The sequence below is a fragment of the Actinophytocola oryzae genome (genome assembly GCF_004364325.1).
Classification (GTDB): domain Bacteria; phylum Actinomycetota; class Actinomycetes; order Mycobacteriales; family Pseudonocardiaceae; genus Actinophytocola; species Actinophytocola oryzae.
In genome coordinates, this window is sequence record NZ_SOCP01000006.1 from 283518 (window position 1) to 340677 (window position 57160).

Here is a 57160-nt window from a genome sequence, read left to right on the forward strand (position 1 = left end):
TCCCGCCGCCAGGCCGACGAGCTGGACCTCCACTGGCGGCCCGTCGGCGAGCTGCGGCTGGTCCGCGGCTACACGGTCGTGGCAGGCACCCGCGACGACGCCGAACGGATCCGCGCCCTGCCTCCCGCCGCGATCGCACACACCCTCGGGGAGGACGAGTGACCAGAATCCTGCGCGACATGCGGGACCTGCTCGACGAGGGCGGCCTGCGCGGCTCGTTCCTCGTCCGCGACCTCGACACCGGCGACGAGCTGGGCATCGACCCGGACGCCGAGTTCCCCATCGCCTCGCTGGTCAAGCTGCCGCTCGCCATCGCGACCCTCGAACGTGTCGCCAGAGGAGAACTGGACGCCGCGGCCAGGATCGACGTCACCCCCGGCCGCGGCACCGCGCGAGGCCCGACCGGGCTGAGCAGGTTCCGCCACCCCGCCACGGTCGCCGTCGACGACCTCCTCTACCTGAGCACCGCGATCAGCGACAGCACCGCCGCCGACGCGCTCTTCGCGATGACCCCACCCGCCGCGGTCGCCGCCGAGCTGCGCCGACTCGGCCACGACGGCATCGCGATCCGCCACCTCACCGGCGACCTCGCCCAGACCCCGGCCGAACGCCTCGCCCCGGCCGACGCCCACCTCGCCCACTCCCTCGCCATCAACGCGGCGACGGACGGCGACGGCCACCCGATCGCCCAGCTCGACGTCAGCCGCGCCAACACCGGCTCGGCCAGGGCGTTCACCGACCTCCTGCAGGCACTGTGGCGCCCGTCCAAGATCCACCCGGACGCGGCGGCCCGCGTTCGCGAGCTGATGGCCGACAACCTGCTGCGCCAACGGCTCACGCCCGACTTCGCCGCCGACGCGTCCCGCTGGTCGTCCAAGACGGGCACGCTCCTCAACCTCCGCCACGAGGTGGGTGTCGTCGAGCACGCCGACGGCCAGGCGTTCGCGGTGGCCGCCCTGACCCAGTCACGCGTCCCGGCCGTCACCCAGCCGGGTGCGGAGGCCCAGATGGCGCAGGTGGCACGCACGCTCCGTGACGAGCTGCGTGAACGGGGCAGACCCGGGCCTCGGCACTGAGCGCCGTCGGGCGTCGGTAGCGCTCGGCGTCAGGCCCGGGCCCTGACGCCGAGCACTGTCGGCGTCGGCGCGCCGCCCTCGGCGAACCGCTCCAACGTCAGGCCGGCGTCGAGGAACCCGTGCAGCAGCGACGGCAGCGCCCAGTGCGAGGCGCCGACCTTGTCGCGGATGCCCTGGTCGGTCCAGGAGTCCATGGTCCAGTGCGAGTCGAGGTAACCGGGTCGCACCACCACCGCGTCGGCGTCGCTCCGGTCGGCGAACCCGCCGCAGAAACACGGGTGCACCCCCACGTGCACGAACACCCCGCCGGGCCGGAGCACCCTGCCGACCTCCCGCAACACGGCCGGATAGTCGGGCATGTCGGTGTGCGCCATCACCGCGACGACGGCCGCCACGCTCCCGCCGCGCACCGGCAACCGCCCGGCGTCACCCAGCGCGACGGGCAGCCGTCCCCGCGCGCGTCCCAACATGCCGCGGGAGAGGTCGACCCCGACAGGCCGCCACCCGAGCCCACGTACGACGCCCGCCTTCGCGCCGGTGCCGCACCCGATCTCGAGGCACGACTCGTCACCTGTCCCCAGCAGCTCGCGCAGCACCCGCTCGACCCCGATCGGGTCGTCGAGCTGCGAGGCGAGGAACTCCTCGTCGTACCAGTCCGCGATCTCGTCGTACGCCGCAGTCGCCATGCCCCGATTGCACCCGCGGCACACCCGTGAACGCCACGACTTCCGCCGAGGGCTAAAGCCGGGCGCGGGTGATCGGGCACGACATGCAGCGCGGCCCGCCGCGACCGCTGCCCAGCTCCGAACCACTGATGCGCAGGACCTCGATGCCCGCCTCCTCCAGCCGCTCGTTGGTCTCGACGTTCCGCTCGTAGGCGACCACGACACCGGGTGCCACGGCGAGCGTGTTGTTGCCGTCGTCCCACTGCTCGCGTTCCGCGGTCACGGCGTCGAGGCCGGTGTCGATCACCCGCAGCCGGTCGATGCCCATGGCCGTCGCGGCCGCCTCCAGGAACGGGACCGGGCCCGCCACCCGCACGCCCTTGTCGTCGTCCGGCTGCAGGGGATAGGCGATCAGCGTGTCCCGCACCGCCGGGTACATCACGACGGCGTCCCGGTCGACCATCGTGCAGACCGTGTCGAGGTGCATCGTCGCCCGGTCCTGCACGATCGGCACCGCCAGGACCGTGTGCGCGAGCCCGTCCTTGAACGCCGACCGCGCCAGCGACTCCGCACCGGCAGGCGTCGTCCGTTCCCCGACCCCGATCGCCAGCACGCCGGGCGCGAGCAGCAACACGTCGCCACCCTCGACCGGCGCCGAGTGCGCGCCGTACGCGCGGCCCGCCGAGCGGAAGCGCGGGTGGTACGCGTAGATCAGGTCCAGCAGCGCCGTCTCCCGGTTGCGTGCCGGCATGGCGAGCGACGCGATCGCCACCCTGTCGCCGATCCACACCGAGGAGTCCCTGGTGAACAGCAGGTTCGGCAGCGGGTCGACCACGAAGTCGTGGGGGTGGTGCATCTTGCGCACGAGTGACGCACCCTCGGCGGCGGGCAGCTCCTCGAAGGTCATGCCGGTCATGAGCACGTCCGCGAGGGCGGCCGGGGCGAGCGTGGCGAGGTGCGAGCTCAACGCGTCGGCCAGCTCGTGCCCGACCCGCCGCCGGTCGACGGCGGTGTCGGCGGCGGCCATGTGCGCCCGCTCGTCGGTCAGGGCCGCGACCAGCACGTCCGCGAGCAGCAACACCTCGACCCCGCGTGACTGGAGCGTCGCGGCGAACGCGTCGTGCTCCGCCTGCGCCCGGTCGACCCAGGGGATCGAGTCGAACAGCAGCTGGTCGTTGTTGCGCGGGGTGAGCCGTCGCAGCTCGTCGCCGGGACGGTGCAGCAGCACCGAACGCAACGGCCCGACCTCGCTCTCGACCCGGGGCTGTTCGTGAACTTCCAGATCAGGTGCGGTCACCCGGCGAGCGTAATAACCCGGTAAGTAGGTTGTCGCCTCCGCCTGCCCGAGGATTGACCCATGCGACGACTGCTGCTCCGGGTTGGACTGCCCTTCGGACTCGCCGCGCTGGTTGCCGGGCTCCTCCTGTTCGAGCCCTGGCGCGCGTTCACCAGCAGCCGTCTGGACGAGCCGGTGCCGGTGGCGGCACCCGCGACGACCGAACCGAGCGAGACCACCACCACGCCGCCGGTGCCGGCCGTGCTCGCCGAGGGCGCGTTCGTGAGCCAGGAGCACGACACCTCCGGCACCGCCCGCGTCCTGGAGCTGCCCAACGGGTCACGGGTCCTGCGACTGGAGGCGTTCTCGACCTCCGACGGCCCGGACGTGCACGTCTGGCTCTCCGACGCGACCGCGGGCGGCGACTGGAACGCCTACGACGACGGCCGCTATGTCCCGCTCGGCGAGATCAAGGCCACGGACGGCAACCACAACTACGCGATCCCGGCCGACGCCGAACTCGCCGGCCTGCGCAGCGTGGTGATCTGGTGCGACCGCTTCAACGTCGCGTTCGGCTCCGCGCCGCTCGCTCTCTAGGCCTGCTCGGGCGGGAAGCCGCCCGTGGCGACCGGACCCCAGCGTTCGACGGTGACGCGGATCAGGCACTTGCCCTGCCTGCGCATCGCCTCGCGGTACTCGTCCCAGTCCGGGTGCTCGCCGGAGATCACCCGGAAGTACTCGACCAGCGGCTCGACGGCCTCCGGCAGGTCGAGCACCTCCGCGGTGCCGTCGACCTGGACGTACGCGTCGTTGAACTCGTCGGACAGCACCAGCACCGAGACCCGCGGGTCCCGGCGGGCGTTGCGGGCCTTCGCGCGCTGTGGGTACGTCGAGATCACGATTCGCCCGTCCGTGTCCAACCCGCACGTGACGGGGGAGATCTGCGGGCTGCCGTCGGCACGCCGGGTCACCAGCACGGCGTGGTGACGGTCGCGGACGAAGTCGTTCAGCGCTGCGCGGTCGACCTGGTCGGCCGTTGCGATCTTGGGCACGGACATCACCCTACGTCGGCGGGTACGGTTCGGCCGTGCTCTGGCTGAACCCGCCGCGCCCGGACGTGCCCCCGGTCGAGAACCGCCGCCTGGTGATCGTCGAGGTCGTGATCGTCTTCACGATCACGCTCGGGCTCTCCGGCGCCTACAGCCTCCTGTCGCTGCTCGACTCGCTGCTGAAGGAGAAGGCGCTCGCCGACCAGAAGGTCGCGCTGAACGTCTCCGAGGCGACCAACCAGATCCTCGACTTCCTCGGCCAGCTGCTCAACGCGACACGGCTGCTCGCCTTCGGCGCGCTCGGTCTCTACCTGCTGTGGCGGGCGGGGATGCGGTTGCGCCACATCGGCCTCGACGTCAGGCGCATCGGCGGTGACCTCGGGCGTGCCGCGGGCCTCGCGGCGCTGATCGGCGTGCCGGGCCTGGCGTTCTACCTGGTCGCGAGGGCGGTCGGCGCGAACCTGACCGTCGTGCCGACGACGCTGGACCACTGGTGGTCCTACCTGACGCTGACGATCTCGGCGTTCGCCAACGCGTGGGCCGAGGAGGTCCTGGTCGTCGGCTACCTGATCACCAGGCTGCGCCAGCTCGGCATGGCGGAGAACAAGTCCCTGCTGATCTCCGCGGTGCTGCGTGGGTCCTACCACCTCTACCAGGGCTTCGGGGGGTTCCTCGGCAACGTGGTCATGGGGCTGGTGTTCGGCCGGTTCTGGCAGCGCACCAACCGCCTGTGGCCGCTGGTCCTCGCACACTTCCTGATCGACTTCGTCGCGTTCGTCGGCTACGCGATTCTGCGAGGTCATGTGGCCTGGCTGCCCTGATACGGGTTTGATGAGGTCATGGCAGGCCTCGACGAGTACCGCAGGAAGCGGGATCCCGAGCGGACCCCCGAACCCGTGCCCGCCGAGGGCCCGCTGCCGACGGGCAACAACGACACCTTCGTGATCCAGGAGCACCACGCGACGGCGCTGCACTGGGACGTGCGCCTGGAGCGTGACGGCGTGCTGGTGTCGTGGGCCGTGCCGCGCGGCCTCCCGGACGTGCCCGGTGACATCCGGTTGGCCGTCCACACCGAGGACCACCCGATGGAGTACCTCGATTTCTCGGGCGAGATCCCGAAGGGTGAGTACGGCGGCGGCCGCATGTTCATCTGGGACCGGGGCCGGTACGAGACCGTGAAGTGGTCCGACCGCGAGGTGGCGGTCGTGTTCAACGGGTCGAGGGCGCGGGGCAAGTACACGTTCTTCCGCAGCGGCAGGCGGGAGAAGGACTGGATGGTCCGCCGCTCGGAGCCGCCGGTGAAGCAGGACTTCTCGCCGCTACCGGAGCTGGTCGAGCCGATGCTGGCGAGCCCGGGGACGCTCCCGGAGGACGACGGCGACTGGTCCTACGAGTTCAAGTGGGACGGCGTCCGCGCGCTGGCGCGGATCGAGGGCGGCAGGCTGCGCCTGCACTCCCGCAAGGGCAACGACATCACGGTCACCTACCCCGAGCTGCGATTACTCGGCGAGGACCTCGGTTCGACGCAGGTGTGGCTCGACGGCGAGATCGTGGCGCTCAGCGACGGCCGCCCGAGCTTTCCCGCGCTGCAACAACGGATGCACGTCCACAACGACCGCCAGGCGCGGAGCCTCGCGAACTCGGTCCCGGTGACGTACCTGGTCTTCGACGTGCTGCACCTCGACGGCCGCTCGTGCGTGGACCTCCCGTACACCGAACGCAGGGCGCTGCTGGAGGGCCTCGAGCTGAACGGCCCCCACTGGCGGGTGTCCCCGAGCTTCGAGGGCGACGGCGCCGCGGTGGTCGAGACCGCGGGCGAGCAGCAGCTGGAAGGCGTGATCGCCAAACGCCGCGACTCGCGCTACTACCCCGGCCGCAGGACCGCCGACTGGGTGAAGATCACCGAAGTCCTGACCATCGAAGTCCTGATCGGCGGCTGGCGTCCGGGCGAGGGAAGACGCACGGGCAGCATCGGCTCACTGATGATGGGCGTCCCGACGGACGCGGGCGTGCGTTATGTGGGCCAGGTGGGCACCGGCTTCACCGACGAGGCGCTGGCGGCACTGCACAGGCGCCTGAAACCGTTGGTACAGAAGGAGAACCCGTTCGCGAACGAGGTACCGCGAGAACGCGCGAAGGGCGCGACCTGGGTGAACCCGGAACTGGTCGGCGAGGTCGAGTTCCGCAACTGGACCCCGGACGGACGCCTGAGGGCCCCGTCCTGGCGAGGCCTGCGTTCCGACAAGGACGCCGCCGACCTGGACCGCGAGGCGGCCCCGGCGGCGGAGCCGGTCGTCGTCGAGGAGGAACCGGACGAGCCGCTGCCGACGAACGTCCTGGTGGAGGTGGAAGGCCGACGCATCAGGCTGACCAACCTGGACAAGGTCCTGTACCCGGAGACGGGCTTCACCAAGGCACAGGTGATCGACTACTACAGCCGGGTGGCGCCGTTCTTGTTGCCACACCTGAAAGACCGCCCGGTGACGCTGAGAAGGTTCCCCGACGGCGTGACAGGGCAACCGTTCTACGAGAAGAACGCGTCGAGGAACGCGCCGGAGTGGATCCACACGGTCCGCATAGAGACGCCGGGAAGCACGCGGGGCAACGAGACCCTGGACTTCGTGCTGCTGAACGACCTGCCGAGCCTGGTGTGGGCGGCACACATGGCGGCGCTGGAACTGCACATCCCGCAGTGGAAGGTGGATCGCGGGGGTGAGCGCCTGACCCCGGACCTGCTGGTGTTCGACCTGGACCCGGGCGCCCCGGCGACGGTGGTGGAGTGCTGCGAGGTGGCGCTGAAGCTGCGCGAGGTGCTGGCGTCACACGGTCTGAAGGCGGTGGCCAAAACCAGTGGCAGCAAGGGAATGCAGCTGTACGCGCCGATCAGGACGACGGCGGTGGAACGAACCTCGGCCTACGCGAAGGCGGTGGCGGAGCACCTGGCGCAGGAGAACCCGAAGCTGATCGTGGCACGTATGGCGAAGGACCTGCGCCCAGGCAAGATCTTCATCGACTGGAGCCAGAACAACCAGTACAAGACGACAGTGGCGCCGTACTCCCTGCGTGGCCGCCCGGCCCCGACGGCGTCGGCCCCGGTCACGTGGGACGAGGTGGCCGCGTGCCGCCACCCCAACGACATGACCTTCACGGCAGACGACGTGCTGGCCCGCCTGGACACGCACGCGGACCTGCTGAGACCGTTGCTGGTGAAGAAACGCCCACTCCTACCGGAGCTGTAGCCCTCGCTCCTAGACTCCGTGCTGGAGCGCCAGGAACGGGCAGCCGACCATCCTGCGCAGCTCCTCCGACAGCTCGCGCAGCGTCGCGATCGGCCGGGAGAACGCCAGCCGCACGTCGTGGTCGCCGTCGATGCTCTCCACCCGCAGGCGCAGGCCGTAGCGGTCGAGGCCGAGTGGCCGGACGTGCCCACCCTGCAGCCGGGCGGGCAGGTGCCTGCGCAGTGTGTGCACGACCTCCGTGTGCGACAGCTCGAGGTGGCGCAGCCAGCCGGCCTCCTCGCGGCAGAACGGGTCCGGCGTGGCGGCGGCGAACTCCTCGGGCGTCACCGGGTGGGTCCCGTCGGCGTCGGCGATCACCATCGACACCGGGGTCAGCTGGAGCAGCGACGCGCCGTGCCCGAGGTCGAGAAGGCGCGGGTCGGGGTGCACGGTCGCGATCTCCAGGGCCACCGACCGCGCGACCGGCAGGGGAAGCGCCGAGAGCTGGCCGGTGATCCACAGCAGCCCACGGACCGACTCCCGCAGCGGCACCGGCGCCACGTCGACCACCTCGACCATCGACGTCAGCACGCCGTCACGCAGCGTGGCCGGCAGCTCGTGGTCGTCGGGGAGTAACACCGACACCACGCCGTCGTCGTGCACGTGGTGCAGCAGCGGCGACACGCGGTCGGCAGGCGTGCCCGTCGGCGGCAGGGTCGGCACGGGCGGCAGCAGCGTGGCCGGGCCACGTGCGGCAACGCTCCTGGCGCGTTCGCCAGGGCTGGGCGTCGGGGGTCGTTCGGTCAACGGGGGCACCTCCGGGGATTAGGGTAACCTAACTTTCGCGGGGGCGACACGGGGTGCACCAGTAACGTGATCGCATGCACGTGCAGGCCCTCACTGTCGCAGGCGTCTTCCTCCTGGGTGCGATGTCCCCGGGACCCGACTTCGTGGTCGTCCTCCGCTCCGTGCTGACCGGCGGCCGGGGTGCGGGCATGGCCGCCGCGGCAGGTATCGCGACCGGCCTGCTCGGCTGGGCGGTGGTCACCTCGGTCGGCGTCGCCGGGCTGCTCGCGGCCTCGGCCGTCGCGTTCACGGTCGTCAAGCTGCTCGGTGCCGCCTACCTGGTCTTCCTGGGGGTCCAGGCACTCGTCTCGGCCAGGCGCGGCGATCACCGGGCGCTCGACACCGGCACGGCGACGTCGCGCCGGGGCGCGTTCGCCGCCGGTGCGCTCACGAACCTGCTCAACCCCAAGGTCGCCGTCTTCTTCCTCGCGCTGTGGCCGCAGTTCCTGCCCGCGCACGCCACCCTCCTCGACGTCGCGGTCATGACCGGCGCCGCGGCCGGGGCGGCGCTGGTCTGGTTCCTCGTGGTGGCCAACGTCGCGACCGCGCTGCGCCGGTTCCTCGTCGCCGTGACGGTCCGCAGGGCACTGGACGCCGTCATGGGGACGGTCCTCGTCGCGATCGGGGTGCGGATCGCGCTCAGCGACTAGGCCTGGTGATCCCCAGGCTCAGCTGGAAGTTCGCCCGGTAGGTCGCCGCGGTCGCCGGCGCGGTGATGTTGTGGCTCTGTGCGCCGCCGTCCGACCAGTTCGTGAACCGGAACCGCAGGCCCAGCGTGAGGTTCTGCGGGCTCGGGGCGCTGATCGAGTTGTTCGAGCCCACGATGACCGTCCGCGTGAACGGCGTGGCCTGCTCGACGCCACCGACCACCAGCCGGGCGCGGCTCGGGCTCGACTGGAACGTCAGCGTCACCGTGCGCGGGTTGAGCCGCACGATGCTCGTGGTCGCGTTGCCCGTCGAGTCGGTCGCGGTCAGCGACAGGTCGAGGAACGACGGGTACTCGTGGTCGGGGGCCACGAAGCTGCCCGAGGTGACGCCGGTCCAGCTCTGCACGTTGTGCGCGTGGCAGTTCGTCGACGACGTGCAGTGCTGCAGCGTCAGCTGCCACCGGTACGCCGAGGCAGGCAGCGTCCCGTCCTGCGCGTCGGCCGCCCGCCCCGAGAACGGGATGGTCTGGCCGACGCTCCACTCCGTGGTGACCGCGGGGTCGTCGATGGTCACCACCGGCGAGTTGCTCGGCGGGTTGCCGATGGTCACGGTCACCGTGGTCGTCGCGGACAACCCGGCGGGATCGGTCACTCGCAGCCGCACCGGCACCGACGCCTGGGACACGTACGTGTACGTCGGGTTCACGACCGTGGAGTCGTCGAACGCGCCGTCACCGTCGAGGTCCCACGCGTAGGTGAGCGCCCCGCCTTCGGGGTCCGTCGAGCCCGCGCCGCTGAACCGCACGGTCAGTGGGGCGGGGCCGGACTGCGGCGTGGCCGTGGCGGACGCGGTCGGCGGCTGGTTGCTCGCACCCGTGTAGCTCACCCGCCGCAGCTGGCCCGCGCCGAGTGCGACGTAGAACAGGTCGCCACCCGGCCCCGTCAGCACCTGCACCGGGACGTTCACGCCCGTCACGAACGGCGTGATGTTCGTGGGGTCGGGCTGGCCGTTCGCACCCCTGCGCATGGCCCAGATGCAGCCGCGGGAGCTGTCGGAGAAGAAGAGGGCGCCGTCGTAGGAGGCCGGGTAGTCACTGGTCGTCTCGAACGCGATGCCGCTGACCGACGAGCCGCCGGTCGGGCAGCCGTCGCCGGACGCGACCGACGCGCCGTGGTTGTAGGTGTAGTACGGCGCGGTCTGGCCGGTGCCGTAGAGCGACTCGCACACGTCGAGGTTCGCGCCGTCGTAGCCGGGCTGCCGCGCTGCCCCCTCGTAGCAGGGCCAGCCGAAGTTCTCCGCGACGGCGTCGGTCGCGTCGGGGATCCGGTTGATCTCCTCCCACGTGTCCCAGCCGACGTCACCTGCCCACAGCTCGCCTGTGCCCGGCCGGAACGCGAACCGGAACTCGTTGCGGAAGCCGTACGCGACGATCCGCTTGGCGTTCGTGTTCGGGTTGCCGGCGAAGGGACTGCCCGGCATCGGAGCGCCCGTGTCGGGGTTGATCCGCGCGATCGCGCCGTTCAGCGACACCGGCTCGCCGGTCGGGCGCCGCACCGACTGCGACCGCAGGGCGCCGCCGCGGGCGGTCGGCGGCGACAGGTTCGTCCCGGCCGCGCCGGGCGGGTCGGCACACGGGTTGCCGCGCTGGCCCCAGTCGGCGAAGTTGAAGCTCGCGCCGTCACCGCCGCCGACGTAGAGCGCGCCGTCCGGACCGAACGTCACCGTGCCGACGGAGTGCGACGGGTACTGCTGGCACCAGTCGGTGAGCAGCACCTGCTCGCCGCCGGTGGCCACGCCGTTCGCGTCGACGGTCAGCCGTGACAGCCGGCCGGTCACCACGCAGCCGTTGTCGGTCGCACCGGGCGGAGTGGGACAGGTGTCACCCCATCGGGGCGCGGTGCCACCCGGTACGGCGTCGTACGTGTACAGGACGTACAGGTACGGCCGGGTCGGGTACTGGGGGTCGAGCGTCATGCCGAGCAGGCCGCGGTCCCAGTAGTCCTGGGTCTGGGTGCGGAGGTCGGCGGTGACCGTCGCGGTGGTGTCCGCGATCGAGTCGAACGTCTTCACCAGCCCGCTCTTCTCACTGACGAACACCCGCCCGTCCGGCGCGAACACCGCGTTGGTCGGCGAGGTCAGGCCACTGATCACGGCCGTGTCGGTGAAGCCGGTCGGCACGGTGGCGCTCGCGACGGTGGCCGCAGGCACCGTCAGCGCGCCCGCCGCGAGGGCCACGGCGATGAGCAGGGACGGGCGCGTTCGCACGAGGACTCCCCAGAGCAGGTGATTGACTGTCAGGGGAGTCGGCTTGTCCGGCGTTTCCGTTTCACCCAGTTGTGTGACACCGCACGCGACCCTGTCGCGTGAGTGACATCACAGGGCTACCTGTCGGGGCCTCGGCCGGACCAAGACCACGCGTAGGCGGGGTCCTCGCACCCGCCTGCCGCCTCGCCAAGCTCGAGCGGCCGGAACGTGTCGATCATGACCGCGGTCTCGTCGAAGTAGTCCACCCCGATGGCCGCCTCCGCCGCACCCGGCTGCGGGCCGTGCGTGAAACCGGACGGGTGCAGCGACAGGGAGCCGAGCCCGATGCCCGACCCCTTCCGTGCCTCGTAGTCACCACCGACGTAGAACATCAACTCGTCCGAGTCCACGTTCGCGTGGTTGTACGGCACGGGCAACGCCAGCGGGTGATAGTCGACCTTGCGGGGGCAGAACGAGCAGACCACGAAGTTCGGCCCCTCGAACGTCTGGTGCACGGGCGGCGGCTGGTGCACCCGCCCGGTGATCGGCTCGAAGTCGCGGATGTTGAACGCCCACGGGTAGAGGCACCCGTCCCAGCCGACGACATCGAACGGGTGATTGGCGTAGGTGAACCTCGTCAGCCCCGCCCGGTGCCGGACGAGCACGGGCACGTCCGTCCCCTCGACGAACAGCGGCTCGTCGGGCCCGCGCTGGTCACGCTCGCAGTAGGGGGAGTGCTCCAGGAACTGGCCCTTGGTCGACAGGTACCGCTTCGGCGGTCCGACATGGCCCGTCGCCTCGATGACGTACAGCCTGGTCTCGCCGTGGGGCAGCACGCGGTAGGTCGTGGAGGTCGGCAGCACGACGTAGTCGCCGTCGGTCACCTCGAGCACGCCGTAGATCGTCTCGATGGTCGCGGCGCCGGTCTGCACGTAGATCAGCTCGTCGCCGACGGCGTTGCGGTACAGCGGGCTCGGTGCCGTGGCGATGGCGAACGCGATGGTCAGGTCGCTGTTGCCGAAGAGCGTGCGCCTGCCGGTGACGGCGTCGACCTCGGTCCGCTCCTCTGACTTGAGATCCTGGGTGCGGAAGTGGCGGGGCATCAGCGGGTGGTTGGGCGTCAGCGGCCCCCGGTGGTCCTCGACGACCTCCGCGTCGACGATCGCCGTCGGGAGGAACCGGTGGTAGAGCAGGGCGGAGTCGGACGAGAAACCCTCGACGCCCATGAGCTCCTCGGCGTAGAGCGAACCCTCCGGAGAGCGGAACTGCGTGTGCCTTTTACGGGGGATCGCCCCGACGCGGCGGTAGTAAGGCATGTCCTGTCCCGTGTTCGATAGTCGGACATCTTTGTTCAGTTGCTGATACGCTACTAGCGTGTCAGCCGTGTCAAGCGCCGCACCCCAGCCCGCGTCAGATCAGCGGGACGTGCCCTCCCTGCTCGCCCGCCTCATCGACGACGCCGCGTTGTTCCCGCCGTGCAACGCGACCGTGCCAGACGCGATCAAGCTGCACCTGGCGGCGAGATCGAGCGACGTGTCGGATGTACTGGGACTTTTCCTGTGTCCGGCCTCCCGGCTGCCCGAGCTGATCACCGAGTTGATCAAGGTCAAGCCGGGGAAACCGGTCGAGCTGTCACTCGTGATCGACACCGGTCTCGGCGGCGTGCCGAAGGCGCTGTCGATCGTCGAGTCGCGTGCCGAGCTGCTCGCGCTGCGCATGGTCGAGATGCCCGCGCCGACGGATGTCGACGAGGTCTGGCTCGAACGCGTCTCCGAGTTCGTGCCGGAAGATGTGATCCGAGTCATAGAGCCGAGGCGTGGCGGACCCGGCTGGCTCGACGGCATCCAGCGGGTGATCGAGCACGGCAGCTGGCCCAAGATCCGCTGCGGCGGGGTGTCCGCGCAGAACTTCCCGAGCGTCGAGGAGATCGCGGGCTTCCTCGCCGTGATCAACGACGGCGGCGCCTCGTTCAAGGCGACCGCGGGCCTGCACAACGCGGTCCGGCACACGGACGCCGAGACGGGCTTCACCCACCACGGGTTCCTGAACCTCCTGCTCGCCACGTCCCGGCTGCTGGCCGGTGGGCCGGTCGAGGACGTGCACGCGGCGCTGTCGTCGACCGACGGCAAGGCGCTCGCCGAGGAGGCCAGGAACCTGACCGAGCACGAGGCGCTGTCCGTCCGCGGCGTGTTCGCCTCCTACGGCTCCTGCTCGCTGACCGACCCGGTCAAGGACCTCGAGGAACTGGGGCTGCTGTGACCTCGTGGGTGCGTGATCCCGCGTTCGCCCGTGACCAGCCGTTCGGCCCGCAGACCCTGCCCTACGGCGTGGTCGACGCAGGCGACGGTCCCCGGGTCGCGGTGCGGCTCGGCGAACACGCGCTCGTCCTGCCGTCGGTCGCGCACGACCTCGGCGACCTGGCTCCGCTGGTCGCGGGCCCGTCGCTGGACCGGCTGCTGGCGGCCTCGCGGGTCGAGTGGAGCGCGCTGCGGGCGCGGCTGATCTCGCTGGTGACGCGGTCGGGCACGCCGGCGGGCGCACAGCTCGTGCCGCTGACGGACGTGCGGATGTCGCTGCCGTTCACGGTCGGCGACTACGTGGACTTCTTCTCGTCGCGCCACCACGCGGAGAACATGGGCCGGATCATGCGGCCGGGCACCGAGCCGCTGCAGCCGAACTGGACGCACCTGCCGGTCGGCTACCACGGCCGCGCCGGCACGGTCGTGGTCTCGGGCACCGATGTCGAACGTCCGCACGGCCAGCGCCGGGGCAAGGACGGCCCGCACTTCGGCCCGTCCGGCAGGCTCGACATCGAGGCGGAGGTGGGCTTCGTGTGCGGCGGGCCGGTCGCCCGCCGGGTGTCGACGTCGTCGGCGCCGGAGCACATCTTCGGCGTGGTGCTGGTGAACGACTGGTCGGCGCGTGACATCCAGGGCTGGGAGTACGTCCCGCTCGGCCCGTTCCTCGGCAAGTCGTTCCTGACGTCGGTCTCGGCGTGGGTGACCCCGCTGGACGCGTTGGCGGTGGCCAGGGTGAAGGTGCCCGACGTCGGCCACCCCCGGATGCCGTACCTGGTGGAGGACTCCCCGTGGGGCCTCGACCTGCGCCTGGCGGTGGAGTGGAACGACACGGTCGTGGCGCGCCCGATGTTCGCGGAGATGTCGTTCTCGTGCGCGCAGCAGCTGGCGCACATGACGGTGAACGGCGCGTCGGTCCGCCCGGGTGACCTGTTCGCCTCCGGCACCGTGTCCGGCCCGACGCAGACCCAGCGCGGCTGCTTCATGGAGCTGTCGTGGGGCGGCCGCGACAGGATCAGGCTGTCCGACGGCTCGGAGCGCACGTTCCTCGAGGACGGGGACACGGTGGTCATCTCGGCGACCGCCCCCGGCGAGGACGGCTCCGTGGTCGGCATCGCACCCGTGGAGGGCACGGTCCTGCCCGCGGTGGACCTCTGACATGGCCCGCCCGATCCGCCCCATCCAGCCGTCGGCGCCCCGCCCCCCGGCAGGCGCGGGCAGGGAGAGCTCACTGACGTTGGAGCGCGGCCTCGCGCTGCTGCAGGCGGTGGCGGACTCGGAGTCGGAAGCCCCCACGATCAGCGACCTGGCCACGTCGATCGGCGCGTCCCGGGCGGCGGTGTACCGGCTGCTCGTGCCGCTGCAGGAGCGCGGCCTGGTGCGGAGGGACGGCTCGAAGGTTCGCCTGGGCCTCGGTTTGCTGCGCCTGGCGGCCCGAGTGACCCCGCAGCTGCGCCTGGCCGCGCTGCCGGCGCTACGTGAACTGGCGGAGTCGGTCGGCGCGACCGCCCACCTGACGGTGGCCGACGGTGAGGAGGCGCAGGCCATCGCGGTCATCGAGCCGACGTGGACGACCTACCACGTGGCCTATCGGGTGGGGACGCGTCACCCGCTGTCCCGGGGCGCGGCAGGCAAGGCGATCGGCCTGCGCGACGAGAACCCCGGCTGGCTCTCCACCACGGGCGAGCTGCAGTCCGGCGCCTCCGGCATCGCCGCACCGGTCCGCGGCGTCCCCGGCCTGCGCGCGAGCGTCGGCGTGGTGAGCTTCGAGGCACTGGACGACCCGTTCGTGGGCCCCCAGGTCCTCGCCGCCGCCGCCACGGTCGCCACCGCCCTGCGCTGAACAGCAGTGGATGTGATCGGCGGGTACGTCGCCGCGGTCTGTGGAGCCTCCCGGTTGGGTGTTCCGTTCGGGACCCTGGTGCTGACCACGGTGGCGGTGGTGCTCATCGTGGCGTTGGGCGTCGGGTCGGACCTGCTCGACGCCTCCACTCGACGGTTCCGGGCCGCGACCGACCGCATGGTCCAGCTGCGGCAATGCCCTTCCTGCAAGGGACAGATACCCGAACCGCCGAAGAGGTCGTGGTGGCGCCGAGTTGGGCCTGGTAGTAACGCCTAGACGGGACGCCGCTCCACCACCCGCCGCAACGCCTGCCGTGCCCGGTCGAGCCTGCGTGCCTCGTAGGCGATGGGGAAGTACCGCAACCGTTCCGGCAGCAACGGCACCACCCGGCCGACCACGGACCCCAGGAGCCGCAGCCGCCGCTCGTCACGGGCCGTCCACCTGAGCCCCAGCGTGGACCGGGCCTTCGGCGGCAGCGTCCCGATCGTCACGAAGAGCTGCACCCGGCCCGGTACGTCCGTCGCAAGCCGCCACAGCGGGCGCAGCACCGGCGCCAGCGCGGGTGGGGGCGGGATCCGCCGGCTCACGGACAGGAACTCGTACGTGGTCGGGTGCGCGACCAGCGTGCGGTCGAGCATGTCGTCGAAGTACATCAGGTACGCGTCGTAGGTCGGCGGGATCTCCTTCTCCGCCACGTGCAGGTTCCGCGCCAGCTGGACGATCTCCGCGTAGTACTCCTCCGCCTCGGCGTGGGACAGCGGCCGCCGCGAGAAGTACCGCGCGCCGGTCTCGTACGCGTACTGCGCGGTCAGGATGATCCACGCCCACGGCCCCGACGCGAGCGCCTTGTGGGTCACCCCGTCCACCGTCGACTTCAGCGGCGCGTGCAGCTCCCGCAGCCGGTCACCCTCGGTCAGGGCCTCCTCGCCGCCGTACACCCAGGTCATCACCGACGCGATGGACCGCTGTGCCCGCCCGATCGCGTCCGTGCGGAACACCGAGTGCTCGCCGACCACCGCACCCACGGTCGGGTGCATCACCTGCAGCGCGAACGCGGCCCCCGTCGTGAGCGAGAACGTGACCAGCCCCGTTTCGTCCCACAGCCGGGTCCCCGGCTCGATCGGCTGACGCATCCCCGACTCCCTGCTGGTGAAGGCTGTCACCAACAAGCCTAGGGCCGCACCGCGGGCGACCTGCGTTAGGCGACGATCGCCTCGTAGGCGGCCAGGAGAGCGAACACGACGAACACGACGGCCGCGCCACGCTGGATGAAGTGCGCGGGCACCTTCGCCCGCAGCTTGCGGCCGACCAGCAGGGCCAGCGCGGTCACGCTCATCAGCGCGAGGAACGTCCCGATGCCGACGGCGACGGGGCTTGCGTACCTCGCGGCGACGCCGATGGCCGTGACCTGCGACGCGTCGCCCCACTCGGTGAGGAAGAGCGTCCCGAACGACACCATCGCCGCCCGCACGAAGGTCACCGCGTTCCGGGCGGACAGACCGCCGCCGTCCGCCTCGTCGGTGTCCGACTCGAGGCTCTCGCGCCACAGCAGGAAGGCGCCGACGGCGAACAGGACCGCGATGGCGCCTGCGACGATCCGCTCGGGCAGCAGCGTGATCGCACTCCCGAGCGCGACGGCGATGATCGACTGCAGTGCGAACGCCGCCGCCGCGCCCGCGAGTACCGCCTTGCTCCGGAAACGGCTCGACAGCACGAGCGTCAGTGCGGTCGTCTTGTCCGGCAGCTCCAGCAGGAACACAGCGCCGTACGCGGAAACGAAGGCTAGGAGCCAGTGGCCCATGTGAACGGAGTCCCTCCGCGGTCGGGCCCGGAAGGAGGCAACGTGTCTCCGACCGGGCATGGTTCTACCCGGCCGGAGGTCTCGTTCGCCCACATGAAGCGGGTGAGGCACCGGACCCGCCTTGGCGGATCAGTATGTCGACGCACTCGCCGGATCGGCTCAGCCGATCGCGGGAACTACTCCCCTCTGGCAGCCGCCAGTGTACCTGACGTGGTGTTATGACTGGCCTCACAGGACCTAGGTCCTCCGCGGACAGGACCCCGGGACCTGCCGGCGCGCGCCTGCGCGGAGAAGCCTGGAGGCGTGGAAGTCCTCGATCTGGCCCGCTGGCAGTTCGGCATCACGACCGTTTACCACTTCCTGATGGTGCCGCTGACGATCGGGCTCTCGCTGCTCGTCGCGGGCATGCAGACGGCGTGGGTGCGCACCGACAACCCGCGCTACCTGCGCATGACCCGCTTCTGGGGCAACCTCCTGCTGATCAACTTCGCGATGGGCGTCGTCACCGGCATCGTCCAGGAGTTCCAGTTCGGCATGGCGTGGAGCGAGTACTCGCGCTTCGTCGGCGACGTGTTCGGCGCGCCGCTCGCCATGGAGGGGCTGGTCGCGTTCTTCGTGGAGTCGACCTTCCTGGGGCTGTGGATGTTCGGCTGGGACCGGCTCCCCCGCCGCGTGCACCTGGCGTGCGTGTGGGCGTTCTCGCTGGCCTCGGTCGCGTCCGCGTACTTCATCCTGTCGGCGAACTCGTGGATGCAGCACCCGGTGGGAGTCGAGCTGGTCGACGGGAGGCCGCGGCTGACCTCGATCTGGGCGCTGCTGGGCAACTCGACGGTGCTGGCCGCGTTCCCGCACACGATCCTCGGCGCGTTCGCGGTGGCGGCGACGTTCCTGGTGGGCATCGGCGCGTGGCGGCTGTGGAAGTCGCGGGACGGGCAGGACGTGTGGCGGGCGTCGGTGCGCCTGGGGGCGTGGGCGGGCGTCGTGGCGTTCGCGGGACTGGGGATCACCGGGGACCTGCAGGGAAAGCTGATGTTCGAGCAGCAGCCGATGAAGATGGCGTCGACGGAGGCCCTGTGCCACACGGAACAACCGGCGAGCCTGTCGGTGTTCGCGATCGGCGACGTGTCCTCGCCGGACTGCGAGAACGTCAAGTCGATCACGGTGCCCGCGCTGCTTTCCTTCCTGGCCAAGGGAGACTTCCACTCGGAGGTCACCGGTGTACAGGACCTGGTGAAGCAGTACCAGGAGAAGTACGGCACGAACTACCCGGTCGACCCGCGGCTCGGCGAGCTGTCCGGCAAGCCGATCGACTACGTGCCGAACCTCCCGGTGACGTACTGGGGTTTCCGCCTGATGATCGGCCTCGGCGCGCTGGGCACGTCGGGGGGCCTGGCGATCCTGTGGCTGACTCGTCGGGGACGGGTGCCGAGGTCGGTGTGGTTCCCGCGCACGGCGCTGGCAGCGATCGCGATGCCGTTCCTGGCCAACAGCTTCGGCTGGCTCTTCACCGAGATGGGCCGCCAGCCGTTCGTCGTGGCCCCGAACCCGTCCGGTGTGGACGGGGTGTGGATGTTCACGGCCAGAGCGGTGTCGGGCCTGAGCGTCGGTGAGGTCCTGACGTCGTTGATCGCCCTGACGCTCGTGTACGGCGTGTTGGCCGTGCTGGAGGTGACGCTCATCCGCCGGTACGTCCGAAAGGGACTGCCGGAGGACGAACCGGCGGAGGAGAAGCCCGCCGACGACCTGACGTTCGCGTACTGAGGAGCGAGCCGTGGAGACGTTCTGGTTCGTCGCGATCGCGACACTGTGGCTGGGTTACCTGTTCCTGGAGGGCTTCGACTTCGGCGTCGGCATGCTGTTGCGTGTCCTCGGCCGCACGGAGTCCGAACGGGGCGCGATGCTGACGACGATCGGTCCGGTGTGGGATGGCAACGAGGTGTGGCTGATCGTCGCGGCCGGGGCGACGTTCGCGGCCTTCCCCGGGTGGTATGCGAGCCTGTTCAGTGCCGCGTACCTGCTGATGCTGCTGATCCTGCTGGGTCTGATCGGTCGGGGTGTGGCACTGGAGTGGCGCGGCAAGGTCGACTCGGACCGCTGGCGCGCTCGCTGGGACGCGGTCAACGGAGTCGGCTCGCTGGTGGCGACGCTGGGTGTGGGACTCCTGCTGTCGTGGAACATCCTGGGTATCCCGCTGGACGCGTCGGGTAACCGCGTTGGCTCACCGTCCGCCGTGCTGCGGTGGGACACGGCGGTGGGGGCCCTGATGTTCACCGGCTTCGCACTGGTCCACGGCGCCGTCTTCGTGTCGCTCAAGACGGACGGCGTGCTTCGCCGCAGGGCGCACCGGTTCGCGCTGGGGTGCCTGCCGTGGGGTCTGGTCCCGCTGCTGGCGTTGGTGCTGGTGGCGCAGCTCCGGGAAGGGTTCACGTGGACGTGGTTGCCGGCACTGGCGGTTCCGCTGGCGGCTGCCGCCGCGTGGTGGCGCCTGCGGGCAGGTGCGGAGGGGCAGGCGTTCGCGTTGCTGGGCCTGACCCTGGCGGCAGCGGCGGTGACCCTGTTCGGGGCGCTGTACCCGAACGTCCTTCCGTCCACGGTGGACGCGGCGAACTCGCTGACGGTGCAGGGGGCCGCGTCGAGCCCGTACACGCTGAAGGTGATGACCTGGCTGGCGGCGTTCGGCCTCCCGGCGGTCCTGGTCTACCAGGGCTGGACGTACTGGGTCTTCCGCAAGCGGGTGGTCACGTGAGTCGAACCGGCCCGCTCGGCGCGCTGCCGCGTCTGTCTCGCGCGGCGCGCCGAGCACTGGTCGGGTGCGCCGTGCTGGCGGCACTGAGCGCTGTCGCGCTCGTGGTGCAGGCCTGGGCACTCGCGGGAGTGGTGACAGGCAGGCCGGTCCTGGTCGTGCTGACCGGTGCGGTGGTGGCGAGAGCGTTGCTGAGCTGGGCCACCCAGGTGGTGGCGACCCGTGCGGCGGCGGGTGCGAAGGAGGAGCTACGAGCACGTCTGCTCGACCGGTCGCTCGCGCTGGGTCCGGAGTGGACAGTGTCGAGGGGCGCGGAGCTGACGGTCCTGGCCACCAGGGGACTGGACGCGTTGGACGACTACTTCGCCGTCTACCTGCCCGCGTTGGTGAACGCGGCGATCCTGCCGCTGGGTATCGCCGCGGTGTTGCTGGTCGCGGACTGGCCGTCGGCGCTGGTCGTGGGTGCGACCCTTCCGTTGGTTCCCCTGTTCGCGGCGCTGGTGGGGCTGCACACCCGGGACCGGGTCAGGGAAGCGGCGGAGACAGACCAGCGAGTGGCGCGCCAGCTCCGCGAGTTGGTGCGGGCCCGTCCCGTCCTGACCGCGTTCCGCCGGGTGGATGCCCAGGCGACGACGATCCGCCGGCTCTCGGAGGCGGGCCGTCGAAGCACGATGGCGACGCTCCGGGTGGCGTTCGCGTCGGCGCTGGTGCTGGAACTCGTGGCGACGCTGTCGGTCGCGCTGGTGGCGGTGATCATCGGCATGCGGCTGGTCGGCGGCGACCTTTCGCTGGCAGTTGGCCTGTTCGTGCTGGTCCTGGCCCCGGAGTGCTACTTCCCGCTGCGCCAGGCAGGAGCCGCCCACCACGCGAGCGAGGCCGGCATGGAGGCCGTTCGCGAGATAGCCGCGCTCCCGGAGCCGCCAGTCTTCGGCACCCATCCCGCGGTCGGCCCCCTGACGGTCACCGACCTGAAGGTCCGCCGCCGGGACGCGTACGCCCCCGACGGTGTCACCTTCACCGCGGCGCCGGGGAGGACCATCCACCTGGACACCCCGAGCGCGTCAGGAAAATCCACGACCTTCGCCGCACTGCTGGGCTTCGTAGCGCCCACCGAGGGCCACATCCGGGTCGGCGACCGCGAACTGTCCGAAGTGGACATCGAGGCGTGGCGTGCCAGAGTGGCCTGGGTGCCCCAGACTCCGAGGTTCGCCGGCGGCACGGTGGACGACGAGCTGGGCGGCAGTCACCTCGTCGAACGGCTCAACCTCGCTCACCTCGCAGACCGCCCGCTGGCGGAGCTGTCCGTCGGCGAACGCCAGCGGGTGGCGGTGGCCCGCGCGCTCCTCCGCGTGGCGCGTGGCGCCGACATCCTCCTGCTCGACGAGCCCACCGCCCACCAGGACCCGGCCAACGCCGCCCGCGTCAACGCCGCCATCGCCGACACCGGCGCCGCCGTCATCCTGGCCAGTCACCGGACCACCGACGACACGGCCGAAGACATCGCACCACGTCGCACGACCGCCACCACAACGCAGGTCTCCCAACGACTTCCGCTCCGCACCCTCGTCACCCCGAGGCTCGTCGCGGGCGCGGCGCTCGGCGCCGCCGCCCTCCTGGCCGGGGTCGCGCTGACCGCCACCTCCGCCTGGCTCATCGCCAAGGCCGCGACCCAGCCGCCGGTCCTCACCCTCGGCATCGCGGTCGTCGGCGTCAGGACGTTCGGCCTGGCACGGGCCGGACTCCGCTACGCCGAGCGGCTCGTCACCCACGACGCCGCCTTTCGTGCCACCACCGAACAACGCGTGCGGCTCTGGCGCACCGCCGACTACCGGCGCCTCACCACCGATCTCGACACCGTCCGGGACCTCACCCCGAGGGTCCTCCTCCCGCCGCTCGTCGCGGTGGGGGTGTGCGTGGCGGCCGTGGCCGTGCAGTCGCCGATCCTGCCCGCGGCCGGTCTCGTGCTCGCCATCGCGGTCGCGGCGGCCGGACTGGGTGCACCGGCCGTCGCGCTCGCGGTCGACCGGCGTGCCACCCGCGCCCTCGCCGCGGGCCGCCGCCGCGTCGCGGGCGCGGCCCTCACCCTCCTGGAAGCCGCCCCGGACCTCATCGCCAACGGCAGGCACCGCGCGGTCCAGGCAGACCTCGCCGACGAGGACGCGCGGCTCAGGGTCCGTGCCCGTCGTCAGGCGTTCAGCGCGGGTGCGGCCAACGCACTCGTCGTCCTCGCCCTCGGCGCCGCCTCCGTCACGAGCATCGCCCTCGCCGACGGAGTCGACCCGCTGCTGCTCCCGGTCCTGGCGCTGCTCCCACTCGCCCTCGCGGAGACACTCGCCCCGCTCCCGGCCGCCGCCCAGCACCTCGCCACGCTGCGTGCCGTCCACACCGCGTGCCCCGAGGTCCACCACCAGGACGTCGAGCGCGGCATGGCACTACGCGACGTCGACGTGCGCTGGCCCGGCGCGGACGCCCCGACCCTGCGTGGCGTCAGCCTCCAGCTGGAACCCGGCACGCACCTCGCCGTCGTCGGTCCCTCCGGCGCGGGGAAGTCCACCCTCCTCGCCCTCATGGCCGGTCTGCTGCCCGCCGAGCGCGGCACCGTCCGCCTCCCGAGCACCGCCTGGGTGCCGCAGGAGCCCAGCCTCGTCGCGACCACGCTGCGCGAGAACCTGCGCATCGCCGACCCGCACGCCACCGACGACCAGCTGCGACGCGCACTCGAGTCGGCCCAGATCGGCACCTGGGCCGACCGCCTCGACGACGACCCGACCACCGCGTCCGGTGGCGAGGCCCAGCGCATCGCCATCGCCCGCGCGCTCCTCGCCGACGCCGACCTGCTCCTGCTCGACGAGCCGACGGCCCACCTGGACGAACCCACCGCGCGGCGGGTCCTGGCCGGCCTCGCGGGACGCACGGTCGTCCACGTCACCCACCGCCGCGAGGAGGCGGCCCGCGCGGACGCCGTCCTGGAACTAGCCTGACAGTGCTCATGGAACCTGTCCTCGCGGCGAAGGCGCTCGGCGCCTCGACGGAGATCGCGACAGCGGCGTTGTCCGGGGAGGACCCGGAGGCGGTGCTGCGCCTCGTCGTGCGCCACGCCGCCGAGCTGGCCGACGCCGACCTCGGCCTCGTCATGACCCGCGCAGACGACGGGTCGCTGACCGTCGAGGCCGCGCACGGCGACCCCGGCCCGACCTTCACCAACCCCGTCGGACTGGTCCTGTCCGCACGCAGCTCGGCGGCCCGCACGGCACGCAGCGGCGTAGCGACCGTCGTCGACGACGTGGCCACCGACCCGCGTACCGCCCCGTTCGTCCCGCGTGAGCTGCGGACGTTCGGGCCCTTCGCCGCCGCCCCCTTCGGCACGACACAACGCAGGCTCGGCGCGCTCACCGTCTACCGGCACCGAGGCGCGCGGCCGTTCGCCGAGCCCGCTGTCGAGGTGCTCACCGCGTTCGCCGCGCAGGCGGGGCTCGTCCTCGTGCTCGCCGAGGGCGCCACGGCCCGCGCCCGTCTCACCCTCTACCAGGAACGCGAGCGCATCGCCCGCGACCTGCACGACGTCCTCGTCCAGCGCCTCTACGGCGCCGGCATGCAGCTCGACCTGCTAGCCCGCCGCCCGACCCGCAAGCTCGCCCGCAAGGACGCGCAACGGCTCGCCGACGCCATCGACCAGCTCGACGCGTCGATCGCCGACGTCCGTGCGGTCGTGCGCGCGCTGCGCAACCCCGAGGCGGACCACGTCACCGACCTCGTCGAGTCCGCACGCACCGAGGTCGCCATCGCGGGCGAGCTGCTCGGCTTCACCCCGGAGCTCGAGCTCGACGGCGACCTGGCGGGCGTCCCCGTCGCACTCGCCGACCACGCCCGCGCGGCACTGCGCGAGACGCTGTCCAATGTGGTCCGCCACTCCGGCGCACACCACGTGACCGTCCACATCGGACGCAACGGGGCGCTGGAACTGGTGGTCGCGGACGACGGCTGCGGCATCCCCGAGGGTGTCACGCACCGCGGCCTCAAGCACCTCGAGGAGCGTGCGCGGCAGGCGGGCGGCCGCTGCGTCGTGCGGTCCTCGCCCAGGGGCACGACCGTCACCTGGACTGTGCCGCTGCCGGGGTAGGGCTTTCCCCACCATCGGTTCGCCTGCTCACCCCAGTGATCTCCAGGCCGGGACACGCGAGGCTTCTCCTGTGCGACAGGCAAAGGAGAACAACATGACCACCGAGGTGGTGCGGCTCACCGACGTCCGCAAGACGTACGGCAGCCGTCGCAACAGCGTCACCGCCCTCGACGGGGTCACCATCGGTTTCCCTCGGGCGTCCTTCACGGCCGTCATGGGCCCTTCCGGGTCCGGCAAGAGCACGTTCCTGCACTGCGCCGCGGGGCTCGACCGCCCGACCAGCGGCTCGGTCCAGCTGGAGGACGAGGAACTGGCCACGCTCTCCGAGGTGGCGCTGACGAAGCTCCGCCGCGACCGCGTCGGCTTTGTGTTCCAGGCGTTCAACCTGCTGCCCGCGTTCTCCGTGCAGGACAACGTCACGCTCCCGCTTCGCCTGGCGGGCAAGCGCGCGAGCCGCGAGTCCGTCGACAGGGTGCTGGCACAGGTCGGCCTGTCCGACCGCCGCAAGCACCTGCCCGGCGAGCTGTCCGGTGGTCAGCAGCAGCGGGTGGCGATCGCCCGCGCGTTGATCACCCGGCCCGCCGTGATGTTCGCCGACGAGCCGACCGGCGCCCTCGACACCCGCACCGCCCGTGAGGTCCTGAACCTGCTGCGCGCCTCGGTCGACCAGGTTGGCCAGACGATCGTGATGGTCACGCACGACCCGGTCGCCGCGTCCCACGCCGACCGCGTCGTGTTCCTCGCCGACGGGCGGCTGGTCGGCGAGCTGCTGCGGCCGAGCGCCGAGGCCGTCGCCGAGCGCATGACCCACCTCGGCGCGTGGGCCGACGAGCAGCACGCCGGGGTGCGGTGATGTTCCGGATCGCGATGCGGACCCTGCGGTTCCGCAAGGGCGCGTTCGTCGCGACGTTCCTCGCGATGACGATCGGCGCGATGCTCGTGCTCGCGTGCGGCGGTCTGATGGAGACGGGCATCCGCGGCGAGGTGCCCGCACAGCGCCTCGCGAACACGCGGTTCGTCGTGACGGCCAGCCAGACGTGGGCGCTGCCGAAGGCGGACCCGAACGACCCGGAGGAGGACACGGACAACGGGTTCCTGGGGGAGCGGGTCCGGCTGCCGGAGTCGCTGGTGGCGGAGCTGTCGCGGGTGCCGGGGGTGACCGCCGCGATCGGTGATGTGAGCGTGCCGGTCCTGGTGGAGGACGCGCGGGTCGACGCCCACGGCTGGTCGTCCGCGTCACTGACGCCGGTCACCGTCACGTCGGGTACCGAGCCGGTCTCGGGGGAGGTCGTGCTCGGCACCGACTCGGGTGCCCGGGTGGGGGAGCGGGTGTCACTGGGGGTGCGCGGCGAGGCGAGGACGTTCACCGTGTCGGGGCTCGTGCCCGGCTCGGCCGTGTTCTTCGCGGACACGGACGTCGACCGGCTCGCCGGACACCCCGGCACGGTCGACCTGATCGGCCTGCGGGCGTCGGCCGACGCGGGCGACCGCATCGCGAAGGTGCTCGACGGGCGCGGCGCGAACCTGCTGTCGGGGGACGAGCGGGGCATCGCCGAGTACCCGGACGCCGGTCAGGCGGGGGAGAACCTGATCGTGCTGGCCGCGGTGTTCGGCGGACTGGCCGTGATGGTGATGCTGTTCGTGGTGTCCACGACGCTGGGCCTGTCGATCCAGCAGCGGCAGCGTGAGCTGGCCCTGCTGCGGGCGGTGGGCACGACTCCCGGCCAGCTGCGCCGGATGGTGGTGGGCGAGTCCCTGTTCATCGCGGTGTTCGCGACCGCGCTCGGCTGTGGGCTCGGCGGGTTGTTCGGCCGGTGGCTGTTCGACCGGCTGGCGTCAGGCGGTGTGGTGCCGACCGCGATGACGCACCACACGGGCTGGATCCCGATGGTCGTCGCCGTCGGCGCGGTGCTGATCGGCTCGTTCTTCGGTGCCCTGATCGCGGGCAGGCGTGCCGCACGCACCCGTCCGACCGAGGCGCTGGCCGACGCCTCGATCCAGCGCCGCTGGCTGAGCTGGGTGCGGGTGGTGCTGGCCGTGCTGGCGTTCGGCGGTGGCATCGCGTTGTTCATCGTGACGGTCGCGGTGATGACCGGCCCGATCGCGGCGAGCACGGCAGGCCCGTCGGTGATGCTGTGGGCGATCGCGCTGGCGCTGGTGTCCCCTGGCATCACGAAGGTGGTGCTGGCGATCCTGCGCTGGCCGGTGCGCGCGTTCACGGGCACGGCCGGCTACCTGGCGACCCTGTCGACGAAGACCCGTGCGATCCGCGTCGCGGCGGTGGTCACCCCGGTCATGCTGGCCACCGGCATGGCGACGGCGAACATCTACCTGCAGACCACGTCGACGGCCGTGGCGAACGAGGCGTACGTGGAGAACCTGCGTGCGGACCTGGTGCTGTCGGGTGACGTGCCCGAGGGCCTGGTGGACGAGGTCCGCAGGGTGCCGGGCGTACGAGCGGCGTCGGAGTACGCGACGAGCACGGTGTACGTGGAGAAGCCGTACGACCCGGACCAGTCCGAGGACGGCTGGCAGGTGCAGGGCGTGTCCGGCGAGGCCGCGGCGCAGACCACGGCGGTGGAGGTGAGCGAGGGCCGCCTGGCGGACCTGACCGGCAACGCGATCGCGTTGCCGACGTCGGACGCGGCGGCACTGAACCGAGGCGTCGGCGACACCATCACGATGCGCATGGGTGACGGTGCCCAGGTCAGGGTGCGGATCGTGGCGCTGTACCCGAGCAGGGAGGGCTTCGAGACGGTGCTCATGCCCGCGGCCCTGGTGGCGTCGCACACGACCTCCGGCCTGCCGAGCCAGATCATGATCCGCGCCGACGACCCGGCGGCGGTCGTGCCCGCCCTGGCGGACCTGGCCAGGAGCCACCCGGGTCTGGCGGTGGTCGACCGGGACACCCTGGTGTCGAGCTACGCGAAGGGCCAGGAGATCGGTGCGTGGATCAACTACCTGATGGCGGGCATGATCGTGGCGTACACGGCCATCTCGGTGGTGAACAGCCTGGTGATGTCCATCGGTGCCAGGCGCAGGGAGTTCGGCCTGCAGCGCCTGACCGGTGCCACGAGGGGGCAGATCCTCCGCATGATGACGGTGGAGGCGGGCCTGACCACGGTGATCGGCGTGCTGTTCGGGACGGTCGTGGCGTTCGCGACGCTGGTGCCGTTCACGCTGGTGACGGACGGTTCGCTGATGCCGAAGGGGCCGCTGGCGATCTACCTGGGCGTGACCGGGGCGGTAGCGCTCCTGACCTTCGGCGCCACCCTGTTCTCCACGTGGGTGGGCCTCAGGATCCGACCGGCGGAGGCGGCGGTCGCACCCGCCTGAGCCGGCCGGAAGCAGTGGGCGGTCCCGTCGCGCCGGGGGGACCGCCCACTGTGGTGTCAGCGTGGGTGCCGCCGGGCGATCCAGGCCACGGCCTGGGTGCGCCGCTCCATGCCGAGCTTCGCGAGCACGGACGTCACGTAGTTCTTGACCGTCTTCTCCGCCAGGAACAGACGTTCCGCGATCTGACGGTTGGTGAGCCCTTCCCCGACCAGGTCGAGGACCTCACGCTCCCGCTCGGTCAGGGCGGCCAGCTCGTCGGTCTTGGCCGACTCCCGCATCCGATCGAGCACCCGCGCCGTGGTCACGGGGTCCAGCAGCGACCGCCCGGCCGCGACCTCGCGAACGGCGTCGACAAGGTCCTGCCCCCGCACCTGTTTCAACAGGTACCCGGAGGCCCCCGCCATGATCGCCTCGACCAGCGCGCGCTCGTCGTCGAACGCGGTGAGCACCAGACAGCGCGGCGCCGGGTCGAGCCGGCGAAGGTCGCGGCACAGCGCGACCCCGTCCCCGTCGGGCAGGCGCACGTCCACGACGACCACGTCGGGCGAGGTCGCGGCCACCCGGGCCATCGCCTCCTCGACCCCGCCTGCCTCGGCGACCACCTCGATACCGGGCTCGCCGCCGAGCAGGTCACGCAGCCCACGCCGCACCACCTCGTGATCGTCGACGAGCGCCACCCGAACCGCCATGCCGCAAGGCTATTGCGTGGTCACCCCCAGGAGCATCCGAAGCTTCCCGAGAATCCACCGGTTCCCGTCCAGGGCGACGCCCTCGTCACCCGCCCGCCGCCACACCCACCGCAACACGGCGGCCGCCTCCCCGGCGACCCCGGCCTCGGCGTCGAAGTGCCCCCGCGCCACGGACACGACCGAAGGCCCGAGCTGGACCTGCCAGCCCCCGGCCTCGGTGGCGATCTGCACCGTCCGACCGTCGCACTCGGCGAGGTGAGTGTCGAACTCCTCCGGGTCCACCACCGACGAGTAGGCGAGAAAGCACTCCAGCACCTCGTCGATCCCGTCGTCGGCGAGGTCGGCCGGCACGGGACTGTGGTCGACGTCGGCGGCCAACTCGGCGTCGAACCGGTGGATGACGGTCTCCTGGGCCATCCGCCGCAGCCAGAACCCGACGGTCTGGTCCGGGTCGTACCAGGTCAGCGCGGGGTCGGCGGGCTTGTGGGAGGTCAGCTCCCCGACAAGCGTGCGGTAGGCGTCGTCGAGGGAGACGAGCGGATCACCGGGCAGGTCGGGCGGCCACGGCCTTGGCCAGGCACCCCGCCGCATCGTCTCCGCCTTGTGGAGGTACACCTCGGCGACGTGCCGCACCAGATCAGCGCCGGTCCACCCGGGACAGGAGGGCACCCGAAGGTCCAGCGCACCCGCCGCGACCTCACGCAACCGCGTGTACTCGTCGTCGAGGCACTCCAGGAATCTCTGCTCGTCCACGCGGACACCTAACCACGGGACACCGACAGCGTCGGCTGCGTGCACAGGCCTGCCGCCGCTGCCCGTTCGCCGACGCCCGCCGACCGTCAGAGCTTGCGCAGGCGGACCCGGCTGATCCGGTGGTCGGCGTCCTTGCGCAGCACGAGCGATGCCCTCGGCCGCGTCGGCAGGATGTTGTTCACGAGGTTCGGCTCGTTGATCGTCTCCCACAGGCGTGCGGCCTCGGCGCGGGCCTGTTCGTCCGTCAGCTCCGCGTAGTGGTGGAAGTGCGACGTCGGATCGGAGAACGCGGTGTCGCGCAGCGTCAGGAACCGCTCCACGTACCAGCGGGCGATGTCCTCCGTGTGCGCGTCGACGTAGATCGAGAAGTCGAACAGGTCGGCCACCGCCAGCCGCTGGCCCGGCAGGAGCACGTTCAGGCCCTCGATGATGAGAATGTCCGGCTTCCGCACGACCTGCGTCTCACCGGGCACGATGTCGTAGAGCAGGTGCGAGTACACCGGCGCGTGCACCTCGGGCGCTCCGGACTTCACGTCGGTCACGAACCGCAACAGGCTCCGCCGGTCGTAACTCTCCGGGAACCCCTTGCGGCTCATCATGCCGCGCCGGGTGAGGTCGGCCTTCGGCCACAGGAACCCGTCCGTGGTGACGAGGTCCACGTGTGGGTGATCCGGCCATCGCGCCAGCAGGGTCCGCAGCAGGCGCGCCGTCGTCGACTTCCCGACCGCGACGCTCCCGGCGATCCCGATCACGAACGGCACCGGCGGGGCCGACGGCTCCCCGAGGAACGACGTCGTGTCCGCGTACAGCCGCTGCCGCGCCGCCACCCGCAGGCTGATCAGCCTCGACAGCGGCAGGTAGACATCGGTCACCTCGTCGAGGTCGACCGGGTCACCAAGGCCACGCAGCCGCACCAACTCGTCCAGCGTCAGCGTCAGCGGCGTGGCCCGCCGTAACTCCCGCCACTGCTCGCGACGCAGCTCCACGTAAGGGCTGAGGTCGCGAGTCTTCACCGCCACATCAACAAACGTTAGGGCCTTCCGGCAGGCTGAGCACTGTGACTCCGTACACGCTCCGCCCGCTCACCCCTGCCGACCGGCCGGCCGTGACGTCGCTGCTGGTCCGCGAGTGGGGCGCCACCGAGGTCGTGGCGCTGACGCTCGGTGGTCCCGTGGACGCCTCGACCCTGCCCGGGTGGCTCGCCGAACAGGGCGGCGAGGTGGTGGGCCTGCTCACGTACCTGGTCCGCGACGACACCGCGGTGCTGGTGACGATCAACGCGTTCGCCGGTGGCGGCGTCGGATCGGCCCTGCTCGGCGCCCTGGTCGACGAGTGCCGGGCGACCGGTCTCGCGAGGGTGCTCATCACGACGACCAACGACAACACCCGGGCGCTGCGCTTCTACCAGCGCGAGGGCTTTCGTCTGACGGCACTGCGCGTCGACGCCGTCGCCGAGGCGAGAAGGATCAAACCGGGAATTCCCGTCCACGGCATCGACGGTATCCCGGTCCGGGACGAGATAGAACTCGCCATGGAATTGTCATGAGTGCGCATGTCGGTGTGGGAAAGGGAGCCGCGAGGGCTCGGGCCGGTAGTCAGGCTCCGTCGGCGAAGACCTCGTCCCACGCGGCCATCACCTGCCGGGCGCACGCCGAGGGCGGCACACCGCCCACCCCGGTGCCGAGACCGGGCATGGCGATGGTCGACACGACGGCCCGCACCGGCCGCTCGTCCTCGAGCCTGCCGTAGCGCCACAGTTTGAACACCGCCCGCGCGGCGAGGTACGGGTGCACCGTGTCCGGCGGCAGCAGCTCGCCCGGCGAGCGCATGGTCGGCGCACTGACCAGCCACGCGGGCCTGGCCGCCTCGGTCGGCACGATCACCGCCTGCCCGACCGGCAGCTCGCCGCCGTGGTAGGCGAGCACCGCGCTGCGCACGTGCTGCTCGATCGCCGGGAAGGTCCGCGCGTAGATCGCGTCGATGCCACCGCGCATCCACCCGTACGAGTTGGCCGGGCTCACGACGGCGTCCGCGGGCACGTCCAGTGTCGAACCCTTGTGGGTCTGCACCGCCTGCCTGCCGTCCGCGGCCTCTTCCCATGCCTCGGCCAGGGCGTCCTCGATGGCACAGAGCACCAGCCGAAGCTGTCCTCCTGCCGTGGTCGCTGCTTGGTCGGCCTCTTCGGCGGCGGTCACAGCCCCAGCATGGCACTTCGACAGCACCCCGCGTAACCGCCGTTGGGAACTGTTAACCCTGTCAGGTTAAGCCGATCGGGCAGGCAGACTGCCCGGGCTAGGGTGGGCCGGTGCCGACCATCGCCTATTTCGGACCAGAGGGAACCTTCTCGGAGCAGGCCGCGCGTGCTGCCCGGCCCGACCACACGTTCGTGCCGGTCGTGACCGTGCCGGAGGCGCTCACCACCGTCCGGCAGGGCCGCGCCGACCTCGCGTGCGTGCCGGTCGAGAACTCGGTCGAGGGCGCCGTGTCCGCCACCATGGACGCGCTCGCCGTCGACGAGCCCCTGGTGGCCGTCGGCGAGGTCGTCCTCCCGATCACCTTCTCGCTTCTCGTGCGGCCCGGCGCGACCATGGCGGACATCAAGTCCGTCGCCAGCCACCCGCACGCGCTCGCCCAGGTCCAGGGCTGGCTCGGCGCCCACCTGCCCGACGTGCCCCGGTTCGCCTCGACCTCGACCGCCGCCGCGGCCGTCGGCGTGCTGGACGGCCAGTACGACGCCGCGATCACCGCCCCCGTCGCGGTCGAGCACTATGCGCTCGACGTCCTGCACACGGCCATCGCGGACGTCGACGACGCCGTCACCCGCTTCCTCGTGCTGCGCAGGCCCGGCGCGCTGCCCGCCCCGACCGGCTCGGACCGCACGTCCATCTCCGCCGTCGCCGCCTACCAGCGGACGGGCGTGCTCGCGGAGATGCTCACCGAGCTGGCGCTTCGTGGCATCAACCTGAGCCGCATCGAGTCCCGCCCGCTGAAGGGCAGGCTCGGCGAGTACCGCTTCTACCTGGACTTCGACGGACACATCGCCGAGCGGCGGGTCGGCGACGCGCTGGCCGCCCTGCACCGCCGCTGCCAGCACGTCCGCTTCCTCGGCTCGTACCCGAAGGCCGACCCGACACCCACGATCGCGGGCCTGGACAACGCCGACGAGGACTACCTCGCGGCCGACGAGTGGGTGTCGAGCCTGCGTGCGGGCCGCACCGGCTAGCGGACTTCTCCTTAACGCATAAACCGGGCGAAATTGTCGGTGCGCCCGTTTACAGTGCGCCTCGTAGCACTCACGAGGCAGGGGAGTCCTCAACATGTCCACCGACTGCGCGGTTCGCGCGGAGGCGCTGGTGAAGACCTACGGGTCCACCCGCGCGCTGGACGGCATCGACCTGGAGATACCCACCGGCACGGTGCTGGGCCTGCTCGGCCCGAACGGGGCGGGGAAGACGACCGTGGTGCGGATCCTCACCACGCTGCTACGCCCGGACTCCGGCCGCGCGTGGGTGGCCGGGCACGACGTGCTCGCCGAGCCGGGTAGGGTGCGTGAGTCGATCGGGCTGTCCGGCCAGTACGCGGCCGTCGACGAGAACCTGACCGGCTTCGAGAACCTCTACATGGTCGGCCGCCTGTACGGCATGAACAAGCCGGACGCCCGCGCCCGGGCGAACGCGTTGATCAGCCGTTTCCGGCTCACCGACGCGGCGGCCAGGCCCGCGAAGACGTACTCCGGGGGCATGCGTCGCAGGCTCGACCTGGCGGGTGCGCTGGTCGCGACGCCCGCGGTCGTGCTGCTCGACGAGCCGACCACGGGTCTCGACCCGCGTGGCCGCCTCGACACCTGGGAGGTCATCGGCGAGCTGGTGTCCGACGGCACGACGGTGCTGCTGACCACGCAGTACCTCGAGGAGGCCGACCAGCTGGCCGACACGATCCTGGTGATCGACCACGGCCGCGTGATCGCGAGTGGCACGGCCGACCACCTGAAGGGCGAGGTCGGCGGCGAGCGCCTGGAGATCGTGGTCGGCGAGCAGGCGGAGGTGGAGACCGCGCGCCGGGTGCTCGCGGCGGTCGGCTCGGGCGAGCCGACCGTCGACCAGCACGCCAGGCGGGTGCAGGTGGTCGTCGACGCAGGCGCGAAGTCGCTGGTCGAGGCGCTGCGCAGGCTCGACGTCGAGGGCGTGACCGTCCTGGACGTCGGCCTGCACCGTCCGACCCTCGATGACGTGTTCCTCTCGCTCACCGGCCACGCGACGGAGGAGAACCAGTGACCGTTCTTTCCCAGGGCCTGCGTGACGGCGGCATCGTCGCGTGGCGCAACCTGCTCAACGTCCGGCGCAACGCCGACTGGCTGTTCGCCGCCGTGGTGCAGCCGATCATGTTCGTGCTGCTGTTCGCGTACGTGTTCGGCGGCGCGCTCGGCGGTGGTCAGTACCGCGAGTTCCTGATCGCGGGCATCTTCGTGCAGACGATCTCGTTCAACTCGGCGTTCACCGTGATCGGACTGTGCAACGACCTGCAGAAGGGCATCATCGACCGGTTCAGGTCGCTGCCGATGTCCCGGCTCGCGGTCCTGCTCGGTCGCACGACGTCCGACCTTGTCGTGTCGTCGTTGGCGCTGCTGATCATGTCGCTGTGCGGGCTCCTCGTCGGCTGGCGGATCCGGGGCAGCTTCCTCGACGCGGTGCTCGCGTACCTGGTGCTGTTGCTGTTCGGGTTCGCGATGTCGTGGATCGGCGCGCTGATCGGCCTGTCGGCGCCGAGTGTGGAGATCGCGCAGAGTGCGGGGCTCATGTGGTTGTTCCCGCTCTCGTTCATCTCGTCGGCGTTCGTCGGCGCGGGGACGATGCCGGGGCCCCTGCGCGCCATCGCGGAGTGGAACCCGTTCACGGCGGTGATCCAGTCGGTGCGTGACCTCTTCGGCAACGAGGCACCACCCGGGATGGCGCCGTCCCCGGGCTGGCCTGCCGACAACGCGGTGCTCTACGCGTTGCTGTCGTCGGTCGTGATCCTGGCCGTGTTCGTGCCGCTGGCCGTGGCGAAGTACCGGAGGGTGGCTAGCAAGTAGGCGACCTCGGCAGCCGCATGCCGAAGTGCTTCTCGTAGGCGGTGAGCATTTCGGCGTCGGTGGCCAGGACGGTCTCGGTCCGCTCACCGCCCGCGGTCTCGTAGAGCCGGTCGCCGACGATGCTGACGCGCCCGTCCTCCGTGCGCCGCGAGCACCGCGCGACCGTGCGGAAGTGCGAATCGGGCGAGGTGGCGTGCCACCAGCAGGGGCGTACGAAGTCCGTGAGCCTGCGCTCGTACGCCTCGGCACGGTACTGCCGCTCGCCGTTCATCACGAGGTCGAGGTCTCCTCCCGGCGCGTCGAGCACGAGGAAGGAGCCGGCCGGGTCCTCCTGCGCCTCGGGCCAGTCCCGCCGCAGGGGCTGGTCGGCGAACACGCCGAACCCGACGTCGACGAGCCACCGCTCGTCGAGCTCGACGCTGAGCACGAGGTGGTCGAAGGCGGGGGAAAGCGTGCCGTCCGCACCGAACACGCTGGCGGCGTGCAGCCGCACGTCGAAACCGAGCGCGGTCAGGAGCATGGAGAACAGGCCGTTGAGCTCGTAGCAGAACCCGCCGCGCCGCCGCCCGACGACCTTCTCGACCAGCGCGTCCTCCGTCAGCAGGATGGGCTCGCCGAGGTGGATCGACAGGTTCTCGAACGGCACGGTCTCGAGGTGGCGCCGCTGCAGCTCACGGAGAGTGGCGAGATCCGGTTGCCGCGGCTCCGGCGCCGAGATCCGGTCGAGGTAGCGCACGGCGGTGTCACGATCCATGGCTCATACGGTGCCCGCTCCACCTAGGTCGAGGTCAAGCGGGAAATCCTCCGTCAAAGTTCCAGTTTCACCGCAAGTATTGACGAATCTTGAGCCCTGAGTCCTAATGGATGTTGTACAGCAGGGCGGATTCGTAACAACGTGGACGATGAGAAGGTGCAGAAGATGACCTGATGACCCGTCGGCGCTGCCGGGTCTGGCAGTCGCCGCACCACGTCGTCGTCCAGTGGTTGGACGAGGCGACGGCAGGAGGTGCAGGGCATCATGAACACGCTTCTCATCGTGTTGAGCAGCACGGCGTTTCTGGTTTTCGTCACAAGGTTCGTCATTGGGAAGCGGCGGACGAGGGAGCTGGACCGCGACTTCTCGCTCGAGCTGTCCTGTACCCGTGACCAGGCGCTACTGGCAGCGGTGGCCGCAGCACGCGGCGTACTCTGGGAGGTACGGCTGACGGACAACGGCGTGCGAACCCGGCACCTGAAGTCCCGAAACGTCATCCACGTGTCGATCTCGGCCGTGCCGGGCAGGGTGGGCAACACCTGCGCGAAGGTCTGGACCCGCTACACATGGGCGGACGCGGTCGTGATCCTCCACCCCAGCTCGTTCACCGACACGCGCCGCAAGCGCGACAGGATCGTCCGCGCCCTGCGGGTCTACGAGACCAGACGGCCCAGGAATGCCCCGATCCACTGAGGAGCCGAGCGGAGTTGCCTGCTCACCGTGAGGGACCGACGACTGTTTGTAGTTTCCCGAACAAGGGTAGGTCTGGTGAGAAGCAACCCTGATTGGGGGTGGGACGTCCTAACACCAGAACAGCATCCAGTGGTGTCGGGGCCAGATGGAGGCGATTCCCCATGCTGCGAAACAAGTTCAGGACAGGTGTGCTCATCACGGGCGGTGTTACCGCCGCGCTCTTGCTGGCCGCCTGCAACAGCGGTGACACGGCCAGTTCGAGTTCGGACGTGCCCACGATCACTCAGTCCAGTTCGAGCGCGAAGCCGGTGTTGCCGCCGACCAGCTCACCGAGCGGCACCGTGGAGGCGGGACAGCCGGCCGCGCCGGCCCCCGCCACGCCGGCGAGCAACGAATGCAAGGTCGCCGATCTCGACCTCCGCCTCGGCGGGGGTGACGCTGCCGCCGGTACGAGCTACCGCGCGCTCGTGTTCACCAACAAGGGCGGTCGCACCTGCACGGTCCAGGGTTTCCCCGGGGTCTCCTACGTCGCGGGTGACGACGGCCACCAGGTCGGGCCCGCTGCCTACCGGTCCGGCGAAAAGGGCAAGGTGATCACGCTCAAGCCTGGCGACAGCGCGTTCGTCAACGTCGGCTTCGTGCAGGTCGGCAACTACGACGCGAGCGTGTGCAAGCCGACCGAGGTGCGTGGCCTGCGGATCTACCCGCCGCACGACTACGACTCGGCCTTCGTCGCCAACCCGGGCACCGGCTGTGCGGGCACGCCGCCCGGCAACCAGCTGACGGTCTCGACGATGCAGGCCGGCGCAGGTCCCGCGTAAGGGCTCAGCCCTCGGCCATCAGGCCGGTGCGCCACGCCCACGCGGCCACCTCGACGCGGTTGCGGGCCCCGATCTTGGCCTGCACCGCGGCGAGATGCGTCTTGACCGTCGACAGCGACAGGTACAGCTCCGTACCGATCTCCGTGTTGGTCAGCCCACGCGCGGCGGCCCGCACGACGTCCAGCTCGCGCTCGGTCAGCTGCTCGGTCGTCGAGGCGGCGGGCGCGGCCGCGTTCGCGGTGGCGAAATGACGCAGCAGACGCACCGTGATCTGCGGCGACACCAGCGCGTCGCCGCGGTCCGCCGCCCGCACCGCCTCCATGAGCAGCGCCGGGCCCGCGTCCTTCAGCAGGAAGCCGTTGGCGCCGTTGGACAGCGCGGCGTGCACGTACTCGTCCAGGTCGAACGTCGTGACCACCACGACCTTCAGCGGGTCGGCCACCCCGGGTCCGGCGAGCGTCTTCGTCACCTCGAGCCCGTCCATGCCCGGCATGCGGATGTCCAGCAGGCACACGTCCGGCCGCAGCTCGCGGGCCACCCGGACCGCGGACACCCCGTCGGCGACGTCCGCGACCACCTCGATGTCGTCCTGCGACTCCAGGATCATGCGGAACCCCGCACGCACCATCTCCTGGTCGTCCGCGATCAGTACGCGAATCACGATTCCCCTTCTCGCAACGGCAGCCACGCCTCGACGCTCCAGCCGACGTAACCGCTCGGCCCGGCCTGGAACCGGCCGCCGAGCAGCTCGACCCGCTCACGCATGCCGACGAGACCGTAGCCGCCCGACCCACCCGCGGGGTTGACCGGTCGCTTGGTCCCGTCGTCGCTCACCCGGATGTGCAGGGTGTTGGCGGTCTCCGCGACCCGGACGTGCACCACGCTCGCGTCCGGCGCGTGTTTGCCGACGTTCGTCAGCGACTCCTGCACCAGCCGCAGCACCGACCGGCCCATCTCGTGCGGCACCTCGGACGGCAGGTTCAGCTCCAGCTCGACGGGCGGGCCGCCGTAGTTCTCCACGACCGAGTGCAGGTCCGCGGCGAGGTCGGTCGTCGCCTGCCCGGTCACGTCCGAGTCGCCTGCCGTCCACGCGGCCGTGCCGTCACGCAGGCTGCCGACGAGCGTGCGCATCGCGGTCAACGCCAGCGTGCCACTCTTCTCGATCTTCGTGAGCGCCGGCAGCGCCACGTCCGGGTTCTTGCCCGCGACCAGCAACGCGGCCTGCGCCTGCACGACGATGCCCGTGACGTGGTGCGCGACCACGTCGTGCAGCTCGCGGGCCAGTGCCATCCGTTCGCCCTGCTGCGCGGAGGTCACGGCGGCCTTGACGGTCTGGTTCCGCTCGCGGTCGCGTGCCCGGAAGTACCACCCGGTGGCGATCGAGATGAGCAGCAGGAACAGCACGACGATGCCGAGGTTCTCGAACGACGATGCTCCGCTGTGCACGGCCACCGCCACCATCAGCCCCGCAGTCAGGGCCACGACCCCCCAGGCCGCCTGCCTGCCGGGCACGTAGCGGACGACGTAGGAGATCAGCGCCATGCTCGCGGCTATGCCGGTCACGGGGAGGAACGTGTGGTGGTACCCACCGGAACCCACGCTGAGCAGGGCGCCGAGGGCCAGCACCGCGGCCGCGAGGTAGGTGTTGCGCAGCGGGTACCTCGGCCCGAAGAACGCGCACACGCCCGCGCCCAGCGAGGCCGCGTACCCGATCATGTCGGACAGACCGGTGTCGGAGAGCTCGATCAGCGCGATGATCGCGAGCGCGGCGCCGAGTGGCCACTGCTTGCGGATGAGCAGGCCCATCTCGCTCTCGATCCGCTGCCTCGACTGCCTGCGCAGGTAGAGCCCGACACAGACTGCGGCGACGAGCAGGAAGAAACCGAACAGCACCGACTCGAGCAGGTCCGTGAGCCCGAAGAAGTTGGCGATCGAGCTGTAGTACCTGCAGAACGAGCTGTTGACATCGCAGTTCATCCGCCGGATGACCATCGCCGCGAGGCACGCGACGACGAGCGCGGTCACCGAGGTGGACGCGACCAGCCACTGGGACCTCCACACGACCAGCACGACCAGCACGACGCCGGACACCAGCTCGGTCAGCGTGATGTCCGACAGGCCGATCGACGTGACCCCGACGTCGCCGAGCCACATCAGCACCGACGAGACAGTCAGCGCGAGGGCGCCGAGCACCGCGGCGGGCCCCGGCCATCGCACGCCGAACCAGGCACACAGGGCGAGGACCACGGCACCCGGCAGCGACAGCGCCGTGTACGACGGTTCTCCGACGACGACCATGGCGGTGTCGAGCAGCAACGCGACGCCGAGTAGTGCGCCCAGCCAACGTTGCGGCACCGGGATCGGTGTCATGTGCGCACACGTTATTGGACCGCCGAACCGGTCGCCTCGGTCAACCGGCGGGCCGGGGTCGGCCGATCGGCCAGTGCGCGGCCGTGCCGGGGTGACCGGACGGCCGGCTGGGCGCGGCTGTTCGACTGATCCGTGCGACCCCTCCCGGGAGCGAAGCTATGACCAGCGAGTTCACCGAGGGAGGAGACGAAAATGGTTCAGGCGATCCTGGTCTGGTCGGGTGCGGTGCTGGGGCTCGGTCTGCTGCTGGTGATGGCGCTCGGCCCGGTCATCGTCGAGGTCGACACGTGGTGGCACGAGCGCAGGCACAACCGCAGGGCCCGCGAGGCCCGCGCGAAGAAGGCCGCCATGGCAGCGGCCCCTGCCGCGGCGCGTCGGGAGCTAGCCGGCGTCTAGGACGGTGCGGACGAGCCCGGGGAACCGGGTGTCCAGCTCGTCGAGGCGCAGGGTGTTCATGCGCTGCCTGCCGTCGTCGTACTGACGGAGGATGCCCGCCCTGCGCAGGGTTCGGAAGTGATGGCTGAGCGTCGAGGCGGCGACCGGCAGGCCGAAGGTGCCACAGGCCCGGTCGCCCTCAGCCAGCAGCAGGCGGACGATCTGCCGCCGCGTCGGGTCGGCCAGCGCCCGGAGCACGTCGTCCACCTCGACTGACGCGACGTCCGGGTGGTTGAGCGGAGCCCACCGCCCGACCGGCATCCCTGACACCTCTCAGCTCTCTTCGATACTTGACGAAGACATTACCCGCACCGCCGCGCCCTTACGAGCCGGACGTGGCAGGCGTCGGCGCACCGCGGCGACGGGTGGGCAGCTCGATCCGCTGACCTTCCCGCTTGCACCAGAACCCGACTGGCCGCGTCGGCGTGCCCACCCGGCTCCCGGGTCGGCACGAGCCGATATCCCCGGCCGGGTCGAGGCTCCCAGGTCAGCTTCGGCCCCTGGCACGGCCACGACTTCGTGAGGACCACCGCCTGGCGGCGTCCACCGGCGTCCGGAGCCATCCACGTGACCGGCCAGAAGACCCTCACGCAGGGCACCACGGTCCGGCGGTGACCAAGTCGGCGGCGCGGCGAGCCCCCTGCGGCCCGCCGCACCGCCGAAGTCAGCGGGTGATCGTGCGGCGGAGGCGGTTCAGCGCGCGGTGCTGTGCCACGCGGACCGCGTCCGGCGTCGTGCCGACCGCGTCCGCCGTCTCCTGTGCGGACATGCCGAGCACCACGCGCATCACGACGATCTCGCGCTGGCGCGGCAGGAGGGTCTGCAGCAGGTCGCTCGTCTGCTCGACCAGCTCGCGGCGCAGCGCGATCTCCTCCGGGTTCTCGGCGAGGGTGATCGTGTCGGGGGTCTCGGCGGTCGGCAGCGAGCGGTCGCGGGCGGCGGCGCGGTGGACGTCCGCGACCTTGTGCGCCGCGACGCCGAAGACGAACGACAGGAACGGTCTGCCGAGGTGCTGGTAGGTGGGCAGTGCGCGGAAGATCGCGATGCACACCTCCTGTGCCACGTCGTCGGCCGAGCTGATCGGCCGGACCCGGCCCAGCTTGGTGCGGCAGAAGCGGACCATGATCGGTCTCAGGTAGCTCAGCAGCTCGTCGGTCGCGGCGGTGTCCCCCGCCGACGCGGCCGCGGCGACCACGTCCAGGTTGCTCCTCGTGACCGGGCGTGACCAGGCCGGCACGGCGGTCGGCGCCGCCACGACCGTGGCCAGCTCAGCCTCGAGCTGGGCCAGGTCCACCTCTGGCTCGACTGTGCACAACATCGCGCGCCTCCTGTGCCCCCCGGCGGTTGCGTTCACTCAAGAGAGCACGCACGCGCTGTTCAAATACGTTTCCGTGACGACAAAAACCCGTCAGAGCGAAAACCGCTGCCCGATTGGGCAGGGGTGCTCCACGGGACGTAGGTGATTGCTCACCGCCTGCTGATATGGCGGTCCTGACGGTTGCGCTGGAGGCTGACCGCCCTGACGCGGGTCCGTGAACAGCGGCTCGGGGATACGGTTGACGGGTGGCGGACTCTCCCGGAGCGGTGGTCAGGACACCGAAGAGCGAGGCGACGCGGACTCTCATCGTGGAGACCGCGCTGCGGCTGTTCCAGGAGCACGGCTACGACAGGACGACCATGCGGGCCATCGCCAAGGAGGCGGGTGTCTCGGTCGGCAACGCGTACTACTACTTCTCGTCGAAGGACCAGCTCGTCCAGGGCTTCTACGACCGGATCGCCGAGCTGCACGAGCAGGCGTGCGAGCCGGTGCTGGCGGCTGAGCACGACTTCGGCAAACGTTTGCGTGCCGTGGTGCACGCGTGGTTGGACGTCGCCTCGCCGTACCACGAGTTCGGCAGGCAGTTCTTCGTGAACGCGGCGGACCCGGAGAGCCCGCTGAGCCCGTTCTCGACGGAGTCGTCGCCGGCGCGGGACGCGCAGATCGCGCTGTATCGACGCGTGCTGGAGGGCTCGACGGCGAAGGTGGACCCGGAGCTCCGGCCCGAGCTCCCGGAGCTGCTGTGGCTGTACGAGATGGGGGTCGTGCTGTTCTGGGTGCACGACCGCTCGCCGGACCGCCGCCGCACGCGGGTGCTGGTCGACCGCACGGTGCCGCTCCTCGACCGGGTGATCGGCCTGTCCCGCCTGCGCCTGCTGCGTCCGGTGACGAGGGAGATCGTGCAGCTCATCGGCGATCTGGCGCGCCCGGACGCTTGACAGCCACGGCGAACGACAGTAACTGTTACGAGCAGTAACACGTAATTCGCCGGGAGGTTCGTCATGGCACGAGTGCTCCAACCGAAGGACCGCGACGTCACGGCAGAGCGGCTGCTGGACTCTTCGATGCGCAACTCCTACGACCCGGACGTGGACGTCGACTGGGACGCGCCGCTCGTGGAGGGCAAGGGTTTCCTGCCGGAGGAGCGGGTGTCGCTGTACGGCACCGCGTTATGGGACCGGTTGACCCCGGAGCAGCGGTTGGAGCTGGCGAAGCACGAGATCGGCAGCATCACGAGCGTGGGCCTGTGGACCGAGATCGTGCTGATGCAGTTGCTGGCGCGCTACGCGGCGGACCTGGACCCCCGCAGCCCCCACATGCACTACGCCCTGACGGAGATCGGCGACGAGACCCGCCACGCGATCATGTTCGGCAAGGGCCTGACGAAGCTGGGCCTGCCCGCGTACGGCCCGCCGCGCGCGGTGCGCCTCCCGGCGAAGGTCTTCGGCGCGGTGATCGGCGGCCCGGCGATGTTCGCGTCGGTGCTGGTGGTCGAGGAGACGACGGACCGGCTGCAGCGGTCGATGCTCGATGACGAGAGCATCCAGCCGATGATCCGGATGATCAACCGGATCCACGTGGTGGAGGAGGCGAGGCACGTCCGCTACGCCCGCGAGGAGCTGGTGCGCGGCGTTGCGAAGCTGCGCGGGCCGGCCCTGGAGTTACATCGCCTGGTGACGGCGGTGGTGGCGCACACCGTGGTGAACGTGATCGTGCACCCGGCGGTGTACAGGTCGGTGGGCCTTGACCCCCGCGAGGCGCGTGCGGTGGCGCAGGCGAACCCGTACCACCACGAGACGAGGCGGTGGATGGGGGAGAAGATCGTCGCGTTCCTGAGTGACGTCGGCATGATCGGCGGCCCGTCGAAGCGGATCTGGCGCAAGGCACACCTGTTGTAATTCGGTAGTGCCACCCATTTTCGCGTCCCTACCCTGGGTTTCATGGCAGCGACCACGATCAGGGGCAAGCACGTCGACATCCGCCTGTGGACCCAACCGGAAACGGTGGAGGACCAGGCTATGCGGCAGTTGCACAACATCGCCGCGCTGCCGTGGACGTTCAGGCACGTCGCCGTGATGCCGGACGTGCACTACGGCAAGGGCGCCACGGTGGGCTCGGTGATCGCGATGCGCGACGCCGTGTCGCCCGCGGCGGTGGGCGTGGACATCGGGTGCGGCATGACCGCGGTGCGCACGTCCCTGAAGGCGGAGGACCTCCCGGCAACGCTGCGGCACCTGCGTTCGCAGCTGGAGCGCGCGATCCCGGTGGGCTTCGGCCAACACAGGGCGACGGCGTTCACCGACCAGGACGCATCGGACTGGGGTGCTTTCTGGCAGGGTTTCGAGGCCCTCACCCCGGCGGTGAAGGCGAACTCGGCGAAGGCGCTCCACCAGATGGGCACCCTGGGTGGCGGCAACCACTTCATCGAGATCTGCCTGGACACGCGGAGCCAGGTGTGGGTGATGCTGCACTCGGGAAGCCGGGGGATCGGCAACCTGCTGGCGCAGCATCACATCGAGGTCGCGAAGGCGTTGGCGCACAACCAGGAGCTGCCGGACCCGGACCTGGCGGTGTTCCTGGCGAACACCGAGGAGATGAAGACCTACCGCCATGACCTGTTCTGGGCACAGGACTACGCACGCCGCAACCGAGCGGTGATGCTGAGGCTGATCTGCGACGTGCTGAGGGCACAGTTCCCGTCGGTCGCCTTCGAGACCCCGATCTCGGCACACCACAACTACGTGGCGGAGGAGACCCACTTCGGCGAGGAGGTACTGGTAACCCGCAAGGGCGCCATCCGAGCCGGCCGGGGCGACATGGGCATCATCCCGGGCTCGATGGGCACGGGTTCGTACATCGTCCGGGGCCTCGGCAACCCGGACTCGTTCGAGTCGGCGTCGCACGGCGCAGGCAGGCGAATGTCGCGCAACAAGGCGAGGAAGCAGTACACGAAGGCGGACCTGGCAGCCCAGACCACGGGCGTCGAGTGTCGAAAGGACGCGGGCGTGGTGGACGAGATCCCGTCCGCGTACAAGGACATCGACGAGGTGATCCGCAACCAGGAGGACCTGGTGGAAGTGGTGGCGAAGCTGAAGCAGGTCATCTGCGTCAAGGGCTGAGGTAGTCACCGGGTAGGGCTGAGGCGTCGCTGTGCTGAGGCGGCCTCAGCCCTACCGCTTGGTCCACCGACCGGCGGCGCTCCATTTTGGGCTCGAAAAAACGCGGCCCAGGTTGTCCGCCCTCCGCCAACTGGAAGGCGAGGGCAACCTGGGCGTCAACGTTCCGGGCCAGACCCCATCAGATCCCATCCAGACACACCATCATCACTGCGTCCTTCGTGGCGCCCAGTGGGAGACCGCGGCTTCGTTTGGCCCGGCGTGAGGACCACCTCCCTTGTCTAGCCTGGTCGGGAGGGTTGCCTTCGCAATGCCTGGCGTTGAGCCGTTGTTGCCGGTCGTGCCCCGACGGGCCGACCATCCAGGTCGCAAGCCCCTGCGGGCGCGTTGGACCGGTCGAGGGCGGTGACCGATGGTTCGCATCTGCGGGCTATGAAGGGCGCTCCACAACAGGACCGAGTCCGATCGATCATGCCCGGACCGGCTCGAAACACCATCTGGGGCACCGAAGGGCACGATATCCCACCGCAGGTGTCGATAACCGGCGGCAACCGCAATGACGTAACCCAGCTCATGCCACTGCTCCAAAGCGCTTCCTTCAGTACAGGGCCGGCGCGGTCATCCGCGCCGCAAGCCGGAGACCGTGTTCGCCGATCATGCCTACGACCACGACAAATACCGCAAGCAGGTACAGGCGATCGGTATTACCCGGCCATCGCCCGTCGCGGCACCGAACACGGCTCCGGGCTGCGCAAGTACCGGTGGGTCGTTGAGCAGACCTTCGCCCTACTGCGCCGGTTCCGGCGACTACGCATCCGTTGGGAGATGTGCGACGACATCCACGAAGCATTCCTCCGCCTGGCCTGCGCCATCATCTGCTACCGCCGACTAACCAACCTCATTCTGTTAGGAGTTCTCAGTGATGGCAGCGGCCGTCGCTGCGCCCGGGTGTCCCGAAGGTGCTGGTCAGGGTGGAGGAGGGCCATTGCCCAGCCCCTACCCGCTGTCGGGCTCCGGTCCGGGACCTCGTTAACGGCCTGGGGCCGCGTTGTGGTGAGACGCGGCCCCGAACCACTGTCAGCGTTTCCAGAATGGTTGGCGTGGGCGAGCCGTGCCGCCATCGTCGGCCAGGGAGGTCAGCGTTGCGATGGTCTTCTGCCAGCGACGGTCCACTTCTGCCGGGTCGGCGGTCGGGGCGGCCAGCTCAGTCGACAGTGCCTCCAGGGTGTTGCGGGCCTCTTCCGGTTCGGTGGTTTGTTGCCACGTCGGCAGTTGGAGGCGGATGCGTTCCGACAGTGCGGTCAGCAGGCCTGCTCGTAGCCACACGTCCTGCCCGTCGTTACCGGTGAGGCGGGTCAGCTCCCCGGTGACGAAGTTCTTCAGTGACTTCGCGTCGCTCGGTGACGGCACCGGAGGCACTGGCCTGCCGGGCTTCCTGCTTCGTGGCGGCACTGTCGGTGGTGTCCACGGAGCGTTGGGACCGCCCGGCGTCGGGAAGCTGTCGCCGGGAGTGCCGAAGCCGCCGCCCGGTGTGCCGTAACCGCCAGGAATGTCCTGACCGCCGCCAGGAACGTCCTGGCCGCCGCCGGGGATGCCGTAGTTGCCCCCGGGGCCGCTGCCGGGGGTTCCGTAGCTGTCGCCAGGGGTGCCGTAGCCGCCGGCTGGTCGCGGGACGCTACCCGGTTGCGGTGTGGGTTGTGGCGCACCGGCTGGAGCGCCGCCCTGCTTGCTGAAGCGGGCGCCGTGAGCGGAGCCTCCGGCGGATTCCCCGCTGAACCGGGACATGGCGCCGAAGGTGCGCATGGCCGCCGCCGGAGCCGTGGCCGCCGGAGCCGCAGTGACGGGTACTTCCCAACCGCTGGGGAGGTCCACCGGCTGGGTAACTCGACGGGTCTTGCCACCCTCGTTCACCACTCGTTGGTCGACCGCCACGAACGCCGTGAAGCGGGACAGCACGTTGAACTTCAGTGACGTCTCGACGATCTGATGTTCGAGTGTCTTCTGGCCCGTCACGTACCTGTCTTCCAGGTCGCGGATGCTCGCTCTCGCCCAGAGTGCCGCCAGTGCCGGGTTCGTGCTCCGGGCGGCGGTCACCTCGGTGCGCCAGTTCGGCATGCCGCTCACCACCACCGCGCCTTCCGCGGTGCCCGTGAACCTGCCCAGCACCACCACGGGTGCGCCTGGGTACAGGTCCGGCACCGGAGCGGGGGCCAGCGTCGCCGGGTCCACTGCCAGACCGTCCTGCGTGACGCACAGCTCGGTCACCAGTGGGGTGCCGATCCTGCGGTGGATGTTGTGCATGGCCTCGTCCAGCCGGTCCTCTGACTCGACCAGCTCGCACCGACCCTGCGATCCGGCCAGCCTCTGCAGGAAGCCCTCGTTGACGGCGCGGTCGATGCCGACCGTGTGCACCCGTACGCCAGCCAGCGTCGGGGCCAGCTCACTCAGGATCTGGTCCTCGTTGCCGATCTGGCCGTCCGTTACCAGCACCAGGACGCGCTCTCGGTCAGCGGCCTCCCGCAGGAGGTTCGTGGCGCGCCGCAGTGGGGACAGCATCTCGGTGCCGCCGCGTGCGTCCAGGGTGGCCAGGAACTCCACCGCGCGGAAACGGTTGCGGTCGGTCGCCTCCACCAAACCGTCCGGGAGACCGGGCGGGGTGTCGGTCTGGTAGTCGAACGCCAGCACCGCGAAGCGGTCGTCACCACGGAGGGTGTCGACGATCCGGGATGCCGCACGGCGTGCCGCGACCATCTTCCAGCCACCCATCGAGCCCGAGCGGTCCAGCACCAGCACGACGTCGCGGGCACGCCCGACCAGCTCGTTCGCCGGTGGCAGCACGGTCAGCGCGAACGTGCCGCCCTCGTCGTCCGGGAGCACGGCCAGCGAGGTGGTCACCGCGTCCTCGTCACCGAGGCGCAGGCGCAACAGGAAGTCGCGGTCGGCGCGTTCGCCCGGGTCGAGGCGGATCCGCATACCGTTCGGCGTGTCCTCGGTGGCCACCGTGTGCAGGCTCGAGCGGACGCCTGCCAGCGGCAGGCCTGCCGTGTCGACCTCGACCTCCAGCGAGAGCGCCACCGGGTTGGGAAAGCCGGGGAGGAGGACCGGCGGCGAGATCCGGGAGGCGTCCGGCACCGCGTCGGTGTCCTCGGCCGTGCCGTCGCCGACCTGCGCACCTTCCAGCGGTGTGCCCGGGATGTACCTCGGCGCCACCACCAGCGGGAACCGGAACGTGGCCTCGCCGTCCTCGTACGACAGCGCGCCCGCGAGCGTGAGATGCACGGTCACCCGTTCACCGGGGACGATGTTGCCCACGCGCATCGTGAACACGCCGGGCCGTTCCTCCTCGGCGATCGACGCCCGCTTGCCCTCCTGTATCGCCTGGTCGTAGTCGGCCCGTGCCTGGCCGCGCTCCTTCAACAGGCCCTCGACCACCCGGCCGTCGGCCTCCATACGCATCGCGGTGACCGCCGCGCGTGGCGGCAGCGGGAAGACGTAGGTGGCCTCGAGTGGCTCGTCGTGGGTGTTGCGGAAGCCCTGTGTCACCTCGGTCTGGGACGCGAGGCCCGTGATGCGCGTGCGGACGTCGATCGACTCGAGGGGCAGGTTGCCACGTTTGGTGCGCAGGCAGCCGAGCCCGTCGTCGTCCGTCGGCCGGGCGGTCACCTCCGCCTGGTCGATCAGCTCGATGTCGGTACTCATCGGCGTTCCTTTCGTGGGGAGAGGCCGAGTCGGTCGATCGCGTCGAGGAGCGGTCGCGCTGCCGCGGTCAGTTCCGCGATGTCGGCGTCGTCAAGAGGTCTCGTGGAGCCGTCCAGCAGGACTGTGACACTGTCACCGACGCGGAACGCGGGGACGGCCCTCGTGACAGTGTCGGTGTCGTCGTGTGGGTCGGTGTCGTGGTGTCCCCAGAACTTCTCGCCGGAGATCTGCATCGCCGGGGGCACGTGGATGATGTCGAGGCTCGTCCTGGCGATGTCGGCGAGCTCCGCGTCGGTGGTGCCGATCAGCCGCTCCTGGACCTCGGCGAGCGACAGGCCCTGGGCCTGCAGCCGCTTGATGGCTGCCAGCTGCAACGCGTGCCTGGTGCCGTACAGCGCGACCCGTCCCCTGGTCGCCGACGGGCGGTCGACGAGGCCGATGGTGGTGTACCACCGGATGGTCCGCCCGTTGGGCAGCTCGCGGACGCGCCCGTTCCGCTGGCCGTCGTACTCGCTGGCCAGCAGGTCCGCGACGCGGCCCGAAAGCTGCTCGAGGGTCCACAACTCGTCGTTCATGCTGCAATGTTGACAGTGTCTGATGACAGTGTCAAGCTATCCCCAGCCGAGCTCGTGCAGTCGAGCGTCGTCGATCCCGAAATGGTGGGCAATCTCATGAACGACCGTAATCGCGACCTCCTCCACGACGTCCTGCTCGTCATGGCAGATGTCGAGGATCGCCTCGCGGTAGATGGTGATCCGGTCCGGCAGCACGCCGCCGTAGTGCGACGTCCGCTCCGTCAGCGCCACGCCGTGATAGAGGCCAAGCAGCGTGGGGTTCTCGGGCTCGCGGTCTTCGACGAGGATCACCACGTTGTCCATGGCCTTCGCGAACTCGGGCGGGATCAGGTCGAGCGCGTCGCCGACCAGCTCCTCGAACCGCTGGCGCGTCATGACGAAGGCCACGGCGGTACCGTCCCTACTTCGACGAGGGCGGGGTCGAGGTCTTCGGTGCGGGCTGGGCCTTCACGCTGCCGCGCACCGGCCGCAGTGATCCGTCCGGCTCGAGCGCGCCGACCTTGCAGTTCACCTTCCGGGAGCCCGCGGCCCAGCTCTCCTGCTTCAGCGTGTCCGAGTACAGCGACAGGCTCAGGGCGTTCAGGTCCTTGCTGCCCGTGTACTGGGCGGCCACCGGTGGGCAGAGATCGACGGTCTTCTCCCGCTGCTGGTCCTCGGACGGGTACTCGCCGGGGAACACCTGTGATAGGTCGACGTGGCCGACCACCTCGTAGGAGTGCTCCTTCGCGCAGTCGACCGGGTCGCCGACCTCCTGCTTGTTCACCAGGGCGAAGCAGGTCCCCGGGTCGTGCACGTTCGACTGGTCCTGCTTGGCCGCGGTCCCGGTCGTCGCCAGCAGGCGCTTGCCGGACGGAGTCACCCGCTGCAGGCCGCAGCGCAGCTTGCGGTCGCCTTCGCGCCACTGGTCGGCCGTCGGCTTCAGCGCGCCCACCGTGTACTTGCCGTACGGGTCCAACGTGCCGCCGACATACCTCGCACCGACCTCGGAGCAGCGTTCCGTGACGATCTGCTGCCAGCCCGCGTCGTTGGGCGGCGGGGCGCTGGACGGGTAGTCGCTGGCGATCTCGATGTTGCTCGTCACCTCGAACGTGTGCGGTTCCTTGCACGGGACCCGTCGCATGTTCTGCGGTGCCTCGTTCGGCCAGTCGAGACAGGTACCGCTCGGCGAGTCGAACGCGGCGGCCGCTTCCTCCGCCGCGGTATCTGCCGCACCCTTCACCGACACCGGCCAGGAGAACAGCATGCTCATGCTGAGCACAGCCAGGGCCCCGACGAAGGCGCCAGCCATGACCAACCGTGTTTTGAGCGTGCTCCCTCGGGAGCTCGACCGCCCGACGCGTCCAGACATCGGGTCCATGATGCCAGCGTTGCGCATCGGGGCACGGGTCGAATCGGAATGCGGCACGAATTCTCGTGACGGATACGCTGCTCGGCGTGATCGACCTGAGGACTCTGCGTGAGAATCCTGACACTGTGCGTGCTTCACAGCGCGCACGCGGCGAGGACGAGGCGGTGGTCGACGCTCTGCTGAACGCGGACGAACGACGCAGGTCTGCCGTCGCCGCGGCGGACGCGCTGCGTGCCGAGCAGAAACAGTTGGGTAAGCAGGTCGGCCGGGCAAGCGGCGTGGAACGGGACGCGTTGCTGGCCAGGGGCAGGGAGTTGGCCGCGACCGTGCGGGCGGCGGAGGCCGGCCAGTCCGAGGCTGAGGCCGGGCTCGCTGAGCTGCATGCGGCCGTGCCGAACGTGGTCCACCCGGCCGCGCCGGCGGGCGGCGAGGACGACTACGTCGTGCTGAAGGAGGTGGGTACGCCGCCGACGTTCGACTTCGAGCCGGCCGACCACCTCGACCTCGGGGTGCGGCTCGGAGTGCTGGACATGGAGCGGGGCGCGAAGGTGTCCGGTTCGCGGTTCTACTTCCTGACGGGGGTGGGGGCACAGTTACAGCTCGCGATGCTGAACCTGGCCGCGGCGCAGGCGACCGCGAACGGGTTCACGCTGATGATCCCGCCGGTGCTGGTGCGACCGGAGATCATGGCCGGGACGGGCTTCCTCGGCGCGCACTCGAGCGAGGTGTACCGGCTGGCCGAGGACGACCTGTACCTGGTCGGCACGTCGGAGGTGCCGTTGGCGGGGTACCACGCTGGCGAGATCCTCGACCTGTCGTCGGGGCCGAAGCGGTACGCGGGATGGTCCTCGTGTTTCCGGCGTGAGGCGGGGACGTACGGGAAGGACATGCGGGGGATCATCCGGGTCCACCAGTTCGACAAGATCGAGATGTTCGTCTACTGCAGGCCGGAGGAGGCCGAGGCGGAGCACGACCGGCTGCTGGCCTGGGAGGAGGAGATGCTGGGCAGGATCGAGGTGCCGTATCGGGTGATCGATGTGGCGGGTGGCGACCTCGGGGCGAGTGCGGCGCGGAAGTTCGACTGTGAGGCGTGGGTGCCCAGCCAGGGGCGGTACCGGGAGCTGACGTCGACCTCCAACTGCACGACGTTCCAGGCGCGGCGGCTGTCGGTCCGGTACCGGGACGAGGCGGGGCGGCCCCAGGTGGCGGCGACCCTCAACGGGACCCTTGCCACCACGCGGTGGATTGTGGCGATCCTCGAGAACCACCAGCGGGAGGACGGATCGGTTTCCGTTCCTTCGGCGCTGCGGCCGTTCCTGGGACGAGACGTGATCGAGCCGGTCTGAGCCGGGGCTCAGCCAGGCCGAGCCGGGGGCTCGTCAGGCTGAGCCGGGGGCTCGTCAGGCCGAGGTGGGGTTTCGTCCGGCTGAGTCGGGTGCCGCGGGGGCGCCGGGCGAGCTGGGCACGGTGCTGTCGGGCTCAGGTGACCTGGTCTGCCACGTGCTTGGCTATCTCCAGGGCGCACGTCGCGCCCGGGGATGGGGCGTTCAGCACGTGGACCTGGTTCGGGGCCGTCTCGATGATGAAGTCCTGTACCAGCGTGCCGTCGGGGCGTAGGGCTTGTGCCCGCACCCCCGCGCCCGCGCGGACCAGGTCCTCCCGGCCCACCGCCGGGACCAGGCGGGCCAGGCTTCTCGCGAAGCGCCTTCTGGACAGCGACCTCAGGACCTCGTCCACGGCCGTCCTCGGGTACTTGCGGGCCAGGCGCCACAGGCCCGGGAACCTCGCTGTCTCCGCCAGGTCCTGTGCCGACACGTCCCGCCAGCGGTAGCCCTCGCGTTTGAGGGCAAGCACCGCGTTCGGGCCCGCGTGCACGCTGCCGTCGAGCATGCGGGTCAGGTGCACGCCCAGGAACGGCAGCGACGCGTCCGGCACGGGGTAGATCAGGCCCTTCACCAGGTGCGCGGACTCCGGCTTCAGCGTGAAGTACTCGCCTCGGAACGGAACGATCGTCACCGGTGGGGTCAGGCCGGCCAGCCGGGCCACGCGGTCGGAGTGCAGACCCGCGCAGTTCACCAGGGCGTCCGCCCGGACCACGTCCGTTCCCGTCGCGATCTCGACGCCGCCCCGGCCTCCTTCGCGGATGGCCAGCGCGGGGGTGTTCAGGCGCAGGTCCGCGCCGCTGGTCTCCAGCTGGGCGGCCAGGACCTGACAGACGGCCCCGAAGTCGATGATGGCCGTGCTCGTGACGTGCAGTGCGGCCACGCACGCCACCTCCGGCTCGTGTTCGTGGGCCTCCGCCGGGGTGATCATGCGTGCCGGGACGCCGTTCGCCGCCGCCCTCGCCGCCAGGGCGTTCAGGCCCGGCAGCTCGTCGTTGCCGGTGGCCACCACCAGCTTTCCGCAGACGTTCACCGGGACGTCGTGTTCCTGAGCGAACGCGACCATCGACCGGTTACCCGCCACGGACATCTTCGCCTTAAACGAGCCGGGTTCGTAGTACAGGCCCGCGTGCACGACGTTCGAGTTGTGACCCGTCTGGTGGGCCGCCCAGCGGCCCTCCTTCTCCAGGACCGTGACCTGGTCGCCACGACTCGTCAGCTCGCGGGCCACCGCGAGCCCGAGGATGCCGCCACCGACCACCGCTACACGCCGCACGGGGCAACGCTAGCGTCCCGGGTCACCGACCACAGGCTGCTGGACTGGCCTGTCGGGGCGATCATTGATCGTGTACCGCTCGAAAGCCGGACAACCCGGACCCGGTGCGGGGCGTCAGAACTGCATGCACACGTGCGCGTATTCTTCGTGACCGCACCGAGACCGGAGGGCTGATGACGACCGTCGACAGCGAACTCTCGACCGCGGACGAGTCCTCGGCCGACCCGAAGCCGGCCCGCACCTGGAAGTCGCAGGTCATCAACTGGCTGCGCAGGGTGATGATCGTCGCGGTGGTCGTCGGGGCGGCGTACTACCTCGTCACCCGATGGGACGAAGTCACCGACACGCTCAGCACCATTCCCTGGTACTCGGCAGTGCTGAGCATGCTCGCCGTGTCGGTCGGCGTGGTCATGGGCGCGTTCTCGTGGCGGGTGATCGCCATCGACCTCGGCGCCTCCGTCGGGCACATCCGCGGCTCGCAGATCTACCTCGTCAGCCAGCTCGGCAAGTACGTCCCCGGCTCCGTCTGGGCCTACCTGCTGCAGATGGAACTCGGCAAGAAGGTCGGCATCCCGCGCGCCCGCATGTTCATCAGCACGCTCGTGCAGATCGGCGTCTCCGTCGTCGCCATGCTGTCGCTCGGCATGATCGCCCTGCCCCGGCTGCTCGAGGACAACCCGCAGGCGGCCTGGCTGTACGCGCTGCTGCCGCTGAGCCTCGTCGCGCTGCACCCGAAGGTCATGACCTGGGGCGTCAACCTGGCGCTCAAGGTCCTGCGCCGCCCGCCGCTGGACCAGCCGCTGCGCTGGCAGACCATCGGCAAGACCCTCGGCTACTCCGTCCTCGCCTACGTCTTCATGGGCGCGCACCTGTGGCTGCTCGCCTCGACCAACGGTGAGCTCGACGCGGGCCTGCTGCTCATCTGCATCGGCACCATGGCCATCGGCCTGCTCGCCGGGATGCTGTTCTTCATCGTCCCGTCCGGCGCGGGGGCCCGCGACGTCCTGGTCGCGCTCGCCCTCACGCCCGCCGTCGGCGTCACGGCGGCAGCCGCGTTCGCGGTCGCCTCCCGCGTCATGTTCACCGTCGCCGAGCTGGGCACCGCGGGCATCTCCGCGGTGCTGGTCCGTGCCACCGATCGCACCAAGGCGTGACAACCCGATCGAGTGGGTGAGCGTCAACAACTCAGGCGTTCAGCGTCGCCGGGGGCCGGACAGGTAACGAGACGGTCACAGGTACGCTGATTCGGCATATCAGTGCACCGGGATCTCTCCAGGGAGGATTGACACCGAATGCAGGGGACCCCCTCAGTCCGGACGGACGAGACCATGGACGAGCCAACCGACACGGCCCGACCTGTGGCGTCGACCGAGCCAGAGCGGGTGATACTCGACCCGACCGGCCGGCTGGTCGCGCAGCGCGGTCTGTTCCGCGGTCCCGACCCGACCTGCCCCGAGGACCTCTACGCCCGGATCCGCGTCGGCAACGCCGGCCGCGACCGTCAGCGCCTGGTCGTGCACGCGGACTCCGAGGTCACCCTCGACACCTACTTCGGTCGCTTCCCGGCCAGCTACTGGCAGCGCTGGACCGTCGTGGACGAGGTCGAGGTCGACATCGTCGTCACCGGTTCCGGCAAGGTCGCACTGATCGCCTCCGACGAGAACGGCGAGACCCGCACGCTCGCGGTCCGCGAGGTCAGCGACGAGCGGGGCGGTGACATCCGCCTGACCGCGAAGCTCGACAAGTTCCTCGACGGCGGCTTCCTCTGGCTCGACTTCGCGACCGAGGACAGCGAGCTGGTCGTCGAGCGGCTGCGCTGGACCGTCCTGCCGCCGGAGCACCTGCGCCAGACCTCGGTCGTCATCTGCACGTTCAACCGTGCCGACGACTGCACCAAGACGCTCCAGTCCCTCGCGGCGGACGACGAGGCGCTCGACATCCTCAACGCCGTGTACGTCGTCGACCAGGGCACCGACACGGTCGAGTCCCGCGACGGCTTCGGCGACCTCACGAACGCGCTCGGCGGCCGCCTGCGCTACCTGCGCCAGCCCAACCTCGGCGGTGCGGGCGGCTTCGGCCGGGGCATGTACGAGATCACCGAGGCAGGCTCCGACGTCAACATCCTGCTGATGGACGACGACGTGCTGTGCGAGCCCGAGCTCGCCATCCGCCTCACCGCGTTCGCCAACCGCACCACCGAGCCGACCATCGTCGGCGGTCAGATGCTGCGGCTGCTGCACCCCAGCTACCTGCTGGCGGGCGCCGAGTACGCCGACTTCCACCAGCTCGTGCCCGGCATGGTCGTCAACGGCGCGCTCGACGACGTGGACCTGCTCGCCGAGGCGGTCGACGACGACGAGATCCCGACCGGCAAGCCGAACCGCGGCGACCAGCGTGTCGACGCCGACTACAACGCGTGGTGGTCCTGCCTCATCCCCGCCGAGGTTGTCGCCGAGCTCGGCCTGCCGCTGCCGGTCTTCTTCCAGTGGGACGACGTCGAGTACGGCTACCGCGCCCGCGCCAGGGGCATCGCCACGGTGACCCTGCCGGGCGCGGGCCTGTGGCACGCGGACTTCGACTGGAAGGACCACGACAAGTGGAACGAGTACTTCGCGGTCCGCAACGCCATGATCGTGTCGTCGCTGCACGCTGACGTCGACCCCAAGCAGACCACCCGCGTGATCGTCTCCCGCGTGGCCCGCTACCTGCTCGAGATGCGCTACGGCCTCGCGGCCACGCTCATCAAGGCCGCCGAGGACTACCTCGAGGGCCCGGAGTTCCTGCTCGACGGCGGCGCCGCCGCGGCGAAGGCCATCCACGCCGTGCGTGCCCAGTACCCGGACACCGTCGTGCACAAGCCGGGGCAGGTCCCAGGCTTCAAGTCCGGTGCGGTGCCGATGATCCAGGCCGGTCCCGCGCCGAGCATGGCCCGGCTCGTGCTGCTCAAGCGGCTGCTGCACTTCGCGCTCGGCAAGAGCGCGCACCAGATCGGCGCGGTGACGAAGAAGGACGCGCTCTGGTGGCACGTCTCGCAGTTCGACGCCGTGGTGGTCACCGACGGGTCGCAGGAGGGCGTCCGGTTGCGTCGCCGCGACCGCGAGCAGACCATGAGACTTGCCAAGGACATGGCTCGCGTGGCCAGGCGGATGCTGTCCGAGATCCCCCGGGTCCGGGAGGAGTACCGTGCCGCGGTGCCCGAGCTGACGAGCCGGGAGAACTGGCGCCGCCTCTATCAGGTGTAGGACGGGCAACCAAAAATGGATATCGACATCATGCTGCCGGCCTACGGCGACAACGCCCTGGTGCGGGAGACCATCGGGAGCGTCGTCGCGCAGGAGGACCCGCGCTGGCGGCTCACGGTGATCGACGACGCACCTGGTGACCTGAAGTCGTTCGTCGCGGAGCTGGGGCACGAGAAGGTCCGCTACCTGCCCAACGAGCGGCGCCTCGGCATCAACAGGAACTTCCAGCGCTGTGTCGACGAGGCGACGGCCGACCTCGTGATGCTCATCGGCGCGGACGACCGGCTGCTGCCCGACTTCGTCAGCCGCGTGCACGCCGCGGCGGAGCAGCACCCGGACGCGGCCCTCTTCCACACGAACGCGATCGTGATCGACGAGCACGGCAACCCGGCCATGCCGCTCGCCGACCGGATCAAGCGGCTGGTGTCGATCAAGGGCGGCGTGGTGACGGGTGGTGAACGGCTGGCCGCCTCGTTGCTCCACGGCAACTGGATGTACTTCCCGAGTGTGGTCTTCCGCAGGGACGTCCTGCGGAAGCACGGATTTCGGGAGGGTTACGACATAGTGCTCGACCTCGACCTTTACCTCCGGATCCTCCTGGACGGAGGTCGGGTGGTTCTTTTCGACCGCCCCGGCATCGAGTACAGACGGCACGCGGCTAGCCTTTCCTCGTCGACGGCGGGTACGGGGGCCCGTTTTGACGAGGAACGGAACTACTTCGCCGAGACGGCCGCAGCGATGGCCGCCGCCGGCTGGCCCCGCGCGGCCCGTGCCGCGCGGTGGCACCTGACGTCCCGAATGCACGCCGCCGCCAAAGCCCTTGCCGCACGAAAAGGAGCGCCGCCCGCATGACGACCTCTCAGACCGCGGAAGTGGAGTCTGACCAGGCCGCGCAGCGCACGATCGAGCTGTCGATCGTGCTGCCGTGCCTGAACGAGGCTGAGACCCTCGAGGTGTGCCTGCGCAAGGCACGCAAGTCTCTCGACGACCTCGGCGTCGTCGGCGAGATCGTCGTCGCGGACAACGGGTCTACCGACGGTTCCCAGGACATCGCCCGCAGCTGTGGCGCCCGAGTCGTCGACGTGCCGCGCCGTGGCTACGGCGCCGCGCTGGCCGCTGGCTTCGCCGCCGCCGAGGGCACCTACGTGCTCATGGCCGACGCCGACGACAGCTACGCGCTCGACGACATCGGCGGGTTCCTCGAGTCGCTGCGCGCGGGCAACGAGCTGGTCATGGGCAACCGGTTCAAGGGTGGCATCGAGAAGGGCGCCATGCCCTTCCTGCACCGCTGGCTCGGCAACCCGCTGCTGTCGCGCATCGGCAAGCTGTTCTTCCGCATCCCGGTCGGCGACTTCCACTGCGGCATGCGTGCGTTCCGCCGCGACAAGATCCTCGAGCTGGGCCTGCGCACCTCCGGCATGGAGTTCGCGAGCGAGATGGTCGTCCGCGCCTCGCTCGCGCACGTGAAGATGGCCGAGGTGCCCACGACGCTGCGCCCGGACGGCCGCAGCCGTGCCCCGCACCTGAAGACCTGGCGCGACGGCTGGCGCCACCTGCGCTTCCTGCTCGCGTTCAGCCCGCGCTGGCTGCTGTTCTACCCGTCGCTGTTCGTGAGCCTCGTCGGCTTCCTCGGCATGGTGTGGCTCGCGTTCGGCCCGCACGTGATCGGCGAGGTCGGCTTCGGCATCCAGACGATGCTCGCGTTCGCGACGGCGTTCATCGTGGGTCTGCAGGGTGTGGGCCTCGCGGTGATGGCCCGGACCTACGCGGCGCACCTCGGGTTGCTGCCGCCACCGTCCGGACGCGTGATGCAACGGCTCGTGGTGACCTCGTTCGAACGCGGGCTCATCACCGGCATCCTGGTGGCGCTCGTCGGGGTCGGCTGCTTCATCGCCGCGGTGCTGAACTGGGGTGCCAGCGGGTTCGGCGCACTGGACGTGGTCGAGACGATGCGGCTGCCGATCCTCGGCATGGTGCTGATCATCTCCGGCTTCCAGATCCTGACGGTCGGCGTCACGCTCAGCCTGAACCGCATCGGCGAGGACTGACACCGAAATGCCCGAAGTCCTGCTGGTCCTGTTGTACGCCGCTGTCCTGTTGGTGCCGGGTGGCATCCTCGCCGCCCTCGCCGGACTGCGTGGCTGGACTCTCGCGGCCATGGCGCCGCTGCTGACCTACACGGTGGCAGGGCTCGCCGGGCCCTGGTCACAGGCGCTCGGCATCCGCTGGTCGTTCCTGACGTTCCTCGGCTGGTGGGCGGTGTTCGCCGTCGTGGTGTTCGCCGTCCGCTGGTTCTCCGGGAAGGGCACGCCGTCGGTCCAGCTGTGGCCGTGGCGCGCCCAGGCGGGCGTCATCGCGTGCATGGCCGCGGCCACGTTCATCTCGGTCTTCGTGGTCGTGAAGGGCATGGGCGGCCTGTCCACCACCCCGCAGGACTGGGACGCGGTGTGGCACGC

General features: G+C 70.5%; 53 protein-coding genes and 1 pseudogene (2 of these 54 only partly in view). 32 read left to right on the top strand and 22 right to left on the bottom strand.

The window, feature by feature from the left end:
- Together CLV71_RS19145 and CLV71_RS19150 are read left to right on the top strand one after the other, a co-directional pair.
- Positions 1-162 carry the 3' portion of a LysR family transcriptional regulator gene (locus CLV71_RS19145; protein ID WP_243866570.1) on the top strand. 714 nt of this gene lie to the left of the window's left edge, so the window shows 162 of its 876 coding nt (coding positions 715-876); its start codon lies off the left edge, out of view; the stop codon is at positions 160-162.
- A 17-nt stretch (positions 163-179) separates the two neighbouring features.
- Positions 180-1076, top strand: a complete 897-nt coding sequence (locus tag CLV71_RS19150; RefSeq protein ID WP_133904348.1) for a serine hydrolase — start codon at positions 180-182, stop codon at positions 1074-1076.
- Positions 1077-1105: 29 nt separating this feature from the next.
- Here the strand turns inward: CLV71_RS19150 and CLV71_RS19155 are convergent, their stop codons facing one another.
- Entirely contained in the window at positions 1106-1762 is a 657-nt protein-coding gene (locus CLV71_RS19155) for a class I SAM-dependent methyltransferase (RefSeq protein WP_133904152.1), read from the bottom strand.
- A gap of 52 nt (positions 1763-1814) precedes the next feature.
- A complete protein-coding gene (locus CLV71_RS19160; RefSeq protein ID WP_133904153.1) occupies positions 1815-3038 on the bottom strand; it encodes an arginine deiminase in 1224 nt (407 codons plus the stop codon).
- A gap of 60 nt (positions 3039-3098) precedes the next feature.
- Between CLV71_RS19160 and CLV71_RS19165 the strand changes: the two genes are divergently transcribed.
- Positions 3099-3614 carry a DM13 domain-containing protein gene (locus tag CLV71_RS19165; protein ID WP_133904154.1) on the top strand — a complete coding sequence of 172 codons (516 nt, stop codon included), beginning with the start codon at positions 3099-3101 and terminating at the stop codon, positions 3612-3614.
- Here CLV71_RS19165 and CLV71_RS19170 read toward each other — a convergent pair.
- Positions 3611-4069, bottom strand: coding sequence for a PPOX class F420-dependent oxidoreductase (locus tag CLV71_RS19170; protein ID WP_208297618.1), 459 nt, complete (start codon positions 4067-4069; stop codon positions 3611-3613). The two genes, CLV71_RS19165 and CLV71_RS19170, sit on opposite strands and share 4 nt — an antisense overlap.
- Positions 4070-4104: 35 nt before the next feature.
- Between CLV71_RS19170 and CLV71_RS19175 the strand changes: the two genes are divergently transcribed.
- Positions 4105-4887, top strand: coding sequence for a CPBP family intramembrane glutamic endopeptidase (locus CLV71_RS19175; protein WP_133904156.1), 783 nt, complete (start codon positions 4105-4107; stop codon positions 4885-4887).
- A gap of 18 nt (positions 4888-4905) precedes the next feature.
- The gene (ligD, locus tag CLV71_RS19180; RefSeq protein ID WP_133904157.1) at positions 4906-7305 is read left to right on the top strand and encodes a DNA ligase D; all 2400 of its coding nucleotides are present in this window, start codon (positions 4906-4908) and stop codon (positions 7303-7305) included.
- Positions 7306-7314: 9 nt separating this feature from the next.
- Here ligD and CLV71_RS19185 read toward each other — a convergent pair whose 3' ends face one another.
- Positions 7315-8091: a DUF2470 domain-containing protein gene (locus CLV71_RS19185; RefSeq protein ID WP_133904158.1), complete on the bottom strand. Its 777-nt coding sequence runs from the start codon at positions 8089-8091 to the stop codon at positions 7315-7317.
- 74 nt (positions 8092-8165) lie between these two features.
- On the opposite strand from CLV71_RS19185, the gene CLV71_RS19190 reads away from it, so the two are divergent.
- Entirely contained in the window at positions 8166-8780 is a 615-nt protein-coding gene (locus CLV71_RS19190) for a LysE family translocator (protein WP_243866571.1), read from the top strand.
- On the opposite strand, the gene CLV71_RS19195 is transcribed toward CLV71_RS19190, so the two are convergent.
- Positions 8770-11043 carry a PQQ-dependent sugar dehydrogenase gene (locus tag CLV71_RS19195; protein WP_243866572.1) on the bottom strand — a complete coding sequence of 758 codons (2274 nt, stop codon included), beginning with the start codon at positions 11041-11043 and terminating at the stop codon, positions 8770-8772. The two genes, CLV71_RS19190 and CLV71_RS19195, sit on opposite strands and share 11 nt — an antisense overlap.
- A 116-nt stretch (positions 11044-11159) precedes the next feature.
- Entirely contained in the window at positions 11160-12338 is a 1179-nt protein-coding gene (locus CLV71_RS19200) for a homogentisate 1,2-dioxygenase (RefSeq protein WP_133904159.1), read from the bottom strand.
- 67 nt (positions 12339-12405) lie between these two features.
- On the opposite strand from CLV71_RS19200, the gene CLV71_RS19205 reads away from it, so the two are divergent.
- The 3 genes from CLV71_RS19205 to CLV71_RS19215 are packed head-to-tail and all read left to right on the top strand — an operon-like array spanning position 12406 to position 15162.
- Positions 12406-13281 carry a hypothetical protein gene (locus CLV71_RS19205; RefSeq protein ID WP_279588744.1) on the top strand — a complete coding sequence of 292 codons (876 nt, stop codon included), beginning with the start codon at positions 12406-12408 and terminating at the stop codon, positions 13279-13281.
- Positions 13278-14477 (top strand): fumarylacetoacetate hydrolase family protein, encoded by a 1200-nt coding sequence (locus CLV71_RS19210; RefSeq protein ID WP_133904160.1) that lies wholly within the window; start codon positions 13278-13280, stop codon positions 14475-14477. Before CLV71_RS19205 ends, CLV71_RS19210 begins: the two co-directional genes overlap by 4 nt.
- A gap of 1 nt (position 14478) precedes the next feature.
- Entirely contained in the window at positions 14479-15162 is a 684-nt protein-coding gene (locus CLV71_RS19215) for a helix-turn-helix domain-containing protein (RefSeq protein WP_133904161.1), read from the top strand.
- 272 nt (positions 15163-15434) lie between these two features.
- Here the strand turns inward: CLV71_RS19215 and CLV71_RS19220 are convergent, their stop codons facing one another.
- Together CLV71_RS19220 and CLV71_RS19225 are read right to left on the bottom strand one after the other, a co-directional pair.
- Positions 15435-16295, bottom strand: coding sequence for an oxygenase MpaB family protein (locus tag CLV71_RS19220; RefSeq protein WP_133904162.1), 861 nt, complete (start codon positions 16293-16295; stop codon positions 15435-15437).
- A 65-nt stretch (positions 16296-16360) separates the two neighbouring features.
- Positions 16361-16963: a TMEM165/GDT1 family protein gene (locus CLV71_RS19225; protein ID WP_133904163.1), complete on the bottom strand. Its 603-nt coding sequence runs from the start codon at positions 16961-16963 to the stop codon at positions 16361-16363.
- Between the two features lie 303 nt (positions 16964-17266).
- On the opposite strand from CLV71_RS19225, the gene CLV71_RS19230 reads away from it, so the two are divergent.
- From CLV71_RS19230 to CLV71_RS19255, 6 genes are all read left to right on the top strand, one after another.
- Positions 17267-18724 (top strand): cytochrome ubiquinol oxidase subunit I, encoded by a 1458-nt coding sequence (locus tag CLV71_RS19230; protein ID WP_133904164.1) that lies wholly within the window; start codon positions 17267-17269, stop codon positions 18722-18724.
- 10 nt (positions 18725-18734) lie between these two features.
- On the top strand, positions 18735-19709 hold the full coding sequence (gene cydB, locus CLV71_RS19235; RefSeq protein ID WP_133904165.1) for a cytochrome d ubiquinol oxidase subunit II: 975 nt from the start codon (positions 18735-18737) through the stop codon (positions 19707-19709).
- A complete protein-coding gene (gene cydC / locus CLV71_RS19240) occupies positions 19706-22687 on the top strand; it encodes a thiol reductant ABC exporter subunit CydC (protein ID WP_243866573.1) in 2982 nt (993 codons plus the stop codon). The genes cydB and cydC overlap by 4 nt, the downstream gene beginning before the upstream one ends.
- A gap of 8 nt (positions 22688-22695) precedes the next feature.
- Positions 22696-23826 (top strand): GAF domain-containing sensor histidine kinase, encoded by a 1131-nt coding sequence (locus tag CLV71_RS19245; protein ID WP_133904166.1) that lies wholly within the window; start codon positions 22696-22698, stop codon positions 23824-23826.
- Positions 23827-23920: 94 nt separating this feature from the next.
- Complete coding sequence (locus CLV71_RS19250; protein ID WP_133904167.1) at positions 23921-24679, top strand: ABC transporter ATP-binding protein; 759 nt, start codon at positions 23921-23923, stop codon at positions 24677-24679.
- On the top strand, positions 24679-27162 hold the full coding sequence (locus tag CLV71_RS19255) for an FtsX-like permease family protein (protein ID WP_133904168.1): 2484 nt from the start codon (positions 24679-24681) through the stop codon (positions 27160-27162). Before CLV71_RS19250 ends, CLV71_RS19255 begins: the two co-directional genes overlap by 1 nt.
- A gap of 56 nt (positions 27163-27218) precedes the next feature.
- On the opposite strand, the gene CLV71_RS19260 is transcribed toward CLV71_RS19255, so the two are convergent.
- From CLV71_RS19260 to coaA, 3 genes are all read right to left on the bottom strand, one after another.
- Positions 27219-27851, bottom strand: a complete 633-nt coding sequence (locus CLV71_RS19260; RefSeq protein ID WP_133904169.1) for a response regulator — start codon at positions 27849-27851, stop codon at positions 27219-27221.
- Between the two features lie 9 nt (positions 27852-27860).
- On the bottom strand, positions 27861-28604 hold the full coding sequence (locus tag CLV71_RS19265) for a maleylpyruvate isomerase family mycothiol-dependent enzyme (RefSeq protein WP_208297619.1): 744 nt from the start codon (positions 28602-28604) through the stop codon (positions 27861-27863).
- 86 nt (positions 28605-28690) lie between these two features.
- A complete protein-coding gene (gene coaA / locus CLV71_RS19270) occupies positions 28691-29617 on the bottom strand; it encodes a type I pantothenate kinase (protein ID WP_424923895.1) in 927 nt (308 codons plus the stop codon).
- Between the two features lie 44 nt (positions 29618-29661).
- Between coaA and CLV71_RS19275 the strand changes: the two genes are divergently transcribed.
- The gene (locus CLV71_RS19275; protein WP_133904172.1) at positions 29662-30150 is read left to right on the top strand and encodes a GNAT family N-acetyltransferase; all 489 of its coding nucleotides are present in this window, start codon (positions 29662-29664) and stop codon (positions 30148-30150) included.
- A gap of 49 nt (positions 30151-30199) precedes the next feature.
- On the opposite strand, the gene CLV71_RS19280 is transcribed toward CLV71_RS19275, so the two are convergent.
- The gene (locus CLV71_RS19280) at positions 30200-30799 is read right to left on the bottom strand and encodes a macro domain-containing protein (protein WP_133904173.1); all 600 of its coding nucleotides are present in this window, start codon (positions 30797-30799) and stop codon (positions 30200-30202) included.
- 110 nt (positions 30800-30909) lie between these two features.
- On the opposite strand from CLV71_RS19280, the gene pheA reads away from it, so the two are divergent.
- From pheA to CLV71_RS19295, 3 genes are all read left to right on the top strand, one after another.
- Complete coding sequence (gene pheA, locus CLV71_RS19285) at positions 30910-31827, top strand: prephenate dehydratase (protein ID WP_133904174.1); 918 nt, start codon at positions 30910-30912, stop codon at positions 31825-31827.
- Positions 31828-31921: 94 nt separating this feature from the next.
- Positions 31922-32878: an ATP-binding cassette domain-containing protein gene (locus CLV71_RS19290; RefSeq protein ID WP_166664161.1), complete on the top strand. Its 957-nt coding sequence runs from the start codon at positions 31922-31924 to the stop codon at positions 32876-32878.
- Positions 32875-33675, top strand: coding sequence for an ABC transporter permease (locus CLV71_RS19295; RefSeq protein WP_133904175.1), 801 nt, complete (start codon positions 32875-32877; stop codon positions 33673-33675). The genes CLV71_RS19290 and CLV71_RS19295 overlap by 4 nt, the downstream gene beginning before the upstream one ends.
- On the opposite strand, the gene CLV71_RS19300 is transcribed toward CLV71_RS19295, so the two are convergent.
- Positions 33665-34429 (bottom strand): arylamine N-acetyltransferase family protein, encoded by a 765-nt coding sequence (locus CLV71_RS19300; protein ID WP_133904176.1) that lies wholly within the window; start codon positions 34427-34429, stop codon positions 33665-33667. The genes CLV71_RS19295 and CLV71_RS19300 overlap by 11 nt on opposite strands.
- 264 nt (positions 34430-34693) lie before the next feature.
- On the opposite strand from CLV71_RS19300, the gene CLV71_RS19305 reads away from it, so the two are divergent.
- Positions 34694-35122 carry a hypothetical protein gene (locus tag CLV71_RS19305; protein WP_133904177.1) on the top strand — a complete coding sequence of 143 codons (429 nt, stop codon included), beginning with the start codon at positions 34694-34696 and terminating at the stop codon, positions 35120-35122.
- Positions 35123-35283: 161 nt separating this feature from the next.
- On the top strand, positions 35284-35943 hold the full coding sequence (locus tag CLV71_RS19310; RefSeq protein WP_133904178.1) for a DUF4232 domain-containing protein: 660 nt from the start codon (positions 35284-35286) through the stop codon (positions 35941-35943).
- Positions 35944-35947: 4 nt separating this feature from the next.
- On the opposite strand, the gene CLV71_RS19315 is transcribed toward CLV71_RS19310, so the two are convergent.
- Positions 35948-36604, bottom strand: a complete 657-nt coding sequence (locus tag CLV71_RS19315; protein ID WP_133904179.1) for a response regulator — start codon at positions 36602-36604, stop codon at positions 35948-35950.
- Positions 36601-38313 carry a sensor histidine kinase gene (locus tag CLV71_RS19320; RefSeq protein WP_133904180.1) on the bottom strand — a complete coding sequence of 571 codons (1713 nt, stop codon included), beginning with the start codon at positions 38311-38313 and terminating at the stop codon, positions 36601-36603. Before CLV71_RS19320 ends, CLV71_RS19315 begins: the two co-directional genes overlap by 4 nt.
- A 192-nt stretch (positions 38314-38505) precedes the next feature.
- Between CLV71_RS19320 and CLV71_RS19325 the strand changes: the two genes are divergently transcribed.
- On the top strand, positions 38506-38709 hold the full coding sequence (locus CLV71_RS19325) for a hypothetical protein (RefSeq protein WP_133904181.1): 204 nt from the start codon (positions 38506-38508) through the stop codon (positions 38707-38709).
- On the opposite strand, the gene CLV71_RS19330 is transcribed toward CLV71_RS19325, so the two are convergent.
- Both CLV71_RS19330 and shbA read right to left on the bottom strand, forming a co-directional pair.
- Complete coding sequence (locus tag CLV71_RS19330) at positions 38695-39009, bottom strand: ArsR/SmtB family transcription factor (RefSeq protein WP_133904182.1); 315 nt, start codon at positions 39007-39009, stop codon at positions 38695-38697. The two genes, CLV71_RS19325 and CLV71_RS19330, sit on opposite strands and share 15 nt — an antisense overlap.
- A gap of 403 nt (positions 39010-39412) precedes the next feature.
- The gene (gene shbA, locus CLV71_RS19335) at positions 39413-40066 is read right to left on the bottom strand and encodes an RNA polymerase sigma factor ShbA (RefSeq protein ID WP_133904183.1); all 654 of its coding nucleotides are present in this window, start codon (positions 40064-40066) and stop codon (positions 39413-39415) included.
- A 245-nt stretch (positions 40067-40311) separates the two neighbouring features.
- On the opposite strand from shbA, the gene CLV71_RS19340 reads away from it, so the two are divergent.
- The 4 genes and pseudogenes from CLV71_RS19340 to CLV71_RS50665 form a co-directional block, all read left to right on the top strand.
- On the top strand, positions 40312-41004 hold the full coding sequence (locus tag CLV71_RS19340; protein WP_243866574.1) for a TetR/AcrR family transcriptional regulator: 693 nt from the start codon (positions 40312-40314) through the stop codon (positions 41002-41004).
- A 63-nt stretch (positions 41005-41067) separates the two neighbouring features.
- The gene (locus CLV71_RS19345; RefSeq protein WP_133904184.1) at positions 41068-41964 is read left to right on the top strand and encodes an AurF N-oxygenase family protein; all 897 of its coding nucleotides are present in this window, start codon (positions 41068-41070) and stop codon (positions 41962-41964) included.
- Between the two features lie 42 nt (positions 41965-42006).
- Positions 42007-43185: an RtcB family protein gene (locus tag CLV71_RS19350; RefSeq protein ID WP_133904185.1), complete on the top strand. Its 1179-nt coding sequence runs from the start codon at positions 42007-42009 to the stop codon at positions 43183-43185.
- A gap of 570 nt (positions 43186-43755) precedes the next feature.
- Positions 43756-44046, top strand: a pseudogene (locus CLV71_RS50665) (transposase); the annotation flags it as partial.
- Between the two features lie 213 nt (positions 44047-44259).
- Here the strand turns inward: CLV71_RS50665 and CLV71_RS19355 are convergent.
- From CLV71_RS19355 to CLV71_RS19370, 4 genes are read right to left on the bottom strand one after another with little or no spacing between them, the layout of a single operon-like run.
- Positions 44260-46881, bottom strand: coding sequence for a VIT domain-containing protein (locus tag CLV71_RS19355; protein ID WP_133904186.1), 2622 nt, complete (start codon positions 46879-46881; stop codon positions 44260-44262).
- The gene (locus CLV71_RS19360; RefSeq protein ID WP_208297620.1) at positions 46878-47456 is read right to left on the bottom strand and encodes a helix-turn-helix domain-containing protein; all 579 of its coding nucleotides are present in this window, start codon (positions 47454-47456) and stop codon (positions 46878-46880) included. Before CLV71_RS19360 ends, CLV71_RS19355 begins: the two co-directional genes overlap by 4 nt.
- A 36-nt stretch (positions 47457-47492) precedes the next feature.
- Positions 47493-47831, bottom strand: coding sequence for a metallopeptidase family protein (locus tag CLV71_RS19365; protein ID WP_424923896.1), 339 nt, complete (start codon positions 47829-47831; stop codon positions 47493-47495).
- Between the two features lie 25 nt (positions 47832-47856).
- Positions 47857-48705, bottom strand: coding sequence for a septum formation family protein (locus CLV71_RS19370; protein WP_243866575.1), 849 nt, complete (start codon positions 48703-48705; stop codon positions 47857-47859).
- A gap of 185 nt (positions 48706-48890) precedes the next feature.
- Between CLV71_RS19370 and serS the strand changes: the two genes are divergently transcribed.
- Complete coding sequence (gene serS / locus CLV71_RS19375) at positions 48891-50150, top strand: serine--tRNA ligase (protein ID WP_133904189.1); 1260 nt, start codon at positions 48891-48893, stop codon at positions 50148-50150.
- Positions 50151-50283: 133 nt separating this feature from the next.
- Here the strand turns inward: serS and lhgO are convergent, their stop codons facing one another.
- The gene (gene lhgO / locus CLV71_RS19380; RefSeq protein WP_133904190.1) at positions 50284-51462 is read right to left on the bottom strand and encodes an L-2-hydroxyglutarate oxidase; all 1179 of its coding nucleotides are present in this window, start codon (positions 51460-51462) and stop codon (positions 50284-50286) included.
- A gap of 173 nt (positions 51463-51635) precedes the next feature.
- Between lhgO and CLV71_RS19385 the strand changes: the two genes are divergently transcribed.
- The 5 genes from CLV71_RS19385 to CLV71_RS19405 form a co-directional block, all read left to right on the top strand.
- Positions 51636-52616, top strand: a complete 981-nt coding sequence (locus CLV71_RS19385; protein WP_133904191.1) for a lysylphosphatidylglycerol synthase domain-containing protein — start codon at positions 51636-51638, stop codon at positions 52614-52616.
- Positions 52617-52790: 174 nt separating this feature from the next.
- Complete coding sequence (locus tag CLV71_RS19390) at positions 52791-54704, top strand: glycosyltransferase (RefSeq protein ID WP_133904192.1); 1914 nt, start codon at positions 52791-52793, stop codon at positions 54702-54704.
- A 15-nt stretch (positions 54705-54719) separates the two neighbouring features.
- Positions 54720-55556 carry a glycosyltransferase family 2 protein gene (locus CLV71_RS19395; protein WP_133904193.1) on the top strand — a complete coding sequence of 279 codons (837 nt, stop codon included), beginning with the start codon at positions 54720-54722 and terminating at the stop codon, positions 55554-55556.
- Positions 55553-56752, top strand: a complete 1200-nt coding sequence (locus tag CLV71_RS19400) for a glycosyltransferase family 2 protein (protein ID WP_133904194.1) — start codon at positions 55553-55555, stop codon at positions 56750-56752. The genes CLV71_RS19395 and CLV71_RS19400 overlap by 4 nt, the downstream gene beginning before the upstream one ends.
- Positions 56753-56759: 7 nt before the next feature.
- Positions 56760-57160 carry the 5' portion of a DUF6541 family protein gene (locus CLV71_RS19405; protein ID WP_133904195.1) on the top strand. It continues 1504 nt past the right edge of the window, so the window shows 401 of its 1905 coding nt (coding positions 1-401); the start codon lies at positions 56760-56762; the stop codon falls past the right edge of the window.

Bases quoted from the DNA above. Each gene is read 5' to 3' on its own strand.
- CLV71_RS19345 (WP_133904184.1), top strand. From the start codon at position 41,068: ATGGCACGAGTGCTCCAACCGAAGGACCGCGACGTCACGGCAGAGCGG.
- CLV71_RS19220 (WP_133904162.1), bottom strand. From the start codon at position 16,295: ATGCGTCAGCCGATCGAGCCGGGGACCCGGCTGTGGGACGAAACGGGG.
- CLV71_RS19395 (WP_133904193.1), top strand. From the start codon at position 54,720: ATGGATATCGACATCATGCTGCCGGCCTACGGCGACAACGCCCTGGTG.
- CLV71_RS19365 (WP_424923896.1), bottom strand. From the start codon at position 47,831: ATGACGCGCCAGCGGTTCGAGGAGCTGGTCGGCGACGCGCTCGACCTG.
- CLV71_RS19165 (WP_133904154.1), top strand. From the start codon at position 3,099: ATGCGACGACTGCTGCTCCGGGTTGGACTGCCCTTCGGACTCGCCGCG.
- CLV71_RS19300 (WP_133904176.1), bottom strand. From the start codon at position 34,429: ATGGATCGTGACACCGCCGTGCGCTACCTCGACCGGATCTCGGCGCCG.
- CLV71_RS19215 (WP_133904161.1), top strand. From the start codon at position 14,479: ATGGCCCGCCCGATCCGCCCCATCCAGCCGTCGGCGCCCCGCCCCCCG.
- CLV71_RS19350 (WP_133904185.1), top strand. From the start codon at position 42,007: ATGGCAGCGACCACGATCAGGGGCAAGCACGTCGACATCCGCCTGTGG.
- CLV71_RS19155 (WP_133904152.1), bottom strand. From the start codon at position 1,762: ATGGCGACTGCGGCGTACGACGAGATCGCGGACTGGTACGACGAGGAG.
- ligD (WP_133904157.1), top strand. From the start codon at position 4,906: ATGGCAGGCCTCGACGAGTACCGCAGGAAGCGGGATCCCGAGCGGACC.
- CLV71_RS19310 (WP_133904178.1), top strand. From the start codon at position 35,284: ATGCTGCGAAACAAGTTCAGGACAGGTGTGCTCATCACGGGCGGTGTT.
- CLV71_RS19225 (WP_133904163.1), bottom strand. From the start codon at position 16,963: ATGGGCCACTGGCTCCTAGCCTTCGTTTCCGCGTACGGCGCTGTGTTC.
- CLV71_RS19250 (WP_133904167.1), top strand. From the start codon at position 23,921: ATGACCACCGAGGTGGTGCGGCTCACCGACGTCCGCAAGACGTACGGC.
- CLV71_RS19200 (WP_133904159.1), bottom strand. From the start codon at position 12,338: ATGCCTTACTACCGCCGCGTCGGGGCGATCCCCCGTAAAAGGCACACG.
- CLV71_RS19320 (WP_133904180.1), bottom strand. From the start codon at position 38,313: ATGACACCGATCCCGGTGCCGCAACGTTGGCTGGGCGCACTACTCGGC.
- CLV71_RS19190 (WP_243866571.1), top strand. From the start codon at position 8,166: ATGCACGTGCAGGCCCTCACTGTCGCAGGCGTCTTCCTCCTGGGTGCG.
- CLV71_RS19325 (WP_133904181.1), top strand. From the start codon at position 38,506: ATGGTTCAGGCGATCCTGGTCTGGTCGGGTGCGGTGCTGGGGCTCGGT.
- CLV71_RS19400 (WP_133904194.1), top strand. From the start codon at position 55,553: ATGACGACCTCTCAGACCGCGGAAGTGGAGTCTGACCAGGCCGCGCAG.
- CLV71_RS19385 (WP_133904191.1), top strand. From the start codon at position 51,636: ATGACGACCGTCGACAGCGAACTCTCGACCGCGGACGAGTCCTCGGCC.
- CLV71_RS19255 (WP_133904168.1), top strand. From the start codon at position 24,679: ATGTTCCGGATCGCGATGCGGACCCTGCGGTTCCGCAAGGGCGCGTTC.
- CLV71_RS19390 (WP_133904192.1), top strand. From the start codon at position 52,791: ATGGACGAGCCAACCGACACGGCCCGACCTGTGGCGTCGACCGAGCCA.
- CLV71_RS19355 (WP_133904186.1), bottom strand. From the start codon at position 46,881: ATGAGTACCGACATCGAGCTGATCGACCAGGCGGAGGTGACCGCCCGG.
- CLV71_RS19330 (WP_133904182.1), bottom strand. From the start codon at position 39,009: ATGCCGGTCGGGCGGTGGGCTCCGCTCAACCACCCGGACGTCGCGTCA.
- CLV71_RS19360 (WP_208297620.1), bottom strand. From the start codon at position 47,456: ATGAACGACGAGTTGTGGACCCTCGAGCAGCTTTCGGGCCGCGTCGCG.
- CLV71_RS19245 (WP_133904166.1), top strand. From the start codon at position 22,696: ATGGAACCTGTCCTCGCGGCGAAGGCGCTCGGCGCCTCGACGGAGATC.
- shbA (WP_133904183.1), bottom strand. From the start codon at position 40,066: ATGTTGTGCACAGTCGAGCCAGAGGTGGACCTGGCCCAGCTCGAGGCT.
- CLV71_RS19305 (WP_133904177.1), top strand. From the start codon at position 34,694: ATGAACACGCTTCTCATCGTGTTGAGCAGCACGGCGTTTCTGGTTTTC.
- CLV71_RS19370 (WP_243866575.1), bottom strand. From the start codon at position 48,705: ATGAGCATGCTGTTCTCCTGGCCGGTGTCGGTGAAGGGTGCGGCAGAT.
- CLV71_RS19260 (WP_133904169.1), bottom strand. From the start codon at position 27,851: ATGGCGGTTCGGGTGGCGCTCGTCGACGATCACGAGGTGGTGCGGCGT.
- CLV71_RS19150 (WP_133904348.1), top strand. From the start codon at position 180: ATGCGGGACCTGCTCGACGAGGGCGGCCTGCGCGGCTCGTTCCTCGTC.
- CLV71_RS19290 (WP_166664161.1), top strand. From the start codon at position 31,922: ATGTCCACCGACTGCGCGGTTCGCGCGGAGGCGCTGGTGAAGACCTAC.